Source organism: Streptomyces sp. NPDC093801 (genome assembly GCF_040701585.1).
Lineage (GTDB): Bacteria > Actinomycetota > Actinomycetes > Streptomycetales > Streptomycetaceae > Streptomyces.
Window position 1 is genome coordinate 1 of the sequence record NZ_JBFBDP010000035.1, and the last position, 57,671, is coordinate 57,671.

The 57,671-nt window shown below is 75.6% G+C and carries 40 protein-coding genes and 1 pseudogene (1 of these 41 running past the window's edge); 31 read left to right on the forward strand and 10 right to left on the reverse strand.

What is annotated here, in order from left to right:
- The 6 genes from AB0469_RS32500 to AB0469_RS32525 form a co-directional block, all read left to right on the forward strand.
- Nucleotides 1-2,090 (forward strand): beta-ketoacyl reductase (locus tag AB0469_RS32500; protein WP_366455068.1); only part of this gene is annotated, 2,090 nt, incomplete at its 5' end.
- Between the two features lie 65 nt (nt 2,091-2,155).
- Nucleotides 2,156-7,774 (forward strand): type I polyketide synthase, encoded by a 5,619-nt coding sequence (locus tag AB0469_RS32505; RefSeq protein WP_366455069.1) that lies wholly within the window; start codon nt 2,156-2,158, stop codon nt 7,772-7,774.
- Nucleotides 7,775-7,785: 11 nt separating this feature from the next.
- Nucleotides 7,786-8,985 carry a hypothetical protein gene (locus AB0469_RS32510; RefSeq protein ID WP_366455070.1) on the forward strand — a complete coding sequence of 400 codons (1,200 nt, stop codon included), beginning with the start codon at nt 7,786-7,788 and terminating at the stop codon, nt 8,983-8,985.
- A 57-nt stretch (nt 8,986-9,042) separates the two neighbouring features.
- A complete protein-coding gene (locus AB0469_RS32515) occupies nt 9,043-10,356 on the forward strand; it encodes an activator-dependent family glycosyltransferase (RefSeq protein WP_366455072.1) in 1,314 nt (437 codons plus the stop codon).
- Nucleotides 10,353-11,078: a class I SAM-dependent methyltransferase gene (locus AB0469_RS32520; RefSeq protein WP_366455073.1), complete on the forward strand. Its 726-nt coding sequence runs from the start codon at nt 10,353-10,355 to the stop codon at nt 11,076-11,078. Before AB0469_RS32515 ends, AB0469_RS32520 begins: the two co-directional genes overlap by 4 nt.
- A 372-nt stretch (nt 11,079-11,450) precedes the next feature.
- Nucleotides 11,451-13,385: a helix-turn-helix domain-containing protein gene (locus AB0469_RS32525; RefSeq protein WP_366455074.1), complete on the forward strand. Its 1,935-nt coding sequence runs from the start codon at nt 11,451-11,453 to the stop codon at nt 13,383-13,385.
- A gap of 361 nt (nt 13,386-13,746) precedes the next feature.
- Here AB0469_RS32525 and AB0469_RS32530 read toward each other — a convergent pair.
- Nucleotides 13,747-14,664, reverse strand: a pseudogene (locus tag AB0469_RS32530) (transposase); the annotation flags it as partial.
- 347 nt (nt 14,665-15,011) lie between these two features.
- Here AB0469_RS32530 and AB0469_RS32535 point away from each other — a divergent pair.
- From AB0469_RS32535 to AB0469_RS32545, 3 genes are all read left to right on the forward strand, one after another.
- Nucleotides 15,012-17,546 carry a glycoside hydrolase family 3 C-terminal domain-containing protein gene (locus tag AB0469_RS32535; protein ID WP_366455075.1) on the forward strand — a complete coding sequence of 845 codons (2,535 nt, stop codon included), beginning with the start codon at nt 15,012-15,014 and terminating at the stop codon, nt 17,544-17,546.
- Between the two features lie 35 nt (nt 17,547-17,581).
- A complete protein-coding gene (gene hflX / locus AB0469_RS32540; protein ID WP_366455076.1) occupies nt 17,582-18,994 on the forward strand; it encodes a GTPase HflX in 1,413 nt (470 codons plus the stop codon).
- A 122-nt stretch (nt 18,995-19,116) separates the two neighbouring features.
- Complete coding sequence (locus AB0469_RS32545) at nt 19,117-19,299, forward strand: DUF5302 domain-containing protein (RefSeq protein WP_366455077.1); 183 nt, start codon at nt 19,117-19,119, stop codon at nt 19,297-19,299.
- 315 nt (nt 19,300-19,614) lie between these two features.
- On the opposite strand, the gene AB0469_RS32550 is transcribed toward AB0469_RS32545, so the two are convergent.
- The 3 genes from AB0469_RS32550 to AB0469_RS32560 all read right to left on the reverse strand — a co-directional run bounded on the left by AB0469_RS32550 (nt 19,615) and on the right by AB0469_RS32560 (nt 25,873).
- Entirely contained in the window at nt 19,615-20,391 is a 777-nt protein-coding gene (locus tag AB0469_RS32550; protein WP_366455078.1) for an alpha/beta fold hydrolase, read from the reverse strand.
- A 128-nt stretch (nt 20,392-20,519) separates the two neighbouring features.
- Nucleotides 20,520-21,368 (reverse strand): metallophosphoesterase, encoded by an 849-nt coding sequence (locus AB0469_RS32555; protein WP_366455079.1) that lies wholly within the window; start codon nt 21,366-21,368, stop codon nt 20,520-20,522.
- Nucleotides 21,368-25,873, reverse strand: a complete 4,506-nt coding sequence (locus AB0469_RS32560; protein ID WP_366455080.1) for an acyltransferase domain-containing protein — start codon at nt 25,871-25,873, stop codon at nt 21,368-21,370. The genes AB0469_RS32555 and AB0469_RS32560 overlap by 1 nt, the downstream gene beginning before the upstream one ends.
- Nucleotides 25,874-26,106: 233 nt before the next feature.
- Between AB0469_RS32560 and lpdA the strand changes: the two genes are divergently transcribed.
- Together lpdA and AB0469_RS32570 are read left to right on the forward strand one after the other, a co-directional pair.
- Nucleotides 26,107-27,498, forward strand: a complete 1,392-nt coding sequence (gene lpdA / locus AB0469_RS32565) for a dihydrolipoyl dehydrogenase (protein WP_366455081.1) — start codon at nt 26,107-26,109, stop codon at nt 27,496-27,498.
- A 181-nt stretch (nt 27,499-27,679) separates the two neighbouring features.
- Entirely contained in the window at nt 27,680-28,249 is a 570-nt protein-coding gene (locus AB0469_RS32570; protein ID WP_366455082.1) for an anthrone oxygenase family protein, read from the forward strand.
- Nucleotides 28,250-28,271: 22 nt separating this feature from the next.
- Here AB0469_RS32570 and AB0469_RS32575 read toward each other — a convergent pair whose 3' ends face one another.
- Nucleotides 28,272-28,760 (reverse strand): anthrone oxygenase family protein, encoded by a 489-nt coding sequence (locus AB0469_RS32575; RefSeq protein ID WP_366455083.1) that lies wholly within the window; start codon nt 28,758-28,760, stop codon nt 28,272-28,274.
- Between the two features lie 187 nt (nt 28,761-28,947).
- Between AB0469_RS32575 and gdhA the strand changes: the two genes are divergently transcribed.
- On the forward strand, nt 28,948-30,297 hold the full coding sequence (gdhA, locus tag AB0469_RS32580; protein ID WP_366455084.1) for an NADP-specific glutamate dehydrogenase: 1,350 nt from the start codon (nt 28,948-28,950) through the stop codon (nt 30,295-30,297).
- Between the two features lie 92 nt (nt 30,298-30,389).
- Here the strand turns inward: gdhA and AB0469_RS32585 are convergent, their stop codons facing one another.
- Nucleotides 30,390-30,764, reverse strand: coding sequence for a hypothetical protein (locus tag AB0469_RS32585; protein WP_366455085.1), 375 nt, complete (start codon nt 30,762-30,764; stop codon nt 30,390-30,392).
- Nucleotides 30,765-31,040: 276 nt separating this feature from the next.
- Here AB0469_RS32585 and AB0469_RS32590 point away from each other — a divergent pair, with 276 nt between their 5' ends.
- Entirely contained in the window at nt 31,041-32,396 is a 1,356-nt protein-coding gene (locus AB0469_RS32590; RefSeq protein WP_366455086.1) for an AMP-binding protein, read from the forward strand.
- Complete coding sequence (locus tag AB0469_RS32595) at nt 32,393-33,172, forward strand: alpha/beta fold hydrolase (protein ID WP_366455087.1); 780 nt, start codon at nt 32,393-32,395, stop codon at nt 33,170-33,172. The genes AB0469_RS32590 and AB0469_RS32595 overlap by 4 nt, the downstream gene beginning before the upstream one ends.
- A 176-nt stretch (nt 33,173-33,348) precedes the next feature.
- On the opposite strand, the gene AB0469_RS32600 is transcribed toward AB0469_RS32595, so the two are convergent.
- Nucleotides 33,349-33,771, reverse strand: coding sequence for a MarR family transcriptional regulator (locus AB0469_RS32600; RefSeq protein ID WP_366455137.1), 423 nt, complete (start codon nt 33,769-33,771; stop codon nt 33,349-33,351).
- A gap of 177 nt (nt 33,772-33,948) precedes the next feature.
- On the opposite strand from AB0469_RS32600, the gene AB0469_RS32605 reads away from it, so the two are divergent.
- Nucleotides 33,949-34,788 (forward strand): alpha/beta hydrolase, encoded by an 840-nt coding sequence (locus AB0469_RS32605; protein ID WP_366455088.1) that lies wholly within the window; start codon nt 33,949-33,951, stop codon nt 34,786-34,788.
- Nucleotides 34,789-34,851: 63 nt separating this feature from the next.
- A complete protein-coding gene (locus tag AB0469_RS32610) occupies nt 34,852-35,769 on the forward strand; it encodes a DMT family transporter (RefSeq protein ID WP_366455089.1) in 918 nt (305 codons plus the stop codon).
- A gap of 67 nt (nt 35,770-35,836) precedes the next feature.
- On the opposite strand, the gene AB0469_RS32615 is transcribed toward AB0469_RS32610, so the two are convergent.
- Nucleotides 35,837-36,433, reverse strand: a complete 597-nt coding sequence (locus tag AB0469_RS32615; RefSeq protein WP_366455090.1) for a DinB family protein — start codon at nt 36,431-36,433, stop codon at nt 35,837-35,839.
- A 35-nt stretch (nt 36,434-36,468) separates the two neighbouring features.
- Nucleotides 36,469-36,921 (reverse strand): hypothetical protein, encoded by a 453-nt coding sequence (locus tag AB0469_RS32620; protein WP_366455091.1) that lies wholly within the window; start codon nt 36,919-36,921, stop codon nt 36,469-36,471.
- A 180-nt stretch (nt 36,922-37,101) separates the two neighbouring features.
- Between AB0469_RS32620 and AB0469_RS32625 the strand changes: the two genes are divergently transcribed.
- Complete coding sequence (locus AB0469_RS32625; protein WP_366455138.1) at nt 37,102-38,370, forward strand: sensor histidine kinase; 1,269 nt, start codon at nt 37,102-37,104, stop codon at nt 38,368-38,370.
- Nucleotides 38,361-39,008 (forward strand): response regulator transcription factor, encoded by a 648-nt coding sequence (locus AB0469_RS32630; protein WP_366455092.1) that lies wholly within the window; start codon nt 38,361-38,363, stop codon nt 39,006-39,008. The genes AB0469_RS32625 and AB0469_RS32630 overlap by 10 nt, the downstream gene beginning before the upstream one ends.
- Before the next feature lie 20 nt (nt 39,009-39,028).
- Here the strand turns inward: AB0469_RS32630 and AB0469_RS32635 are convergent, their stop codons facing one another.
- Entirely contained in the window at nt 39,029-39,883 is an 855-nt protein-coding gene (locus AB0469_RS32635) for a LuxR C-terminal-related transcriptional regulator (RefSeq protein ID WP_366455093.1), read from the reverse strand.
- 302 nt (nt 39,884-40,185) lie between these two features.
- Here AB0469_RS32635 and AB0469_RS32640 point away from each other — a divergent pair, with 302 nt between their 5' ends.
- The 13 genes from AB0469_RS32640 to AB0469_RS32700 form a co-directional block, all read left to right on the forward strand.
- A complete protein-coding gene (locus tag AB0469_RS32640) occupies nt 40,186-40,443 on the forward strand; it encodes a hypothetical protein (protein ID WP_366455094.1) in 258 nt (85 codons plus the stop codon).
- Between the two features lie 75 nt (nt 40,444-40,518).
- The gene (locus AB0469_RS32645) at nt 40,519-41,358 is read left to right on the forward strand and encodes an alpha/beta fold hydrolase (protein ID WP_366455095.1); all 840 of its coding nucleotides are present in this window, start codon (nt 40,519-40,521) and stop codon (nt 41,356-41,358) included.
- Between the two features lie 43 nt (nt 41,359-41,401).
- Nucleotides 41,402-42,349 (forward strand): isocitrate lyase/phosphoenolpyruvate mutase family protein, encoded by a 948-nt coding sequence (locus AB0469_RS32650; protein ID WP_366455096.1) that lies wholly within the window; start codon nt 41,402-41,404, stop codon nt 42,347-42,349.
- Nucleotides 42,346-43,392 (forward strand): 3-oxoacyl-ACP synthase, encoded by a 1,047-nt coding sequence (locus AB0469_RS32655; RefSeq protein ID WP_366455097.1) that lies wholly within the window; start codon nt 42,346-42,348, stop codon nt 43,390-43,392. Before AB0469_RS32650 ends, AB0469_RS32655 begins: the two co-directional genes overlap by 4 nt.
- Nucleotides 43,389-45,692 (forward strand): iron-containing redox enzyme family protein, encoded by a 2,304-nt coding sequence (locus AB0469_RS32660; RefSeq protein ID WP_366455098.1) that lies wholly within the window; start codon nt 43,389-43,391, stop codon nt 45,690-45,692. Before AB0469_RS32655 ends, AB0469_RS32660 begins: the two co-directional genes overlap by 4 nt.
- Before the next feature lie 11 nt (nt 45,693-45,703).
- Nucleotides 45,704-46,894, forward strand: a complete 1,191-nt coding sequence (locus AB0469_RS32665; RefSeq protein ID WP_366455099.1) for an acyl-CoA dehydrogenase family protein — start codon at nt 45,704-45,706, stop codon at nt 46,892-46,894.
- Between the two features lie 51 nt (nt 46,895-46,945).
- A complete protein-coding gene (locus AB0469_RS32670) occupies nt 46,946-48,103 on the forward strand; it encodes a cytochrome P450 (RefSeq protein WP_366455100.1) in 1,158 nt (385 codons plus the stop codon).
- Between the two features lie 90 nt (nt 48,104-48,193).
- On the forward strand, nt 48,194-49,276 hold the full coding sequence (locus AB0469_RS32675; protein WP_366455101.1) for a saccharopine dehydrogenase: 1,083 nt from the start codon (nt 48,194-48,196) through the stop codon (nt 49,274-49,276).
- Entirely contained in the window at nt 49,266-50,468 is a 1,203-nt protein-coding gene (locus tag AB0469_RS32680; RefSeq protein ID WP_366455102.1) for a saccharopine dehydrogenase C-terminal domain-containing protein, read from the forward strand. The genes AB0469_RS32675 and AB0469_RS32680 overlap by 11 nt, the downstream gene beginning before the upstream one ends.
- Nucleotides 50,469-50,553: 85 nt before the next feature.
- Complete coding sequence (locus tag AB0469_RS32685) at nt 50,554-51,882, forward strand: SidA/IucD/PvdA family monooxygenase (RefSeq protein ID WP_366455103.1); 1,329 nt, start codon at nt 50,554-50,556, stop codon at nt 51,880-51,882.
- A complete protein-coding gene (locus AB0469_RS32690; RefSeq protein ID WP_366455104.1) occupies nt 51,882-53,393 on the forward strand; it encodes an FAD-dependent oxidoreductase in 1,512 nt (503 codons plus the stop codon). Before AB0469_RS32685 ends, AB0469_RS32690 begins: the two co-directional genes overlap by 1 nt.
- On the forward strand, nt 53,390-55,663 hold the full coding sequence (locus AB0469_RS32695) for a class I tRNA ligase family protein (RefSeq protein WP_366455105.1): 2,274 nt from the start codon (nt 53,390-53,392) through the stop codon (nt 55,661-55,663). The genes AB0469_RS32690 and AB0469_RS32695 overlap by 4 nt, the downstream gene beginning before the upstream one ends.
- Nucleotides 55,660-57,671: the 5' portion of an amino acid adenylation domain-containing protein gene (locus AB0469_RS32700; protein WP_366455106.1), read on the forward strand. It continues 1,279 nt past the right edge of the window; 2,012 of the gene's 3,291 nt are visible here — the first part of the coding sequence; it begins with the start codon at nt 55,660-55,662; the stop codon falls past the right edge of the window. Before AB0469_RS32695 ends, AB0469_RS32700 begins: the two co-directional genes overlap by 4 nt.

A 57,671-nucleotide genomic window follows, 5' to 3' on the forward strand; every position in this document is an offset into this window, starting at 1 on the left:
GCGAGCACCACTGGCTGGAGCCCTCCGCCCCCTCAGCCGCCCCGGCCGCCGGGCCGGACGGGATCGACGGGTGGCGCTACCGCACCACCTGGAAGACCCTCCCCGGGACCGGTGCCGGCTCGACGCCGGCCGGGCCCGTACTGCTGGTGGTCCCCGCCGGGACGGACACCGCCCTCGCCGACGCGGCCGAGGCCGCCCTCGCCCGTCACGGCGTCGGCGCCGACCGGCTCACCGTCGACGCGGCCACCGCCACCCGTGCCGGACTGGCCGCCGACCTCGCCCCGTACAGCGGCCACGCCCGGGTGCTCTCCCTCCTCGGGACCGCCGGACTCCCGCACCCCGCCCACCCCGACCTGCCCCTCGCCGCCGTCGGCACCGCCCTGCTCGCGCAGGCCGCCGCCGACGCGGGACTCACCGGCCGCCTGTGGACCGTCACCCGGGGCGCGGTGGCCGTCTCCCCGGGCGAGGTGCCCCGGTCGGAAGGGGCCCAGGTCTGGGGCCTCGGGCGCGGCATCGCGCTGGAGCTGCCCACCCTGTGGGGCGGCCTCGTCGACCTCCCCGAGAACCCCGACGACCGCGCCTGGCAGCGGCTCGTCCCCCTCCTCGCCGACCCCGCCGCCCTCCCGGGCGAGGACCAGGTCGCCGTGCGGCCCTCCGGGACGTACGGGCGCCGGCTCGTCCCCGCCGCCGGTACGCCCGCCCGCCGTGCGTACACCCCGCGCGGAACCGTCCTGGTCACCGGCGGCACCGGGGCGCTCGGCGCGCACGTCGCCCGCTGGCTCGCCCGCAACGGCGCCGCGCACCTCGTCCTCACCGGCCGCCGCGGCCCCGGCGCGCCCGGCGCGGACGCGCTGGCCGGCGAACTGCGCGCCCTGGGCGCCGAGGTGACCCTGGCCGCCTGCGACGTCTCCGACCGGGAAGCGCTCGCCGCCCTCCTGGACGCCCACCCGCCCACCGCCGTCTTCCACACCGCCGGCGTCCCGCACTCCGAGGCCTTCCTCGACACCGGCACCGGCTCCTTCGCCGACGTGTACGCGGGCAAGGTCACCGGCGCCCGCCACCTGGACGAACTCACCCGCGCCCGGGGCCTGGAGCTCGACGCGTTCGTGCTCTACGCCTCCGGCGCCGGGGTCTGGGGCAGCGGCGGCCAGAGCGCCTACGGGGCCGCCAACGCCGCCCTGGACGCCCTCGCCGAACGGCGCCGCGCCGAGGGCCTGCCCGCCACCTCCGTCGCCTGGGGCCTGTGGGGCGGCGGCGGCATGGGCGAGGGCGCCGGCGAGGAGTTCCTCAGCAGCCGGGGCCTGCGCACCATGGATCCCGACCTGGCCGTGGCGGCCCTCGGCCGGGCCCTCGACCGCGAGGACGTGTGCGTGGCCCTCGCCGACGTGGACTGGCCGCTGTTCGCCAAGGGGTTCACCACCTTCCGGCCCAGCCCGCTCATCGGCGGCCTGCCCGGCGTGCGCGAGGCCACGGGCACGGCCGGCGGCGGCGCGGACCCGGCCGACGACGGCCTGCCCGGCCTGCTCGCGGCCGCCGGACCGGCCGAGCGGTCCGAGATCGTCCTCGACCGGGTGCGCCGCGCGGTGGCGGCGGTACTCGGCCACGCCGGACCGGAGGACGTCGACCCCGAAGGGGCCTTCCGGGACATCGGGTTCAGCTCCCTCACGGCCGGCGAGCTGGCGCAGCGGCTCAGCGCCGCCGCGGGCCGCAAGCTGCCCCCGACGCTGGTCTTCGACCACCCGACGCCCGCCGCGGTCGCCGGGCACCTGCTCGAACTCCTCGAGGCCGGCCTCCCGGGATCCGGGTCCGGCGGGGACCCCGACGAGGCGCGGATCCGGGCCGCCCTGGCGGCCGTACCGCTCGCCGTGCTGCGGGAGTCCGGGCTGCTGGACACCCTCCTCGCCCTCGCGGCGCCGCCCGAGCGGGGCTCAGGCGGAAGCACGTTCGATGGGGCGCGGGGCGGAGCCGGCACCGGCGGCCCGGACGCCCCCGGCCCGGCCGGCGTCGTCGTCGACGACGACCTCGACGCCATCGACGACCTCGACGAGGACGCGCTGGTCGCCCTGGCCCTGCGGGACCCCGCCGCCTGACCAACCCCCGGCCCCCGCCCCCCACCGTCCGCCCGCCGTACCCAGAGAGGGACCCACCGATGGCCATGTCCTCCGAAAAGCTCATGGAGGCGCTCCGCACCTCGCTGAAGGAGAGCGAGCGCCTCCGCAGGCTCAACCGGGACCTGGCCGCGGCCGCGCACGAACCCGTCGCGGTGGTCGGCATGGCCTGCCGCTACCCCGGCGCCGACTCGCCCGAGGAGCTCTGGGACCTCGTCGCCGCCGGACGGGACGCCATCGCGCCGTTCCCCCGGGACCGGGGCTGGGACCTGGACGGGCTCTACGACCCGGACCCCGAGTCGCAGGGCACCACGTACTGCGACCGGGGCGGGTTCCTCGCGGGCGCGGCCGACTTCGACGCCGCGTTCTTCGGGATCTCCCCGCGCGAGGCCGTCGTCATGGACCCCCAGCAGCGGCTGCTGCTGGAGACCTCCTGGGAGGCCCTGGAGCGCACCGGCATCGACCCGCGCTCCCTGCGCGGCAGCGGGACGGGCGTGTACGTGGGCGCCGCGCACGGCTCCTACGCGACGGACCCGGACACGGTGCCGGAGGGTTCCGAGGGCTACCTCCTGACGGGCAGCGCGGACGCCGTGATGTCCGGCCGGATCTCCTACGCCCTCGGCCTCGAAGGCCCCTCCATGACGGTGGAGACGGCCTGTTCCTCCTCGCTCGTCGCCCTGCACCTCGCGGTGGCGGCGCTGCGGCGCGGCGAGAGCGCCCTCGCCCTCGCGGGCGGCGTCGCCGTCATGCCGGACGCGGCCGCGTTCGTCGAGTTCTCCCGGCAGAAGGGGCTGGCGGCCGACGGCCGCTGCAAGGCCTTCTCCGCCGACGCGGACGGCACCGGCTGGGCCGAGGGCGTCGGCGTCCTCGTCCTGGAGCGGCTCTCCGACGCCGTCCGCGCGGGGCGGACGGTCCTGGCGGTGATCCGGGGCTCGGCGGTCAACCAGGACGGCGCCAGCAACGGTCTCACCGCACCCAACGGCCCCTCGCAGCAGCGGGTCATCCGCCGGGCCCTCGCCGACGCCGGCCTGGAGCCGCACGACGTCGACGCCGTCGAGGCGCACGGCACGGGCACCCGGCTCGGCGACCCGATCGAGGCCCAGGCCCTCCTGGCCGTCTACGGCGAGGACCGGGCGCCGGACCGCCCGCTGCGGCTCGGCTCCCTCAAGTCGAACATCGGGCACTCCCAGGCGGCCGCCGGGGTGGGCGGGGTCATCAAGACCATCCAGGCCCTGCGGCACGGCCTGCTGCCCAAGACCCTCCACGCCGACCGCCCCACCCCGCACGTCGACTGGTCCGCGGGCGGCGTCCGCCTGCTCACCGCCCCGGTCGAGTGGCCCGCCGGCCCCCGCACCCGCCGGGCGGCCGTCTCCGCGTTCGGCGTGGCCGGCACGAACGCCCACCTCATCCTGGAGGAGGCCCCCCGGCCCCCGTCCGCGAACGCCGCGCCCGCTGTGGTCGCCGCGCCCGTCGCGAAGGCCGCGCCTGCCCCGGTCGCCGCGCCTGCCCCGGTTGCCGCGCCCGTCGCGGTCGCCGCCGACGTCGCCCCGGTCGCGGACGGTGCCGTGGGGATGCCCGTCGTGCCGTGGTTCGTCTCCGGGCGGTCCGAGGCCGCGCTGGTCGCGCAGGCGCGGCGGCTGCGGGAACACCTCGCCGGCGCCGCGCCCGACGCCCTCGGCATCGGCTACGCGCTCGCCGCGACCCGTACCGCATTCGAGCACCGGGCCGTCGTCCTCGGGACCACCTACGCCGAGCTCGCCCGCGGCCTCGACGCCCTCGCCGACGGGACCCCCTCCACGGCGGTGGTGCGGGGCGTGCGGCGCCGGGACGCGAAGACCGCGTTCCTGTTCACCGGGCAGGGCAGCCAGCGCCCCGGCATGGCCCGCGAACTGCGCGCCGCGCACCCGGTGTTCGCCGCCGCGCTGGACGCCGTCGCCGAACGCCTCGACCCCCACCTCGACCGGCCCCTCGCGGCCGTCCTCGACGCCGCGCCCGGCAGCCCGGAGGAGGAGCTGCTGCACCGCACCCAGTACGCGCAGGCCGCCCTGTTCGCGGTGGAGGTGGCGCTGTTCCGGCTGCTGGAGCACTGGGGCGTGCGGCCCGACGTCCTCCTCGGGCACTCCGTCGGGGAGATCGCCGCCGCCCACGCGGCCGGCGTGCTCGACCTCGACGACGCCTGCGCCCTCGTCGCCGCCCGGGGCCGGCTGATGCAGGCCCTGCCCGCCGGGGGCGCGATGCTCTCCGTGCGCGCCGGCGAGGACGAGGTGCGGGCGCTGCTCGCCGCACACCCCGACGCCGACGTCGCCGCCGTCAACGGGCCCCGCGCCGTGGTCGTCTCCGGCACCGAGGAGGCCGTCGCGGCGATCGGCGCCCGGCTGGCGGAGCAGGGCCGCAAGACCAGGCGGCTCACCGTCAGCCACGCCTTCCACTCCCCGCTCATGGAACCGATGCTGGAGGAGTTCCGGGCCCTCGCCGACCGCCTCACCCACCGCGCCCCGCGCATCCCCGTCGTCTCCAACGTCACGGGCCTGCGCGCCACCGGCGACGACCTGCGCACCGGCGCCTACTGGGCCGCGCACGTCCGCTCCGCGGTCCGCTTCGCCGACGGGGTGCGCACCGCCGCCCACGACCTGGGGGCCGTCACCTTCGTCGAGCTCGGGCCCGACGCCGTCCTGTCCGCCATGGCGGAGGAGGTCCTGGCCTCGGACGCGCACGTGGCGGTGCCCGCCCTGCGCCGGGGCCGGCCCGCGGCCGAGACCCTGCTGGGCGCCGTGGCCGTCGCCGCCGCGCGCGGCGCCGCACTGGACCGCGCCCGCCTCTTCGACGGCGCGGGCGCCCACCCGGCCCCGCTGCCCGTCTACGCCTGGCAGCACCGCCGCTTCTGGATCGCCCCGACCCCGCGCGGCCGGTCGGCGGCCGCCGCGCCGGGCACGAACGCCCTCGCGGACCCGGCGGGCACGACGGCCGCGCAGGCTCCGGGAGACCCGGGCGGTCGAATGGTTCCGGCGGACGGGGGAACCCGGCGCTACCGCGTCGCCTGGCAGCCGGTGCGACCGGCGGACGGGGCGCGGCCGGCCGGGACCTGGCTGCTGGTCGAGTCCGCCCAGGACCTCACCTCCGGCGACGGCGACGCCGCCGAGCGCGCCCTGACCGCGCTCGGCGCGGACGTCCGCCGGGTGGCCGTCGACGCCGGCACCGCCGACCGCACGGCACTGGCCGCACTGCTGGACGCCGCCGGCGCCCACACCGTCGGCGGAGTCCTCTCCCTCCTCGGCGCCGACGAACGGGAGGGGCCGGGCCACGGCTCCGTCCCGGCCGGGGTCCGGGCCACCCTGGCCCTCGTCCAGGCCCTGGAGGAGCGGGCCGTACCCGCTCGCCTGTGGTGCGCGACCCGCGGAGCCGTCGCCGCCGCCCCCGGCGAGCGGCCCCGGCCGGCGGGCGCCCAGCTGTGGGGCCTCGGCAGGGTCGCGGCCCTCGAACTCCCCGCCCGGTGGGGCGGCCTCGTCGACCTGCCCGGGACGGCGGACGCCGCGTCCTGGACGCTCCTCGCCACCGCCCTCGGCGGCCCCGAGGACCAGGTGGCCGTACGCGACGGCCACACGTACGGCCGCCGCCTCGAACCGGTCCCCGCTCCGGCACCCGCCTCCGGCCCGACAACGGGCGCGCGATCCGGCTCCGGGTCCGCGCCCGGGCGCTACCGGCCCCGGGGGACCGTCCTGGTCACCGGGGGGACCGGGGCCCTCGGCGGGCACCTCGCGCGGCGGCTCGCCGCGGAGGGGGCCGCGCACCTGCTGCTCGTCGGGCGGCGCGGCCGGCAGGCCCCCGGCGCGGAGGCCCTGGAGGGCGAACTGCTCGCGCTGGGCGCCAAGGTGACCTTCGCCGCCCGCGACCTCGCGGACCGGGAGGCGGTCGCCGCCCTGCTCGCGGAGGTCCCCGCCGACGCCCCGCTCACCGCCGTGTTCCACGCGGCGGGCGTCCCGCAGGTCAGCCCGCTGACCGGGTCCGGCCCCGACGACTTCGCGGAGGTCTACGCCGGCAAGCTGGCCGGCGCCCGCCACCTGGACGAACTCACCCGCCCGCTCGGCCTCGACGCGTTCGTCCTCTACTCCTCGGGCGCGGGCGTCTGGGGCAGCGCCGGCCAGTGCGCGTACGCCGCCGCCAACGCCGGCCTCGACGCGCTGGCCCTGTGCCGCCACGCGGACGGCCTGCCCGCCACCTCCGTGGCGTGGGGCCTGTGGGGCGGCGACGGCATGGGCGAGGGGGAGGGCGGCGCGTACCTGCTGCGCCGGGGCGTCCGCCCGATGGCCCCGGAGGCCGCCCTGGACGAGCTCTTCGCCGCCGTCGCCGACGGAACCCCCGCGCTGACGGTCACCGACACGGACTGGCCGCGCTTCGCGGACTCCTTCACGTCGTACCGCCCCAGCCCCCTCCTCACCCCCCTCCTCACCCCGGGAGACGCCCACACCCCCGAACCCGGTGGACCGGACGGCCTCGGCCCGCGCCTGGCCGCGATGGGGCCGCAGGCCCGGCGGGAGGCCCTGCTCGGACTGGTACGGGCGGAGGCCGCCGCCGTGCTCGGCTACGGGCACGGCGACGAGGTCGAGCCCGACGCCCGCTTCCTGCTCATCGGCTTCGACTCGCTGGCCGTCACCCGGCTCCGCCGCCGCCTCGCCGCCGCCACCGGGCTCGAACCCGCCCCCGAGGCCCTGTTCGACCACGACACCCCCGCCGCGCTCGCCGACCACCTCCTGGAGCTCCTCCAGGACCCCGGACACCCCGCCGTCCCGGCCGGATCCGCCGCACCGGCCGGAGACCGCCGGGCCGACGGGGGCACGCTCACCGCGCTGTACCGCGACGCGGTGGGGGAGGGCCGGGTCGACCGGGCGGTCGACGCGCTGGCCGCCGTGGCCGCCCTCCGCCCCGTCTTCACCGCCGGCCGCCCCCACCCGCTCCCCCCGGTCCACCTCGCGCAAGCCGCGCCGGACGCCCAGGACGGGCCGCTCCTGCTCATCGGCGTCGCCGGAACCGCCGCCGTGTCCGGCCCCCTGGAGTTCTCCGCGTTCGCCGGGGCCCTCGCCGGACGCCGGGACGTCGTCGCGCTCGCCCAGCCCGGGTTCCGGGACGGGGAGCCGCTGCCGGACTCGCTGGAGGCGCTCTGCGCCGCGCACGCCGCGACCGTGGAGCGGCTCGCGCAGGGGCGCCCGTACGCCCTGATCGGGCACTCCGCCGGCGCCAACGCCGCCCACGCCCTCGCCCGCCACCTGGAGCGGCAGGGCCCCGGCCCGGCCGCCCTCGTCCTCGCCGACATCTACACCCCCAGCGCGCCCGGCGCCATGGGCGTCTGGCGGGATGTCATGCTGCGCTGGGCGATGGACCGCTCGCCCGTACCCCTCGACGACACCCGGCTCACCGCCATGGGTGCCTATCACCGAATCCTCCTCGACTGGACTCCGGAGCCCACCCGCGCCCCGGTCCTGCACCTGCGCGCCGGAGAACCCATGGCCGCGTGGACCGACCCCCGCGAGGACTGGCGATCCGTCTGGGACGCCGCCCACACCGTCACCGACGTCCCCGGCAACCACTTCACGATGATGACCGAGCACGCCCCGGCCACGGCCCGCGCCGTCGACGCCTGGCTGGACGCACTGCCCGGCTGCAACCGATGACGAGGAGAAACATGACCTCCGAGCTGCTGACCGAGGACCGCGGACGGGACATGGCCCGCCGGGCCCGCAGGAACCAACTCACCCGGGCAGCGCACTGGTTCGCCGGCATCGAAGCCGACCCGTACGGCCTGGTCCTGCGCGCCGGCACCGGAGAGCCGACCGCCGCCGAGGAGGCCGTCCGCGCCCTCGGCCCGCTCCACCACAGCACCCTGCTGGACACCTGGGTCACCGCCGACCGGGCCGTGGCCCAGGAGGTCGTCGACAACCCCGCCTTCGACGGCCCCGGCCCCGTCGCCGACGTCCCCGGCGGGGACCCGCTCCCCTTCCGCAGCGCCGTCCTCACCCTCGACCGCGCCTCCGCGGCGCCGCTCGCCGCGCTCACCGCCTTCGGCGGCGGTCTGCTGTGGGCGGACGACGCCGCGTCCGTGGAGAAGCGGACCGCCACCTGGGCCCGTACGGTCCTGGCCGCGCTCGGCGACCGCTTCGACCTCGCCGAGGACTTCGCCCGCCGGCTGACCGGCCCGGTCCTCGCCGAACAGCTCGGCCTGCCCGAGGCCGCCCACGAGCGGTTCTCCCGTCTCCTGCCCGACTGCCGCCACGCCCTCGACGGCCTGCTGTGCCCGCAGACCCACGCCACGGCGCTGGCCGCCGAGGCCGCCGAGACCGCCATGGTGGGGCTCCTGACGGAGGCCCTGTACGAGTCCACCGCCGACACCGTCCGCGCCGCCAAGATCATGGCCCTCAGCGCGGCCGAAGCCACGGCCGTCCTCATCGCCAACGCCGTCCGCCTCCTGCTCGACGAGCCCGGCGGCTGGCAGCGGCTGGCCGAGGACCCCGACCGGGCCGGGGAGGTCGTCGAGCACACCCTGCGCACGGCGCCGCCCGTCCGGCTGGAGTCCCGCGTCGTGCGCACTCCCGTCACCCTCGCCGGCACCGAACTCCCCGTCGGGGCCCGCGTCACGCTGCTCGTCGCCGCCGTCAACCGCGACCCGCGGGCCCCGCGGGACGCCCCGCCCTTCGGCCTCTCGCCCGACCTGCACTTCGGGCTGTCCGCGCACCTGGTCAAGGCCGTCGCGCGGGCCGCCCTGCGCACCCTCGCCGAGACCCACCCGGGCCTTCGCGCCGACGGCGACCCGGTGACCCGGCTGCGCTCGCCCGTCCTGCGGGCCCCGGCGCGCCAGCCGGTCGCCGCCGGAGGCGCCCGCCCCTGAGCTCCCCGACCTTCCCCACTCCTGAACCCCGCCCCGACCGTAGGGAGAGCGGATGCCATGCGCGTCCTGATCACGTGCTTCGCGCACAACACGCACTACTACAACCTGGTGCCGCTGGCCTGGGCGCTGCGCGCCGCCGGACACGAGGTACGGGTGGCCAGCCAGCCCGCGCTCACCGACGTGATCAACGGGTCGGGGCTGACGGCCGCGCCCGTCGGCGACCTCGACTCCATCGTGGAGCTGATGACGCAGATCGGCGGCGACCCCACCCCCTACCAGCAGGGCCTGGACTTCGCGCAGACCCGCGGCGGGCCGCTCGGCTGGGAGCACGCCCTCGGCCAGCAGACCATGATGACGGCCATGTCGTTCGCGCCGCTGAACGGCGACACGACCATCGACGACACCGTCGCACTGGCCCGGGCCTGGCAGCCGGACCTGGTGCTGTGGGAACCCTTCACCTACGCCGGCCCGATCGCCGCGCACGTCGTCGGCGCGGCCCACGCCCGCCTGCTGTGGGGCCCCGACGTCATCCTGAACGCCCGCCGCCAGTTCCTCGCCCTGCACGCCCTCCAGCCCGAGGAGCGCCGCGAGGACCCGATGGCCGACTGGCTCACCTGGACCCTGGGCCGCTTCGGCATCACCCCCGACGCCGCCGCGGTCGAGGAGGTCATCGCAGGCACGGCGAGCATCGACCCCGCGCCCGAGGCCCTGCGCATACCGGTGCCCGGCGAGGTGCTGCCGATGCGCTTCGTGCCCTACAACGGGCCCTCGGTGGTCCCCGACTGGCTGTACGAACCGCCCGCCCGGCCCCGGGTCTGCGTCACCCTCGGGGTGTCGGCGCGCGAGACGTACGGGCGCGACGCCGTCCCCTTCGAGGAGCTCCTGCACGCCCTCGGCGACGTGGACGCCGAGATCGTCGCCACCCTCGACGCGAGCCAGCTCCAGGACCGCGACGCCCTTCCCGACAACATCCGGGCCGTGGACTTCGTCCCCATGGACGCCCTCCTGCCCACCTGTGCGGCCATCGTCCACCACGGCGGCGCCGGCACCGGCTACACCGCCACCCTGCACGGCGTCCCGCAGATCATCGTCGGCTCCCTGTGGGACGCCCCGCTCAAGGCCGAACTGCACGCCGGGGCGGGCGCGGGCATCGACCTGCCCCCGGCGAAGCTCGACGCGGCCACCCTCCGCGAGGCCGTCGTCCGGGCCCTCACCGACCCCTCGCTCGCCGCCGGGGCCCGCCGGCTGCGCGAGGAGGCCCTCGCGCAGCCGGCCCCCGCCGCACTCGTACCGACCCTGGAACGGCTGGCGGCGCGGCACCGCGCCCGCCGCCCGGGTTCCGCCCACCCCGGCCAAGGAGACCCTTCGTGACCACCGCCTACGCGGGCGGCATCGCCCGCCTCTACGACCTCGTCCACCAGGGCAAGGGCAAGGACTACGCCCGCGAGGCCGCCGACCTCGCCGCCCTGATCGGCTCCCGGGTGCCGGGCGCGCGCAGCGTCCTGGACGTGGCCTGCGGCACCGGTCTCCACCTGGAGCACCTGGCCCCCCTCTTCGCGTCCGTCGAGGGCGTGGAGATCTCCCCGGACATGCGCGAGCTGGCCGTCCGCCGCAACCCGGACGTGCCCGTGCACCTCGGCGACATGCGCGACTTCGCGCTCGGCACCACCCACTCCGCCGTCACCTGCATGTTCAGCTCCATCGGCCACATGCGCGACCAGGCCGAACTCGACGCGGCGCTGGCCCGGTTCGCCGCGCACCTCGACCCGGCGGGCGGGGTGGTCGTCGTGGAGCCGTGGTGGTTCCCGGAGACCTTCACCCCCGGGTACGTCGGGGCGTCGATCGTCGAGGCGGAGGGGAAGACCATCTCGCGGGTCTCGCACTCGCGGCTGGAGGACGACGCCACCCGCATCGACGTGCACTACCTGATCGCCGCACCGGGTGAGGAGATCGCGCACCTCGCCGAGAGCCACCGCATCACCCTCTTCGAGCGGGCGGCGTACGAGCGGGCGTTCGTCCGGGCGGGCCTGGAGGTGGAGTTCCTGGAGGGCGGCCCCTCGGGCCGCGGCCTGTTCGCCGGCGTCCGCGCCTGAGCTGTCGGACGCCTGGAGCTCCGGCCGAGGCCGGGGCCAGGACCGCTCGTGCCGCGCCGGACTCCGCGGCCGCCGCGGGGCCGTCCTCCGGCCTCTCCCGGCCTCTCCCGGCCTCTCCCGGCCTCTCCCGGGGCCCCGGCCGGCCGTGCGCCGGGCCCCGCGGCGTTGCCCGGGCAAACCGTCCAGCGTAGGTCCGGGCCCGGGCCCGGACCAGGTGGCGCGGGCACCCCGGGGTCCCCGTCCGGAAGCCCCGGGTGGTGGCCGGATCACTGCGATACCACATGTATGCAGGCCATAAAGGTCGGTTGACGCTCCTTATAACCGGAAGTTACCTTCCCCGCCATCGACGGATCCGGCCGATCGGGGGCAACAGTGACCGGGGAGGACTCCCACACCGACGACGGCGCACTTCGCGTGCTCGAACTCCTCGCGGGCGAGGCACCCGCCCGCGCCTACGACCAACTCGTCGCCCGCGCCCGCACCTCGGGCCCCGCACCGCACGTCGAGCGGACGGAGCGGGCCCGAGGCCTCGCCCTGGAGGTCAACGCGCTCTTCGAGCGGCGCAGCCGGCGCGAGGCCGAACTCGCCGCGCTCGTCGACGCCGCCCGCGACCTCACCCGTCCCGGCAGCCTCGACGCGACCCTGCGCCTGATCACCCGCCGGGCCCGGCTCATGACCACCATGGACCTGGCGGCCGCCGTCCTCCTCGACGAGGACGGCGCCGCCACCCTCACCACCGCCGACGGCGCCGTCAGCGCCCTCACCGTCGGCTACCGCATCCCCGCCGGCGCCCTGCCGGCGGCGGCCGGCCCGGGGGAGCGGCCCGCCCCCTTCTGGACCGCCGACCACCTCGCCGACGACCGCACCACCCACGCCACCGCCCTGGACGAGGTGCTGCACGCGGAATCCCTCCAGGCGGTGCTCGGCGTACCGCTGTGCGCGGACGACCGGCACATCGGCTACCTGTACGCGGCCTCCCGCGGCATCCACCACTTCACCCCCGACGAGATCGCGCTGATGCGCTCCCTCGCCGACCTCGCCGCCACGGCCATCCAGAGCGCCCGCCTGCTGGAGGGCATCCACACCGCCAACGCCGAACTGGCGAAGGCGGGTTCACGGGCACGGGCCTCCCTCGGCGACGCCCTGCGCGCCGGCAGCGTCCAGGACGAGCTCGTCCAGCTGGTCCTCGACGGCATCGGCCTCGACGCCCTCCTCGCCCGGGCCGCCGCCGAACTCGGCGGCAGCCTCGCCGTGCGCGGCGCGGCCGGCGAACGGCTCGCCGAACTCGGCCGGATGCCCCGCCCCGACCCCGGGGAGCTGGCCCGCGTACGGCTCAACGCGGCCGCCACCGGCGTGGCCTGCCCGCTGTCCGACGGGACCTGGGTGCTCCCGCTGTCGGTGCGGTCGGAGGACGTCGGCTGCCTCCTGTTCCACCCGGGCGCCGACGGCGGGACGCCCGGCGAGCGGGTCCTGCTCTCCTACGCCCGTACCGTCGCCCTGCTGCTCGTCGTCCAGCGCTCCAGCGCCGTCGAGGGCCGGGTGCGCGACGACCTGCTGGCCGACCTCACCACCTGGGAGGCCCCGCCCGAGCGGATCGTGGAGCGGGCCCGTGCCTTAGCCGCCGTGCTCCAGCGCCCGCACGTCCTGGTCGTTGCCGACGCACACGGTCCCGCGTCCGGCCTCGTCGAGAACTGGGCCGCCGCCTACGCCCGCCGCCACCGGGGCATGAAGACCCTCCAGGGCGACCGGGTCGTCCTGCTGCTGCCCGGCGAGGACGCGGCCGGGGCCGCCGCGCTGGTGCGCGCCGACCTCGCCGCCGTCACCGGGGCCCCGGTGACCGCCGGCGCCTCCGGACCCGCGCGGGGCGCCGAGGCCGTCCACCGCTCCTACCGGCAGGCCGTGCGCTGCCTGGAGGCGCTGACCGCCCTCGGCGCCACCGGCCGCTCCGCCGACGACCGCGACCTCGGCTTCCTCGGCCTGCTGCTCTCCGACGACCACGACGTCCCCGGCTTCGTCGAACGCACCCTCGGCCCGCTCCTGGAGCACGACGCGGAACGCTTCGGCAACCTCGTGGAGACCCTCCAGGGCTGGTTCAGCGCCGCCGGCAGCCCCACCCGGGCCGCCGAGATCCTCTACGTGCACCCCAACACGGTCTCGCGCCGCCTGGAACGCATCACCCAGCTGCTCGGCCGTGACTGGCAGCATCCCGACCAGGCACTGGAACTCCAGCTCGCGCTGCGGCTGCACCGGGCGCGCGCCGCACTCGACCCCGTACCCGCCGTCCCCCCGTCAGCGGGATCGACGTGACCGAGGCGACGGGGCCCCGGTGGGCGCCCGCCTCCAGCAGCCGCGAGGCGTGCGCCAGCGACACGAGCGTTGCGTGGCGGTGCCAGCCCTTGTAGGACCGCCCCTCGAAGTCCAGCGCGCCCACCGGCAGGCTGGTGTCGCGGAAGTCGGCGTCGGCGCGCCCGATCAGCCCGCCCAGCCCCAGCAGCGTGCCCCGGCCGGCCCCGGTCAGGCTGGTCAGCCACAGCTCCGACACCTCCCGGGACGTCGGCGACCACACCCCGACCAGCGTCAGCGGCACCGCCGCCGGACCGCCGGGCAGCCGTACGGGCAGCAGCCCCACCAGCGAGGTCTGTGCCCGCCCCGGCCGCGCCGGGTCCGGCCACTGCACCGGCCGCCGCTGCGGCCGCGCCAGCTCCGCCAGCCCGCCCGCCGACCCCGCCACGGCCCGGCTGCGCCCGGCCGACAGGTTCGGCGCGAGCAGGCCCGTACCGGTCCCGACCCGTATCAGGAACGGCAGGCCGGCCCGCGAGAACGACTCCACCAGCGGCAGTACGGCCTGCTCCCGGGCATCGGCCACCACCGGCAGCGCCGCCCCGGTCCAGCCGGCCGCCTCCACCACCATGTCCACGGCCAGCGCCTCCGGCGCACCGGCGGCCCCCGCGTCCACCGAGTCGTCGGGGATCGCCGCCCGGCGGCGCAGCTCCGTGTCGTCGAGCCAGTCCCCGCTCAGCGACAGCCGCCAGTTCACCGGGGCCGCCGCCGCGCCGGAGGCCAGCCACAACCCGTACCCGTGCTGGCTGTTGACGACCTGCCCCAGCTGCGGGACGAACCTGCGCCCCACCCCCACCGAGTGCCGGCCGGTCTTCGGGATCACCAGCGGGCGCACCACCCAGGCGCGCGGCGCCAGCAGCCGCTCCAGGCCGGCCGTCAGCTCCGCCCGCAGCGGGGACCAGTCCCAGGTCGAGGAGCTGATGAAGTGGTGCAGGCTCTGTTCCGCGGCCCGTTCGCCGGTGCTCGCGGCCAGGTTGCGCATCGTCTTGCGGCCGGGCGTGTCCAGCAGGGCCCGTACGTACAGCTCGCCCTTGTGCCGCTGGTCCCGGCGGCGCAGCGAACCCAGCACCGACGTGCGCAGCGCGCGGACCTCCGAGGGCGGGACACGGGACAGGCTCTCGGCTTCCAGGGCCGGGCGAACGGTTCGCATGACGCTCCTCGGGGTCGGCACCCCGAGGCAGCCTGGCGGGGGCGGTCCGTGGTGTCGTGGTGTGGGATGCCCTCCACCCTCCCCGCCGGGCGGCATCCGGCACAGGTAGGCCGGAAACACACTTACCGACCGGTCACCCCGTTCGCCCCGGCCGGCCCCGCACCGCCCGACGGGCCCGCCGCGCGTGGTGGCCGGGCCACCACCCGGGGGCGGCGACGGACGCCCGCGCACCCGGTCCGGGCCGTCCCCGCCGTCCGCCGGCCGCCGCCGCGCCACCCAACGTGCCTGCTCCCGACCGGTGTTCGGGCTCCCGGGCGCGGCCCCGTGAAGAGTGTGGCCGGGCGACCTCCTCCCCGGCGCCGATCTGCGGAAGCGTGGACGTACGCATACCCCGGCGCCCCTCCGGGGCACGCCGCACCGCCGAAAGACTCAGGAGACCCCCCATGCCGTCCCGCAGGTCAGGGGAGCGAACACCCCGCCTCCGCCGCACCCTCCGCATACGCGGGCGGTGGCGCCCCGGCACCCGCGCCACCCGCCTCCTCGCCGCCTCCGCGGCCCTCCTGTGCACGGGCGGCCTGCTCACCGCCGCGCCCGCCGACGCCACCGAGGACCGCACCGAGGGCACTCCCCGCGTCCGCGCCCTCGTCGCGCGGATGACCCTCGACGAGAAGCTGTCCTTCGTCCACTGGACGGCCGGCCCCGTCGGCGGGCCCCTCGCCCGGGGCGTCGGCTACCTCCCCGGCGTGCCCCGCCTGGGCGTACCCCCGCTCCAGGCCTCCGACGGGCCGGCCGGCGTCCGCCTCAACGGCGTCCGCTCCACCGCCCTGCCCACCCCCACGGCCCTCGCCGCGACCTTCGACGACTCCCTCGCCACCGCCTACGGCAAGGTCCTCGGCCACGAGGGCCGGGCGCTCGGCCAGGACGTCGTCCTCGGCCCGATGGTCAACACCATCCGGGTGCCGTACGGCGGCCGCAACTTCGAGACCTTCAGCGAAGACCCCCTGGTCGCCTCGCGCACCGCCGCCGCCCAGATCAAGGGCACCCAGAGCCAGGGCCTGATGGCCACGGTCAAGCACTTCGCGGGCAACAACCAGGAGACCGACCGCTTCACCGTCGACGCCGCCATCGACGAGCAGACCCTCCAGGAAGTCGAACTCCCCGCCTTCCGCAGCGCCGTCGACGCCGGCGCGGCCGCCGTCATGTGCGCCTACAACGGGGTCAACGGCACCCACTCCTGCGGCAACGACCAGCTGCTCCAGAAGGTCCTGCGCGAACAGTGGGGCTTCCGGGGCTGGGTGATGTCCGACTGGCTCGCCACCCACGCCACCGCCGACCTCACCAAGGGCCTCGACCAGGAACTCGGCCTGGAGATGGGCAAGCCCACCGACCCCGTCCCGGACTCCAAGTACCTCGGCTCCTCCCTGCGCAAGGCCATCGCCGACGGCACCGTCCCGCAGGCCGCACTGGACCGCTCGGTGACCCGCATCGTCGGCCAGATGGAACGCTTCGGCCTCCTCGACGCCCCCGCGGCCCCGCGGCCCGCACGCGACGCCGCGGCGGGACGCGACACCGCCCGCGCCGTCGCCGAGAACGGCGCCGTCCTGCTGCGCAACACCGCGCCCGCCGGCGGACGCAAGGCCCTGCCGCTCACCGGCGCGGCCGGCACCGACCTCGCCGTCATCGGCGACAGCGCCCTGCGCCCCAAGGTCTCCGGCCTGGGCAGCGCCCACGTCGTGCCCGACGCCGCCAAGGCCCCGCTGGACGCCCTGCGCGAGCGGGCCGGCTCCGGCGCCGCCGTCCGCTACGAGCCCGGCGTCGACCGGCTCGGCAGCCCGCTGCCCGCGGAGAACCTCAGCCCCGCCTTCACCGGCGGCAGGCAGCTCGACCCCGGTGGCGACCGCGCCTTCTACGACGGCACCCTCACCGTCCCCGCCGACGGCGACTACCGCATCGGCGTCCGCGTCGACGGCGGCCTCGCCGTCCTGCAGGTCGAGGGACAGGAGCCGGTCTACGCCGCCGACTCCTTCAGTGAGACCACCAGCGTCGTCCTCCGCCTCACCCGGGGCACCCACAAGCTGTCCATGAGCGGCTGGGCCTGGCCCGACCGCCCGCTGTCCGTCGACCTCACCTGGGTCACCCCGCAGCAGGCCGCGCAGAACCTCGAACGCGCCGTCGCCGCCGCCCGCACCGCCAAGACCGCCGTCGTCTTCGCCCAGGACGAGGGCTCCGAGGGCTACGACCGCCCCTCGCTCTCCCTGCCCGACGGCCAGGACGCGCTGATCTCCGCCGTCGCCCGCGCCAACCCCAACACCGTCGTCGTCCTCAACACCGGCTCCTCCGTGCTGATGCCGTGGCTCGCCGACACCGCCGCCGTCCTCGACATGTGGTACCCGGGCCAGGAGGGCGCCCAGGCCACCGCCGCCCTGCTGTACGGGGACGCCAACCCCAGCGGCCGGCTCACCCAGACCTTCCCCGCCTCCGAGGACGCCCACCCCGTCGCCGGGAACCCCAAGCGGTTCCCCGGGGTCGACGGCAGGCAGGAGTACAGCGAGGGCATCCACTCCGGCTACCGCTGGTACGACGAGCAGGGCGTCACCCCCCTCTTCCCCTTCGGCCACGGCCTGTCGTACACCACGTTCGACTACCGCGACCTCGCCGTGGAGCGCACCGCCGCCGGGGCCGCCGTCCGCGTGACCGTCCGCAACAGCGGGCCCGTCGCCGGCAAGGAGGCCGTCCAGGTCTACCTCGGCCCCAGCCCCCTCGTCTCCGCGCCGCAGGCCGTCAAGAAGCTCGCCGGCTACACCAAGGTCTCCCTCGAACCCGGCGAGGAGAAGCGCGTCACCGTCCCGGTCGACGCCCGCCAGCTCCAGTACTGGGACACCGGACGCCACGCCTGGACCGGCGCCCCCGGCCCGCGCGCCGTCAGCGTCGGCTCCTCCTCGGCGGACCTCCGCCTCACGTCCCGCCTCAACCAGTGACCGACCTCCCACCCACCCCTTCCGATTGGATGCGCATGACCGCGAACGAACAGCCCACGACCACCCCCTCGACCCGCCCGGTCGGCACGGCCGAGGCCATCGACGCACGGGAGGAGACCGGCCTGCGGCACGTCGCCTCCCTCTCCACCGAACTCCGGGACGTCGTCGAGGTCGAGCAGCGCCAGGTCCGCCTGGAGCGCGTGGTGCTGGTCGGCGTCTGGACCTCCGGCACGGTCGCGGAGGCCGAGAGCTCCCTCGCGGAGCTCGCCGCCCTCGCCGAGACCGCGGGCGCCCTGGTCCTCGACGGGGTGATCCAGCGCCGCGACAAGCCGGACCCGGCCACGTACATCGGCTCCGGCAAGGCGAAGGAGCTGCGCGACATCGTCATCGAGACGGGCGCCGACACGGTCGTCTGCGACGGCGAGCTGAGCCCCTCGCAGCTCGTCCGGCTGGAGGAGTTCGTCCAGGTCAAGGTCGTCGACCGGACCGCCCTGATCCTCGACATCTTCGCCCAGCGGGCCACCTCCCGCGAGGGCAAGGCCCAGGTGGCGCTCGCACAGATGCAGTACATGCTGCCGCGCCTGCGCGGCTGGGGCGCCTCCCTGTCCCGGCAGATGGGCGGCGGCGGGGCCGGCGGTGGCGGCATGGCCACCCGCGGCCCCGGCGAGACGAAGATCGAGACCGACCGGCGGCGGCTGCGCGACAAGATGGCCAAGATGCGCCGGGACATCGACGAGATGAAGACCGCCCGCGACCTCAAGCGCCAGGAGCGCCGCCGCAACAAGGTCCCCTCGGTCGCCATCGCCGGCTACACCAACGCGGGCAAGTCCTCGCTCCTCAACCGGCTCACCGGCGCCGAAGTCCACGTCCAGAACGCGCTGTTCGCCACCCTCGACCCGACCGTCCGCCGCTCGGAGACCCCCGCGGGCCGCGCCTACACCCTGGCCGACACGGTGGGCTTCGTCCGCCACCTGCCGCACCAGCTCGTCGACGCGTTCCGCTCGACGCTGGAGGAGGTCGCGGAGGCGGACCTCATCCTCCACGTGGTCGACGGCTCGCACCCGGACCCGGAGGCCCAGATCGAGGCGGTCCGCGCCGTCATCGGCGAGGTCGGCGGCGCGGGCGTCCCGGAGGTCGTCGTCGTCAACAAGGCCGACACCGCCGACCCGCAGACCCTGGCCCGGCTCCTGGAGGCGGAACCCGGCGCCGTCGCCGTCTCGGCCCGCACGGGCGAGGGCGTCGCCGCCCTCCTCTCCCGCATCGAGGCCGAACTCCCGCACCCCGAGACGGAGATCGAGGTCCTGATCCCCTACAGCGAGGGCCACCTGGTCGCCCGCATCCACGCGAGCGGCGAGATCCTCGCCGAATCCCACGGCGAAACGGGCACGCTCCTGAAGGCCAACGTCGACGCCGCCCTGGCCGCGGAACTCTCCGCCTACGCCGCCTGATTCCCCCCTTCCTTCGGGCGCCATTCCCGCAGGAATTGCGCCATTCCTTCGGAAGAGGGTCGCCATACGTCCACTCGGATGTCACAATAAAAGTGCTCTAGAAAAAGCCCAGGAGGTAACCCATGACTGATACGCCGGAAAACCACGCCGCCGAGGCCGACGGCAAGGCCAAGTTCCGCGAGGCTCTGGAGCGCAAGGCCCGTAACTCCCGCTCCCAGCAGGCCCACCACGAGGGCCGTCTGAAGATCAAGGGCTTCAACGGACCCAACGGCCAGAACCGGACCTTCCGCCGCAAGGCCGGCTGACCCTTTCCACCCCTGAACGCGCGGGCTGCCGCGACCCGGTCACCGGCCGGTTCGCGGCAGCCCTTTTCCCGTTTCCGCACACTCCGCTCGAATTCCACTGGAGCGCGGCTCGGGAAACAATACAGCGCGACCTCGTGCGGGCGCATCCGAATTTCCGGCCGGCATCACCCGGAAAACCGGGAATCCGGGTTCCCGACAACCCGGCAACCCGGTAAAACAAAACTGGCCCATCGGTTTCCCGCCCGAGCGGCGGAACGACGGGATCGGCCCGCCCGGCGGGGCCGGGCGGGCCGCTGGAGGGGAGGGGGCCGGGCGTCAGACGCGCGCCGGCCGGGTGAAGGCCGCCAGGTCCTCCACCAGGGCCGCGTTCACCGCACCCCGCTGCGCGTTGAGGTAGAAGTGGCCGCCCGGGAAGGTGCGCAGGCGGAAGGCGCCGTCCGTGGTCCCCGCCCACGCCCCGGCCTCCTCGGCCGTCACCTGCGGGTCGGCGTCACCGGTCAGGACGCTGACGGGGCAGCGCAGCCGTACCCCTTCCCGGGGCGCGTACGTCTCCACCGCCGTGTAGTCCCCGCGCAGCACGGGCAGCACCATCCCGGCGATGTCCGGGTCGGCGAGGAGGGCGGCGCTGCCGCGGTCCAGCCGTACGACCTCCTCCAGGATCCCGGCGTCGTCCCGCAGGTGGACCGTCTCGTGGCGGACCGTGGACGGGCCGCGGCGCCCCGACAGCACCAGCCCGAGGACGCGTTCGCCGTCCGGACCGTCCGCCAGCCGCCGCGCCGTCTCGTAGGCGAGCGTGGAGCCCATGCTGTGGCCGAAGAAGACCACCGGGCCGTCCACGGCGGCGGACAGCACCCGCGCGATCTCGTCCGCCAGGGCGTGCAGGTCCGTGCGCACCGGCTCGGCGCGGCGGTCCTGGCGGCCCGGGTACTGCAGCGACAGCACCCGCACCCCCGGCGACAGTGCCTCGGAGAGCGGGTGGAAGTAGCTGGCGGCCCCGCCCGCGTAGGGGAAGCAGACCAGGGTGGGCGCGCCGTCGGAGGCCGGGTGGTACTGCCTGAGCCACAACTCGCGCAGGGCCTGGGGGTCCGCCATGGGGAGGGTCCGTCCTCTCGTCCGTCGGGGGCGGCCGGCGCCGCACCCGTCGGCTCCCACGGCACCAGCACCCGCTCGCCGCCCGCTCGAAGGCCGCTGGGGAGACCCCCTCCCGGCCCCGCCTGGGCTCAGCCCCCGCCCTCGCGCGGCCGCAGCACGTCCCGCAGCACCCCCCGCGGCAGGCCGCGCTGGCGGCGTTCGCGCGGGTAGCCGATGGAGACCTCGTCGAAGCGCACCCCGCCGTGGTAGGTCGTCCGGGGGATGTGCAGGTGCCCGTACACCACGGCCGCCGCCCGGTAGCGCAGGTGCCAGTCCGCGGTGAGGGTGGTCCCGCACCACTGCGCGAACTGCGGGTAGCGCAGGACGTCGGTGGGCTCCCGGACCAGCGGGTAGTGGTTGACCAGCACGGTCGCCAGCGCGGGGTCCACCTCGTCCAGGCGGGCCTCCGTCGCCGCCACCCGGGCCCGGCACCAGCTGTCGGCGTCCGGGTACGGGTCGGTGTGCAGCAGGAACTCGTCCGTGCACACCACCCCCGACTCGTGGGCGGCCGCCAGGGACTGTTCCTTCGTCAGCCCCGCGGCCCGGAACGAGTAGTCGTAGTGGACGAAGAGCGGGGCGACGGCCACCGGGCCGCCCTCCCCCTCCCACACCGGGTACGGGTCCTCCGGCGTCAGGACGTCCAGGCCCCGGCACATCTCCACCAGGTACCGGTAACGGGCCTCCCCGCGCAGGGAGACCGCGTCGTCCCGCGGCGTCCACAGGTCGTGGTTGCCCGGGGTCCACACCACCCGCGCGAAACGGTCCCGCAGCAGGCCCAGCGCCCACTCGATCTCGGACGCCGTCTCGCTGACGTCCCCGGCCACCAGCAGCCAGTCACGCGGGGACGTCGGCACGATCTGCTCCTCGACCAGCCGCCGGTTCTCCGCGTGCACCACGTGCAGGTCGGACACGGCGAGCAGCCGCCCGGCCGCCGCCATCAGCGGGCCACCTTCCGCAGCCAGCCGTCCACGGTCGCCGCCACCGCGCCCGCGTCCGCGTCCAGCAGTGAGAAGTGGTCGCCCGGCACCTGCGCCACGTGGTCGGCGTACTCCCAGCCGCCCGCGGCCGAGGCCGCCGACGCGGCGGCGCGCACCAGCAGCGTCGGTGCCGCCGCCGGCTCCGGCGTCCAGTCGGCGAACACCCGCAGATGGCCGCCCATCGCCAGGAACCGCCCGTCGTCGGGCACCCCCAGCGGGCCGTCGGGGTCGAGGATCCGCTCCATCAGCACCGCCAGCCCATGGCGGCCCTCACCGCGCGCGTACGTGTCCAGCAGCACCACTGCCGCCGCCTCCCTGCCGATCTCCGGAAGCTCCCGGGCCACGGCGTGCGCGACCCAGCCTCCGGACGAGTGTCCCAACAGCACCGGCCGTGCCGTTCCCGCCGCGGCGGCGACCGCCTCCGCCTGTGCCCGTACCAGGGCCTGCCGGCTGCGCGGCAGCACCGCCTCCCCCGCGAACCCGGGGTGCGGCAGCACCGTCAGGCCCCGCTCGCCGGCCAGGGCCGCGGCCAGCCCCAGGTACTCGTGCGGGCCCGAGGACGCGCCCAGCGAGGGGAACGCGAACAGCCCCGCCGCGCCCTCCCGGTGGGGCGCCGGGCCGGCCGGGGCCGGCCACTGCGCCACCCCGGCGCGGGAGTCGTAGCCGGGCACCAGCTCGGCCGCCGCCATCAGCAGCGCCGCGCCCTCGGCGGTACGGCCCTGCGCGTGCGCGCCCCGCAGCAGCCCGGCCAACGTGCCCCCGGCCCGCCGGGCGGCGTCGGAGGCCTGCGGCGCCCCGTCGAGCAGCCCGGCCAGGTACCCCGCCAGCCGCGTCACCGACGGGTGGTCGAAGACGACGAGCGGGGCGATCACCAGCCCGGTCGCCCCGCGCAGCGCACCGGCCAGCCGCCGGGCGCCCTCCGGACGCAGGCCCAGCTCGGTGAACGGCCGCTCCACGGACAGGGTTTCGGCGCCGGTGTGCCCGAGGGCGGCGGCCGCGTGCCCGCGCACCAGGTCCGTCAGCACCGCCGTCCGCTCCCCGGCGGGCAGCGCCGCCAGCCGTTCGCGCGGTGAAAGGGCCCCGCCGGGCCACCGGTTGACCGCCCGGCGGGGCCGTACGGGGACCAGGGCGCGCAGCAGCGCCGGCACGGGCCCGCCCGCGGCCCGCAGCGGGCCCGCGTCGGCGCGCGCGGAGACCAGGGTCAGGCTCCGCGCGAGCGCGTGCCCCAGCGGCGCCGGCCCGGCGGCCCCGGACAACGGGACCAGGCCCGCCGGGACGCCCTCCGGGTCGGCACCCCAGCCCAGGACGGCCGCCGGCAGCCCGGCGGCGCGGCGGCGGGCCGCCAGCGCGGTCAGGAACGCGCCCAGGACGGCGGTCTCCTCGGCGCAGCCCGCGCCGACCACGCCCCCGACGGTGGTGACGAACGCCAGCGGCGTGGTGTGCCCGTCCAGGGCGAGCGCGGCGTCCACCGCGGCCTCCAGCGACGGCCCGTCCGGCCCGGCCAGGTGGACGATCGCCGCCGCCTCCTCACCGGGCCCCGCCAGCCGTACGCCGTGCCCCTCGACCAGCTGCCGGGCGGCCTCCTCGGCGCAGGGCCCGTCGGAGGCGCCGCTCAGCCGCACCGACTCCGGGCCGCCGGCCGCGAGCGCCCCCGCCGCAACGGGTTCGGCCCGCACCAGCCGCCGCGCGTGGGCGACGCCGTCACGCAGCGCCAGCTCCGGCTCCGCACCGCCCAGCGCCCGCACCAGGGCCTTGCGGCTGGCGTCGCTGTCGTCCATGTCCACCAGCATGAGGCGGCGCGCGCCCTCCTCGGCGAGCCACGCCTGCACCGAGCGCACGAAGCCGCGTACGGCCGCGCCGGCCAGGTCGGGGACGTCCTCGCCGGGCAGCACCTCCTCCGCGCCGCTCGTCACGACGGCCAGCGCCGTGCCCGCGCAGCGCTCCTCGGCGAGCCAGGAGCCGACCAGTTCGCGGACCTCGTCCACCGCGGCCCGCACGCGGGCCCCGGACACCTCACCTCCGTCCCCGGCCCGCGTCAGCGGCGCCAGGACCAGCTCCGGCAGCCCGGCCGCGGCCAGCAGGCCCGCCAGCCCCGGGTGGACGGGGGCCCCGTCGCAGTCCGGCAGCACCGACGGGCCCCGCCCGCCGTCCGCCGGTAAGCCGACCAGCGCCCGGGTCACCGAGGCGGCCGCCTCCGGGGCGTCGGCGGCCCGCTCCCACACCGGGCGCAGCGGGACGACGGGCCGTCCGCCCCGGCGAGCGCCCTCCGGTACGGCCGACAGGGTGACCGTGGCGGCCGCCACCGGGCCGCCCCCGGCGTCCGCGAGCTCCAGCTCCACCACCCCGAACGCCCCCCGCGCCGCCCGCACCCGCAGGGAGGCGGCGCCCGTCGCGTACAGGGCCGCACCCCTCCAGGCGGCGGGCTCCAACGGCTCCTCCCCGGCGGCCAGTACGGGGTGCAGCGCGGCTTCCAGGAGGGCCGGGTGCAGGGCGTACGCCCCGGCCCGCGCCACCTGTCCGTCCGGCAGGGCCGCCTCGGCGAAGAACTCCTCGCCGCGGCGCCAGGCCCGCTCCAGGGCGGGATGCTCCCCGTCCACGTCCAGCGGTTCGGCGTCCTGCGGCGGCCACGCGGCGGCGCCCGGGCCGTCGCCCCCGGCCGGCGCCCGGCCGGGGGCCAGGGCCGCCGTCAGGTGCCGCACCCACGGCTCGTCCGCGGACGCCGCGTCCGGCCGCGAGGCCACGGTCAGCCGGCGCCGGCCCGCCTCGTCGGGGGCCTGCACCAGCAGCTGCAGCCGGACCCCGCCCCGCTCGGGCAGCACCAGCGCGGCCTCGGCGGCCGCCTCCGCGACCTCCGGCAGACCGACGGCCGCGCCCGCCGCGAGGGCCGCCTCCACGAGCGCGGCGACGGGCACCTCTCCGCCCGCCGGCCAGGGGTGGCTGCGCGCGGAGACCGTCCCGGTGAACAGGACGGAGCCGGCCTCCGGGAGGTCCAGCCGGTACGCGGCCAGCGGATGCCCGGTCGCGGTCATGCCCGCCGCCGTCGCCGTCGTCTCCGGTTCCGGTTCCGTTTCCGTCCGGGGCGCCGGTGCGGCCCCGGCCGCCGTTCCCGCCGCAGTTCCCGCCGTCCCGGACGGATCCGCCCCCGCCCCCTCGTCGCCGGGGGCGTCCGCCGGGCCGGCGGGGATCCCCAGCGGGAGTTCGGCGAGGGCGCCGTGGACGTACAGGCTCGCGGTCGCGGTGAGCAGCGACCGCACCTCGTCCCCCTGCCGCCGCAGGGCCGGCACCAGGACGGCGGCCGCGCCGGCACCCGCGAGGCAGGCGCGGGTCATGGGGGTCAGGAGGCCGTCGGGGCCCAACTCCAGGAAGGCGGAGGCCCCTTCGGCCTCCAGGGTGCGGACGGCGTCCCGGAAGCGGACGGTCTCGCGGACGTGGCGGACCCAGTACTCGGGGCGGGCGATCCCGTCCGTCACCAGGCCGCCGGTGAGGGCGGAGACGAAGGCGATGCGCGGCGGCCGGAAGTCCAGGCCGCGGACGGCCTCGCCGAAGGCGTCCAGGACCGGATCCATCAGCGGGGAGTGGAAGGCGTGGCCGGCGCGCAGCACCTTGGACTTCACGTCCAGCTCGGCCAGCCGCGCGACCACACCGGAGACGGCCCCGCGGGCGCCCGAGACGACGACGGTGTCCGGCCCGTCGACGGCGGCGATGGCCACGCCGGGCACGAGCAGCCGGGCGACCCGCTCCTCGCCCGCCCCGACGCGGACCATGACCCCGTCCCCGGGCAGGGCCTCCATGAGCCTCCCGCGCGCGGTGACCAGCGCGGCGGCGTCCTCCAGGGACAGGACCCCGGCGACGTGCGCGGCGGCGATCTCGCCCACCGAGTGCCCGCCGACGAACCCCGGCACCACGCCCCAGGACTCCACCAGCCGGTACAGCGCCACCTCGACGGCGAACAGCGCGGGCTGTGCGGTGCCCGGCCGGTCCAGGGCGTCGGCGCCGTCCCCGAGGACGAGGTCCTTCAAGCCCCCGCCCAGCTCCGCGCACACCTCGTCGAAGGCGTCGGCGAACACCGGGAACGCCCCGTACAGCCCGCGGCCCGTGCCCGGCCGCCGGCTGCCCTGGCCGGCGAAGAGGACGGCCAGGCCCCCCGCGCGCCGCGCGGAGCCGCGTACCAGCCCCTCGGCCCGCTGGTCCCGGGCGAGCGCGTCCAGCCCGCGGGCCAGCTCCCCGCGGTCGGCGGCGACCACCACCGCGCGGTGCTCGGAGTCCGTACGGCTGCCGGCGAGGCCCCGGCACAGTCCGGCGCCGGCCACGGCGCCACCGTCGTCCAGCCGGGCGCGCAGCCGCCGCGCCTGCGCGCGCAGGGCGTCCGGCGTGGTGCCCGAGACGGCGTACGGGAACGGGCGCGCGGCCGGTCCGGAGGGCACGGCACCACCGCCGGGGAGCGAACCGCCCGTGTCTTCGGCCATCGTGTCGTGTTCACCCATCCGTAGTGCGACGAGGTCGTGCGGGGGAGATGGTGCACACCGCGGGTGGAGGCGGACTCGAGGGCGGCTGAAGCGCCCCGCGCGGGTCGGCGCTCCCTCGAGGGGCAACGGACGGCGAATCCCCCAAACCGGTTCCTGTGGAAGGGAGATGAGAGCATGACGGGTGGGCCGGCCACGCGCTGGTCACGTGCCGGGAGAGAAAGGTGTCATCAGCAATGGAGAATTCCGCCGACGGCGTGCACGACCTGGTCATCCTCGGTGGCGGTAGCGGGGGCTACTCCTGCGCCCTGCGCGCGACCCAGCTCGGCCTGGACGTCGTCCTCATCGAGAAGGGCAAGCTGGGCGGCACCTGCCTGCACAACGGCTGCATCCCGACCAAGGCCCTCCTGCACGCCGGCGAGGTCGCCGACGAGCTGCGCCGCGCCGAGTCCTACGGGGTCGCGGCCACCTTCGGCGGTGTCGACATAGCCGGGGTGCACGCGTACAAGGACGGCGTCATCGCGGGCCTCTACAAGGGCCTCCAGGGGACCCTGAAGGCGCGCAAGAACCTCACCCTGGTGGAGGCCGAGGGCCGCCTCGTCTCCCCGACCGAGGTCGAGGCGGGCGGTGTCCGCTACCAGGGGCGCCACATCGTCCTCGCCACCGGCTCCCAGCCGCGCTCCCTGCCCGGCCTCACCATCGACGGCGACCGCGTCATCTCCTCCGACCACGCCCTGTTCCTCGACCGGATCCCCGAGTCGGCGGTCGTCCTCGGCGGCGGCGTCATCGGCGTCGAGTTCGCCTCCGCCTGGAAGTCCTTCGGCGTGGACGTCACCGTCGTCGAGGGCCTGCCCCACCTCGTTCCCGCCGAGGACGTCGACATCTCGAAGTCCCTGGAGCGCGCCTTCCGCAAGCGGAAGATCAAGTTCGAGCTGGGCTCGCGCTTCTCCGGCGTCGAGTACACCGAGTCGGGCGTACGGGTCTCCCTGGAGAACGGCAAGCAGATCGAGGCCGAGCTGCTGCTCGTCGCCGTCGGCCGCGGCCCGGTCTCCGCCGGCCTCGGCTACGAGGAGACGGGCGTCGCCGTCGAGCGCGGCCACGTCGTCGTGGACGAGCTGCTGCGCACCAGCCTGCCGACCGTCTCCGCCGTCGGCGACCTGGTCCCGACCCTCCAACTGGCCCACGTCGGCTTCGCCGAGGGCATCCTGGTCGCCGAGCGCGTCGCGGGCCTGCCCGTGACCCCCATCGACTACGACGGCGTCGCCCGCGTCACCTACTGCGAGCCGGAGATCGCCTCCGTCGGCCTCACCGAGGCGAAGGCCAAGGAGCTCTACGGCGAGGACAAGGTCGTCGTCAGCAGGTTCAACGCCGGCAGCACCGGCAAGAGCAAGATCCTCAAGACGGCCGGCGACGTCAAGCTCGTCCAGCTCGCCGACGGTCCCGTCATCGGCCTGCACATGATCGGCTCGCGCATGAGCGAGCAGATCGGCGAAGCCCAGCTCATCTTCAACTGGCAGGCCCTGCCGTCGGAGGTGGCGAGCCTCGTCCACGCCCACCCGACCCAGACCGAGGCCCTGGGCGAGGCCCACCTGGCCCTCGCGGGCAAGCCGCTGCACGTCCACGGCTGAGCCGCGCCGCGCCGCCGCGGCCGGTAACCGCCAGGAGACGGGCCGGGGACAACTCCCCGGCCCGTCCGGCGTTTTCGGGGCGAACCGCTGGTACGGAGCCCGTACGGATGCCAGGATCACTGCGCGCGCGGGCACGGGCCCGCCGGTATCCAGCCACCCGGCCACAGGTGAGGACGGACCCATGAACCCGGAACACGGCGCGACCCCGGAACACGGCACCTCCCCCGGCACCACGCAACCGTCCGCCGCCGACCGCGCGGCCGGCCCCCTGCTCGCCCTCTCCACCGTCCTCGTCGGCCTGATGGCGGGCCTGTTCTTCGCCTTCGACGTCTCGGTGATGCCCGGCCTGGCCGCGGGCGACGACCGCACCTACGTCACCGCCATGCAGCACATCAACGCCGTCATCGACGGCAACGGCCTCTTCGGCAGCGTCTTCGTCCTCGCCCTGCTCGTCACCGCCGCCGCGGCCGTCGTCGAGTACCGCAAGGGCAGACGGGGCCCCGCCGTGTGGGCGGGCGCGGCCGCCGCCGCCTACCTCGCCGTCCTGGTGATCACCTTCACCGTGAACATCCCGCTGAACAACGAACTCGCCGCCGCGGGCGACGCGGCGCGGATGACCGGCTTCGCGGTGGTCGACAAGTTCAAGGGCACCTGGGTCACCACGAACATCCTGCGCACCCTGCTCTGCACCGCCGCCCTCGCCGCCCTCACCCGCGCCCTCCTCCTCCACGGCCGGGCCACCCCGCGCTGACCCCCTTCCTCCGCCGTCGGGGCTACCCGTGCAGGACCAGCTCCCACACCAGCAGACCGAACGCCACCACGCACAGCGCCGTGCGCCACGTGTTCGCCCGGACCCACGGGCCCTCGAACGCGCGGCGCACGGCCGCCGGGTCGGCCGTCCGCTCCACCGGGCCGGCCTGCTCCAGGGCGTTGTTGAGCGGGATGTTCACCCGCCCGGTGACGACCATCGCGAGGACGTACGCGACGAAGGCCCCCGCCAGCGGCACCGGTGCGCCGGGCCCGCCGGCCGCCAGGTGCAGGGCCAGGGCGAGCCCGGTGAACACCAGCGCACCCAGATAGCCCAGCAGGAACCAGCCGTTGAGGATCGCCGTGTTGATCCGCTGCATCGTCTCGACCACCGTACGATCGCCACAGGCCCGCAGCCCCGGCATGACCGCCACCGTGAATCCGTAGAAGAGGCCGCTGACCAGCCCCATCGTGATCGTCGCCGCGATCAGTGCCGCGAACCGTGCCGTTTCCATGCGGGTCTCCCCCTCGTCGCCCGTTGCCGCGCCGGGTCCGATCGTACGGTCGCGAACGCGCCACGCGCCGTGACGACGGCATTTCCCGGCCCAGCAGGCGAGACGGGACCTCCTCAGGCTCCGTGCGGACGGGTACCCTCCCGCCAGGGCCCGCACGCCCGCCCGTGACGCTGGAGAGGAATCAGACGTGACCGACCCGAAGCACAGGCTGGATGTACTGAGGGCCGACATCGAGCGCCGGAACCCCGCCCAGCCCGAGTTCCACCAGGCCGTACGGGAGGTCCTGGACACCCTGGCCCCCGTGTTCGAGGCGCGCCCCGAGTACGCGGAGGCCGGCCTCGTCGAGCGGCTCGTGGAGCCCGAACGGCAGATCATCTTCAGGGTGCCGTGGACGGACGACCGCGGCCGGGTCCACGTGAACCGCGGCTACCGGGTGGAGTTCAACAGCGCGCTCGGCCCGTACAAGGGCGGCCTGCGCTTCCACCCGTCGGTGGACATCGGCGTGGTGAAGTTCCTCGGCTTCGAACAGGTCTTCAAGAACGCCCTGACCGGCCTGGGCATCGGCGGCGGCAAGGGCGGCAGCGACTTCGACCCGCACGGCAGGTCCGACGCCGAGGTCATGCGCTTCTGCCAGTCCTTCATGACCGAGCTGCACCGCCACATCGGCGAGCACACCGACGTCCCGGCCGGGGACATCGGCGTCGGCGGTCGCGAGATCGGCTACCTGTTCGGCCAGTACCGGCGCATCACCAACCGCTGGGAGGCCGGGGTCCTGACCGGCAAGGGCCAGGGCTGGGGCGGCTCCGAGATCCGCCCGGAGGCCACCGGCTACGGCAGCGTCCTGTTCGCGAGCGAGATGCTGGCGGTCGAGGGCGTCTCCCTCGACGGCCTCACCGCCGTGGTCTCCGGCTCCGGCAACGTCGCCCTGTACACGGTCGAGAAGCTCCAGCAGCTCGGCGCCAACCCGCTGACCTGCTCGGACTCCCAGGGCTACGTCATCGACGACAAGGGCATCGACCTCGCCCTCCTGCGCCAGATCAAGGAGGTCGAGCGCGGCCGCGTCAGCGAGTACGCCGCCCGCCGCGGCCCCTCGGCCCGCTTCGTGCCCGGCGGCCGGGTCTGGGAGGTCCCGGCGGACGTGGCGTTCCCGTCGGCGACCCAGAACGAACTGGGGGCCGACGACGCCCGCATGCTCATCGCCAACGGCGTCAAGGCCGTCTCGGAGGGCGCCAACATGCCCACCACCCCGGAGGCGGTCCACCTCTTCCAGGCCGCGGGCGTCGCCTTCGGCCCGGGCAAGGCCGCCAATGCGGGCGGCGTGGCGGTCAGCGCCCTGGAGATGTCCCAGAACGCGGGCCGCGTGGCATGGGCCCGCGACCGGGTGGAGGACGAACTGGCGGGCATCATGCGCGAGATCCACCGCGTCGCCCACGAGACGGCGGCCCGCTACGGCGCCCCGGGCGACTACGTGACGGGCGCGAACATCGCGGGCTTCGAACGCGTCGCGGACGCGATGCTGGCCCAGGGCGTCATCTGACCCCCCCTCCGTGCCCCGCACCTGCCGGGCCCGCACCCCGCGCCGGGGTGCGGGCCCGGTCCCGTCCCGGCCGCCCCGGCGTCCGGGTCCGGTCACTGACAGGCGACCAGCGCCACGTACAAGCCGACCGCGAGCAGGATTGGCACGGCCGCCGAGACCCCCGGGCCAGGGCGGTTGCCGGGCTCGGCCAAGGCGGCGAAGAGCAGGAACAGCGCCGCCGGCAGGAACACGAACATGAGGAGCACGGCCCCGATCGCCGACCAGGCCAGCAGGCCCGATCCGACGGCGAGGCAGGCGCGGGTGAAGATCCTCGGACGGTCCACGGTCAGCAACGGGACGACGGCCACGGCAGCGGTGGCCCAGGGGATCTCGAAGAGGATGCCCCGCATCATGACGGTCCACAAGGACGCCCCGGCCACCGCGGCCACCACCCCGGCCACGGCCCAACCCCGCTGCCGACCGCTCACTTCCCGACTTCCGGACACCACGGACCCCCTCGACTTGAACGCGTTCAATTGAACACGTTCAATATATGTCGGAGTGCGGGGCGCCGGAAGGCTCCAGCGGCAGCCGGGGGAGCGCGGGGCGGGAACGGAGGGGGGCGGAACGGGGGACGGCCCCGCACACCGACCCACCCGCACCCTCCGGCGGGACCGGCACTCCTGGCGGGTCCAGGCCCGCCCGGTCGCGGGTCCGGCGCGGACGCGTACCCTGGCCTCCCACCACCCCGAGGGAGTGACCGCGTGCTGACCGCCCTGGACGGTACGTACGGCGACCGCGCCGACGCCGTCGCCGTAGCCGGCCGTACCGCCTCGTACGAGCAACTGCTGGGCGCCGCCCGCGCCGTGGCCGCCGACGTCGCCGGCGCCCCCGCCTTCGCCGTCACGGCGACCGCCTCGCTCGAAACCGTCGCCGCCGCCGTCGGCGGGCTGCTCGCCGGGGTGCCCTTCGTCCCGCTGCCCCCCGATGCCGGCCCCGCCGAACGCGAGCACATCCTGCGCGACTCCGGCGCCGCCCTGACCACCGTCGACTTCGCCCGCCGGTCCGACGCGACCGCGCCCCGCGCGGCAGGCCCGCAGGACCCCGCCCTCATCCTCTACACCTCGGGCACCACCGGCCCCCCGAAGGGCGTGGTCCTCACCGCCGACGCCCTCGCCGCAGACCTCGACGCGCTCGCCGCGGCCTGGCAGTGGACCGCCGAGGACACCCTCGTGCACGGGCTCCCGCTGTTCCACGTGCACGGTCTCGTCCTCGGCGTGCTCGGCGCCCTGCGCACCGGGAGCCGCCTCGTGCACACCGGCCGCCCGACCCCGCAGGCGTACGCCGCCGCGGGCGGCAGCCTGTACTTCGGGGTGCCGACCGTGTGGTCCCGCATCGCCGCCGAACCCGCCGCCGCCGCGGCCCTGTCCGGCGCCCGCCTCCTCGTCTCCGGCAGCGCCGCCCTCCCCGCCCCCGTCTTCCGGGACCTGGAGCGCCTCACCGGCCACCGCCCCGTGGAGCGGTACGGGATGACCGAGACCCTGATCACCGTCAGCGGCCGCGCCGGCGGCGAGGTCCGCCCCGGCACCGTCGGCACCCCGCTCCCCGGCATCCGCACGCGCATCGCCGCCGAGCCGGGCGCCGAGATCGGCGAACTCCAGCTGACCGGGCCGACGCTGTTCTCCGGCTACCTGGGCCGCCCGGAGGCCACGGCGGCCGCCTACACCGAGGACGGCTGGTTCCGCACGGGCGACATCGCCGCCGTCGACCCCGAGGACGGCGTCCACCGCATCGTGGGCCGGGCCTCCATCGACATGATCAAGTCCGGTGGCTACCGGATCGGCGCGGGCGAGATCGAGAACGCCCTGCTCGACCACCCCCGGGTGAGCGAGGCGGCCGTCGTCGGCGTCCCCGACGCGGACCTCGGGCAGCGGATCGTGGCCTTCGTCGTCGCCGAGGGGGTCACGGGCGGCGAGCTGACCGACTTCGTGGCCGCACACCTGTCGGTCCACAAACGCCCGCGCGAGGTCCGCTTCGTCGCGTCCATCCCGCGCAACGCGATGGGCAAGCCGCAGAAGAAACTCCTGCTGACGGACGCCCCGCACGGGACCGACCGGTGAGCACCGCGCGCGCCGCCGCCTCCGGCAACCCCTGGATCCGCCGCTTCCACCCGCCGGCCCGCCCCTCCGGCGCGGCCCCGGTCCTCGTCGTCCTCCCGCACGCCGGCGGCAACGCCTCGTTCTACTTCCCGCTCTCCCGCGACCTCGCCGCGCACGCCGAGGTCCTCACCGCCCAGTACCCCGGCCGCCAGGAACGGTTGGGCGAGCCGGGCCCCGACACCGTCGCCGGGCTCGTCGGCGGGGTGGAAGGGGCCCTGGAACCCTGGCGGGGACGGCCCCTGGTGCTGTTCGGGCACAGCATGGGCGCGGTCCTCGCGTACGAACTGGCGCGCCGCCTGGAGGCGTCCGGCGAGGGCCCGCGCGGCCTGATCCTCTCCGGCCGCCGCTCCCCGTTGGTGCCCCGGCACGACGACCTCCACACCAGGGACGACGACGCCCTGCTCGCCCACGTCCAGGCACTGTCCGGTACCGACGCGGGGCTGCTGGCCGACCCGGAGCTGCGGGAGATGGTCCTCCCGGCGCTGCGCAGCGACTACCGGGCCGTCGGGACCTACCGCCACGAGCCGGGACCGCCGCTGCGCACCCCGGTCAGCGTGCTCTGCGGGGAGTCCGACCCGCGGACGAGTGCGGCCGAGGCCATGGGCTGGCGCGAGCTGACGGAGGCGGCCTTCACCTTCCGGGGCTTCCCCGGCGGGCACTTCTACCTGGTCGGGCAGCACGGGGCCGTGGTCCGCGCGATCGCCGACGACCTGGAGGCCTTCGCCGCCGCGGTGTGACGGCGCGCCGGGGGCGTCGCGGGGGCGTCGCGGGGGCGGCCCGGGGCGGCAGCGGCCCGGGGCAGCAGCGTCGCGGGGGCGGCGCGGGGGCGGTGGCGTCGCGCGGGCGGCGCGGGGCGGTGGCGTCCCGGGGGGCGGCCCGGTGGTGGCCCGGGCGGCGGCCTTCCGGGGGCGGCTCAGCCCGGCTGTTCGCCCCGCACCGCGAGGTGCCGGGCCAGCACCTCCAGCGCCTCCGTCACCTCCGGCAGCCGCTCGGCCCCGCCCTCTCCGAGGGCCCGGGCGAGGGCCTCCTCCACCTTCGAGGTCCCTGCGGCCCGTACGGCGGCCACCCGGGCCGAGGCGCCGGGCGCCGGCCGCACCAGGGTCCGGCGGCGGTCGGCCGGGTCGGGGGCCGTCACCACCGAACCGGCCTCGCGCAGGCGGGCGACGGCGCCCGAGACCTGGCTCTGCGGCAGGCCCGTACGCTGCGCCGTCTCGCCGACGGTGGTGTCCGGGTGCGCGGCGATGTCCCCCGCCACGATGACGACGGAGCGGGTGCCGCCCGCGTACTGCCCCGAGCCGCCGGGGGGTTCGGGCAGGGCTTCCTCGCCGAGCTTCATCAGGGCCCGGCCCAGCAGGAACAGTTCGATTCCATCCACCCGCCCCAAGTTACATCAGAAAAGATCCATCGAAATGTATCCATCGTTCTTGATGTATCGATGTCGATGGATTAATGTCGAGGGAGAGCGCAGGGCGAGGGCCCGCGCCGAACGACCGCGCGAAGGAGCGTTCCCGCCATGTCCAGCCACCGCGTCTCCACCTCCACCCTCCCGGTCCCCGGCGCCACCCTCCACTACCGACTCCAGGGCTCCGGGCCCCTGTTACTCATCTCCCAGAGCGGCGAGGGCGACGCCGACCGCACGGTCGACCTCGTCCCGCACCTCGCCGGCGCGTTCACCGTCCTGACCTACGACCGTCGGGGCCTGTCCCGCAGCCGCCCGGACGAGCCCGGCCGGACCACCTCCCTCGTCGAGCACGCCGAGGACGTCAGCCGCCTGCTCGCCGCCGTCACCGACGAGCCCGCCCTGATGCTCGGCTGCAGCCTCGGCGCCGTCATCGGCCTGCACGTGGCCGTCCGCCACCCCGGCCGGCTCTCCGCCCTCGTCGCCCACGAACCGGTCGCGCCGCGCCTGCTGCCCCCCGCCGACCGCGCCCGGCACGAGGCGGAGCTGGTCGAGCTCCAGCACCTCCACCGCACGGCCGGACTCCCCGCGACCCTCAGGGAGGCCGCCCTGGTGCTCGGCATAGACACCAGCGGCAAGGACTACGAACCGGGCCTCACCCCGCAGCCGCTGGACGAGCGGCGCCGCGCCAACTTCGACTACTTCGTCGAGCACGACTTCTCGGCGATCGTCCAGGACACCCTCGACCCCGCCGCCCTGGCCGCCGTCCCGACCCGCATCATCCCGGCCGTCGGCGCCACGACCCCCGCCACCGTCTTCGACGTCGCCTGCGCCGTCGCACTGGCGGACCTGGTGGGCGAGGAGATACGCACGTTCCCCGGTGGCCACAACGGCAACACCAGCCACCCCAAGGCCTACGCCGAACGCCTGTGCGCCCTGCTGACAGCGCTCTGACATGGCCTTATTGCGCGGGAAATGCTGTAGGCAAGGCCGATACCCATCAATACATTGACGCGCATGGACCAATCGCCTGGCGACTCCAGCATCGATCACCGCGCCCTCTTGGCGGCCTCCGTCACCGTCGCGCTGTGGGCCTCCGCATTCGTCTCCATCCGCGCTTCCGCCGAGCACTACGGCCCCGGCGCGCTCGCACTGGGACGCCTCCTGACGGCCTCGGTCGCGCTGGGCGTCGTCCTGCTGGTCAAGCGGGTGCCGTTGCCGCCCCGACAGGCCTGGCCCGGGATCCTGGCGTCCGGGGTGCTCTGGTTCGGGCTCTACATGGTGACGCTGAACTGGGGCGAGCAGGGCGTCGACGCGGGCACCGCCGCCATGGTTGTCAACATCGGCCCGATCGTCATCGCCCTGCTCAGCGGCTGGCTGCTGAAGGAGGGGTTCCCGCCGATGCTGCTCGCCGGGATGGGCGTCTCCTTCGCCGGGGCCGTGGTCGTGGGCATGTCCACCTCCAAGGGCGGCACGTCCTCCCTCACCGGGGTGCTGCTCTGCCTGGTCGCCGCGCTCGCCTACGGGGCCGGAGTGGTCTCGCAGAAGCCCGCCCTGCGGCACGCGGACCCGATCCAAGTCACCACGTACGGCTGCTTCGTGGGCACGGCCTGCACCCTCCCCTTCGCCGGCCAGCTCCTCGCACAGCTTCCCGCGGCACCCCTGTCGGCCACCCTCAACATGGTCTACCTGGGCCTCTTTCCGACCGCCCTCGCCTTCACCACCTGGACCTACGCCCTGTCTCGCACGACGGCGGGCAAGATGGGCGCGACGACGTACGCGGTCCCGGCGGTCGTCGTCCTCATCGCCTGGTTCGCCCTGGACGAGATCCCGGGCTGGCTGACCCTCCTGGGCGGCGCCATCTGCCTGGCCGGCGTCTCGGTCTCCCGCAGGCGGCCGAGCGGGGCGGCCCGGGTGGCAGCGGCGGCGAAGTAGCGGGGTCCGGGCAGGGCGGTGCCGGAGGGGGCGTGGGGCTTCCCGCCGGCCGGAAGGGCCTTCCGGGTCATTCCCCGAAGCGGCGGGCCACGCGCTCCAGTCGGCCGCGGTGGTTCTCCCACCAGGCCCGGTCTTCCGCCGGCAGGCTGTTCCTCCCCTTCGACTCGCCGGTGGATCCGTCGAGGGACTCGCGCAGGATGTCGGCGTGGCCGGCGTGGCGCTGGGTATCGGAGATCACGCGGACCAGGGCGTGATGCAGCGTCATCTCCCGCCGCTCCTCGGGCCACCACGGCACGCGTCCGACCGTGTCGAGCGCCAGCGAGGCGATCGTGGCGTCGGAATGCTCCCACGCCTGCCGGTACAGCCCGACGATGTCCTCGCGCGACTCGTCGGAGGTGGCCCACATGTCCGCGTTGGGTTCCGCGTCCTGCGTGTACCACCAGCCCGGCGGCTCTTCCCGGAAGAACGGGCGGCCGAAGGTGTCCCCGAAGTAGCCCAGCTCCACACCGGCGACGTGCTTGACCAGTCCCAGCAGGTTCGTTCCCGTGGGGGTCAGCGGGCGGCGGACGTCGTACTCCGACAGCCCTTCCAGCTTCCACACCAGGGCGTCCCGTCCCTCCTGCAGGTAACGGAGCAGCTCTGCCTTGGGATTCGGTTCGCTCATGCCGGCAGTCTTCCACCCCGCACCGGGGCGCGCGCTCAGCGGGTCTTCGGGAAGGCCGTGCGCAGGGCCGTGTCGCGCATCGTGAGGGCGATGCGGAGGGCCGGGAGGACGCAGAGCGTCTGCATCACCGCGTACCACCAGGGGCAGACGCCCGGGATCAGGTCGACGCCGATGACCGCGACCGGGAAGACGACCGTGATGGTGCGCAGGCGGTCGTAGGCGCGGCGGGAGCCGCCGGCGGTGGAGAGGGCCAGGCGGTGCAGGAGCACCGCGATGAAGGGGAGCAGGATCGCCCGGGTCCACATGAACGGGTTCACCATGTGGCCCGTGCTCGCCACCGCGACGACCGCGAGGAAGGCGGCGGTGGTGAGGGCTGCGTAGACCTTGACGGCGGTCCGCGTCGTGGTGAAGGCGGCCTGGGCGGCGGGGGTGTCGAGGAGGGCCGCGGAAGCGGGGGCGGCCGGCGCCGTGTTCGCGTTGGTTTCCATGGCCATGACGCTACGGAGCGGCCGCACGGCGGGGTATCGGCCTGGCCCCACAGGGGGGTGGGTCCAGCCCCACTCCCCTCCCCGGCCCGGGTGGTGCGGGCTCCGGACGGTGCACAGTGGTGGCGTCGAACGGTGCACGGACGAAGGAGCCGAGGGGGAGCCATGGAGGTACCAGGGGTCATGGGACGGGAGCGGCCCTGGATCGTGCGGGCCGGGGTCGGGTTCTGGCGGGCCGGAGCCGCCGCCGGCGTCTGCCTGCTGCTCCCCGCGGTGTGGGCCGCCGCCGTGGGACTGGCGGTGTGGTGCGGGGCGGAGCACCCGTGGTCGTGGATCGGGCCCGCCGTCATCGTGTGCGCGGGCACCCTGGCGCTGGCGCAGGCCGTCTGCCGGGCCGTGCGGGCGCTCGTCGCGCGGTGGACCGGTACCGCGATACCCGGCGGGTACCGGGAGGCCGGGCCGGTGATGCAGCTGTCCACCGGGTACTGGTGGAACGGCTTCAGCTACGAACGCAGCCGCCGCGACGCCGTCATGGACCAGCGGATGCGGCTGTGGTGGAGCGACCCCGCCACCTGGCGCGACCTGCGGTTCGCCGTCATCGCGCCCTTCACCGCCGGGCTGGTGGCCGCCGTCCCGCCGGCGGCGCTCGCGGTGGCGGTGCTCGGGCTGGCCGGCGCCGGGCCGGCCGGGTCCGGGGCCGCCGCCCGCCTGACCGGGGCCGGTGCGCTGGCGGTGGCCGTCGGCGCGGCCCCGTACGCCTGGCGGTCCCTGCACCGGGTCGCCGTCCGCTTCCTCGGTCCCTCCTCCGCGATGCTGCTCGCCGAGCGGGTGGACGAGCTGACCGTCCAGCGCGCCGACGCCACCGTCGCGCAGGCCGCCGAGATCCGCCGCATCGAGCGGGACCTCCACGACGGCGCGCAGGCCCGCCTCGTCGCGCTCGGGCTCTCCCTGGCCACCGCCGAGGCGCTGATGGACCGGGACCCCGAGCAGTCCAGGGCGCTGATGAGGGAGGCGCGGGCCGGGGCGGCCGCCTCGCTGACCGAACTCCGCGAGCTCATCCGGGGCATCAGCCCGCCCGTCCTCAGCGAGCGCGGTCTCGTCGACGCCGTCCGCGCGCTCGCGCTGGACGTCCCCCTCGACGTGGCCGTCAGGGCCGGCGGCCCGCTGCACCTGGACCCGCCCATCGAGTCCGCCCTCTACTTCGGCGTCGCCGAGCTCCTCACCAACGCGGCCAAGCACGCCGGGGCGAACCGGGCGCACGTCTCCCTCGTACGGGACGAGACGGGCATCGTCGTGGAGGTCGAGGACGACGGCCGCGGCGGGGCCGACGCCCGGCCCGGCGGCGGGCTCGCCGGCCTGCGCCGCCGTCTCGCCGTCTTCGACGGCACGTTGGCGATCACCAGTCCCCACGGCGGCCCGACCCGTGTGAGGATGGCAGTGCCATGCGCATAGCCGTAGCCGAAGACCTGTACCTCCTGCGCGACGGGATGGTCCGCCTGATCGAGGCGTTCGGGCACGAGGTGGTGGCCACGGCCGCCACCGGGCCCGAGACCCTCGACGTCCTGCGGACGCACCGCCCGGACGTGTCCGTCGTCGACGTCCGCATGCCCCCGACGCAGTCGGACGAGGGCCTGCGCGCGGCCCTCACCGCCCGCGCCGAGATCCCCGGGCTGCCCGTCCTGATCCTCTCCCAGCACGTCGAACAGCTCTACGCCCGCGAACTGCTGGCCGACGGCACCGGCGGCGTCGGCTACCTGCTCAAGGAGAGCGTGTTCGACGCGGACCAGTTCATCGGCTCCCTGGAACGGGTCGCGGAGGGCGGCACCGCCATGGACCCGGCGGTCATCGCGAAGCTGCTGTCGGGCAGCGCCCCCGACCGCGGGCTGGAGCGCCTCACCGAACGCGAGCGCTCCGTGCTGGCCCTGATGGCGGAGGGCCTGTCCAACCACGCCATCGCCCGCCGGCTGTTCCTCAGCGAGGGCGCGATCAGCAAGTACACGACCTCCCTCTTCGGGAAACTCGGCATCACGGACGACGACGACACCAACCGCCGCGTCCGCGCGGTCCTCACCTACCTCAACCGGCAGTAGCGTCCGCCCCCGCGCCCCCGTCACACCACGTACGTCGCCTCGTTGCGCCCCAGGAGGTAACCGAGCTGTAATCGGTTGTGCGCGCCGAGTTCCTGCTTGATGGCCGCGATATGGGCCTGGAGGGAGCGCTCGCTGATCCCTATGCGGCGGGCGATGGCCTTGTCCGAGTACCCTTCCACCAGCAGGCGGCTGATCGACTCCCGGATCGCCGGGACGACCTCGTCGGCCGCCTTCGCGGCGTGGAGGGGGACGAAGGGAAAGGGCTTCGCCCGGTCCCAGGCCTTGTCGAACGTGTCGCGGAGAAATCGTACGATAGTCGGTTCGGTAATCGAGATCGCCGTGGTACGGTCCTCGTTCGCCGAAATGAAGGCGACGTCGTCCACGATGATCAAACGGTCGAAGAATTCTTCGAGCGTCCGTACTTGAGCGCCATATTCCGTTACGGCGCGGACGTATTCCTTCGTCGCCTCGTCGAATCTCGTGGTGTGCTGATACAGGGTCCGCATCGCGACCCCCGCCGAGATTTGCCGGCGTACGGATTCCAGCGCGTCCTTCAGTACCGCGCTGGGCCGCGCCCCGTCGGGCTGGGCGGTGAGGATGTCCCGCCGGACCGCCCCGAGGGCCTCGTTGATCGCCGTCGAGATGCTGCCCAGGCCGTGCAGATACCGCACGCCGGGACCCACGACCTCCTCGGCCGGCGCCTCGACGGCCGCCGCCGCGGCCGGGCGGGCCGCCTGCTGGGCGGCCTCCTGCGCCAGCAGACCCAGGTGTGTTGCGAGTTCCCGCAAGAAGGCCTGCGGTTCCCCCGCCGCGGCCGAGCACAGCTCCGCAGGTGCACCGCTCTGTGCGGTTTTGACGTATTTGACTACGTCCACTACCCACCCCTGTCTGTCCGGTATGGAGCTGTTTGCATCGGTTGAGACCCCGTGGGTTCCCGCAATGCGTAAACCGGAGCCATCGTAGGTCTAGTTCCTCTCGAGCGGGCAGGGGAGATTTGGTCTCACCGCAGGAACGAACACCGAGAAGGCGCACCGGAGATCAGGACCACCCGGATACCGCCTCGGTTTGGCGTTCCTGGAATGTCCGAACACGAAACGACTCGAGGGGACTGGGCAAAATGGGGAAGAACCGCATGGTGACTCGTCCGGCCAACCGTGTTTCGGGAATCCGCGGACGCGTGGTTCTCGCGACGGCCGGCGTGGCCCTCGGACTCGGAACGGCGGTCGCCGGTTTCGCCACCCACGCCGCCCAGGACGCCACCCCCGCGGGTTCCGTCAGCCACCTGCGCTCCGGCGACGTCGGCTGGAACCTCGTGAACCCGCACGTCGCCGCCGGTGAGAACGGTGAGGCGGGCGACGTCGGCTGGAACAACCCGCAGCCCGCGACCACCCCGGCGCCCACCCCCACCTCCACCAACGACGTTGGCTGGAACTGATCGCCCACCGACGCCCCGTCCTGCACTGCATCACCTCCCGCCACTGACCGACCGGCAAAGGAATGGCTGATCCTCGTGGTTGCCTCCCCCTGGTTCCTGACCTCCGAGACCGCCGCAGGCCCCGCCCCCGCCGCCGTCCGCGTCTACTGCTTCCCGCACGCCGGCGGGAACCCCCGGACCTTCCTCGGGTGGCAGCCCGCCCTGGAGGGCGACGCGCTGATCGCCGCCGTCTGCCCGCCCGGCCGCGGCCACCGCTTCCGCGAGCCGGCCCCCGCCTCCCTCGCGGCCCTCGCCGACGGCGCCGCGGCCGCCATCGCCCTCGCCGACGACACCACCGGCCGCCGCCCCTTCCTCCTCTTCGGCCACAGCTTCGGCGCGGCCCTGGCCTTCGAGGTGGCCCGCCGCCTGGACGGCGTGCGCGGATTCGCCGGCCTCGTCGCCTCCGGATGCGCGGCCCCCTCCCTGCTGCCCACCCCCCGCGTCGTCGAGACGGCCCGCCTGGAAGGCCGCGCCTTCACCGAGGCCGTCGGGTTCTTCGGCGGCCTGCCGCCCGAGGTGATGCGCGACGAGGCCGTACAGGAACTCCTCCTGCCGCACCTGAAGGCCGACTTCCGCATGGTCGCCGCCCACCGCTACCGCCCGGGCCCCCCGCTCAGCGTCCCGGTCACCCTGCTCAACGGCACGGACGACCCGCACGTCGGCCCCGCCGCGCTCGACCCCTGGTCCCGCGAATGCGCCGCCCCGCCCCGGCGCCACTGGGCGGTCGGAGGCCACTTCTACTTCGAGGACCGAGCGGACGCCGCCACCTCCCTGCTGCGCTCCCTGGCCCGTACGGCAGCGGCGGCGGCGAAGGTGACGAAGCCGGTGGCGTCGGGATCAACGGTCCCCGGTGATGAGTACGTTGAGCTGATCTGACGGCCCGCCCGACGTACGACGGCACCCCCAGCGAGGACCCCTCATGAGCCACAGCCCCAGCACCGACCCCGCCGCCCGACTCCGGCGCGGCGAGGCCTTCCGGGACCTGCACGACGGCCCCGGCCCCTTCGTCGTCCCCAACCCCTGGGACGCCGGCAGCGCCCGCATCCTGGCCTCCTTCGGCTTCGCCGCCCTCGCCACCACCGGGGCGGGGCTCGCCCACAGCCTCGGCCGCCCCGACGGCGCGGGCCGGCTGACCCGCGAGGAGCTCCTCGCCAACGCCGCGGCCATCGTGGACGCCACCGGACTGCCCGTCACCGCCGACCTGGAGAGCGGCTTCGGCGAGCGCCCCGAGGACGTCGCCGAGACCATCCGCCTCGCCGCCGCGGCCGGCCTGTCCGGAGGCTCCGTCGAGGACGCCACCGGCCGCGACGAGGACCCGCTGCGGCCGCTCGACGAGGCCGTCGAGCGGGTCGCCGCCGCCGTCGAGGCGGCCAAGGGGCTCGACTTCCCCTTCACCGTCACCGCCCGCGCCGAGAACTTCTTCCTGGGCCGGCCCGACCTCGACGACACCATCCGCCGCCTGCGGGCGTACGAGGCCGCGGGCGCCGACGTGCTCTACGCGCCGGCCCTGCCCGACGCCGAGTCGGTCCGGGCCGTCTGCGCAGCCGTCTCCCGGCCCGTCAACGTCCTGATGACCGGCGCCCTGGAGCTCTCCGTCGCCGAACTCGGCGCCCTCGGCGTACGCCGCGTCAGCACCGGCTCCGCCCTGTCCCGCGCCGCGCTCGGCGCCCTCACCCGCGCCGCCCGCGAGATCACCGGATCCGGCACCTTCGGCTTCGGCGCGGACGCCCTCCCGTACGCCGAGGCCAACGCGCTCCTGGCGGCCCCGGCCGCCACCACCCCGCCCGGGTCCGCCGCCACCGTGTCCGCCGCCCCCGCCCCGAACGCCCCGTCCGCCGCCGACCGAGAGAGCGATCCGGCACCGTGAGCCTTCCGTACGCGACACCCACCGCGCCCGCCGGCCCGGGGGCCCGCCCGGCCCCCGCCGCCGTCCACCTGTCCGCACCCCGCTACGTCCTCGGCGAACTCCGCTGCGACCACACCACGGTCGAGGGCCTGCGCGAACGCGCCCGCCGGTTCGGCATGCCGCCCCGCGCCGACCTGTGGGGCTGGGGCTCGGTGTACCGCACGGCCAAGTCCCTGGAGACCCTGGCCGCCGAGACCGCCCGCGCCACCCTCGACGGCGCGGGCGCCGCCCCGGCCGACGTGGACTGCCTCGTCCTGTGCTCCACCCGCTTCCCCGGCGGCCCGCGCACCCACGGCGCCTTCGTCGAGAACGTGATGGCCGCCACCGGCCTCGGCACCGCGGCCTTCACCGGCCTCACCCTCGGCCGCTGCGCCAACCTCCTCGCCGGGATCCGCACCGCACAGGCGTACGTGGCCTCCGGCATGCACCGCACGGTCATGGTCGTCACCGCCGACCGGATCACCGACGAGTCCGCCCGCATGGAGAACTTCGCCCTCTTCAGCGACGGCGCCGCCTCCTGCCTGGTCAGCGCCGACCCGCTCGGCCCCGACGCCTACGAGGTCGTCGCGGGCGCCGGGGCCCAGGACCCGGCCGGCCTCGACTGGTCCAACGAGATCAGCTCCGACCTGGCCCGCGAGGTCAACCGGCAGATCCTCGACGAGGCCGGCATGAAGATCGGCGACATCCGGGGCGTGCTCCACGCCAACCTCTACAAGCCGCTCGTCGTCCTCAAGGAACGCCAGGCCGGCTTCACCCGCGAGCAGCTCTTCCTCGACAACATCCCGCGCCTGGGCCACTGTTTCGCCGCCGACCCGCTGATCAACCTCGTCGACCGCGCCCGGGACGGGGCCCTCAAGCCCCACGGGCACTACCTGCTGGCGTCCAGCGTCCCGGGCGTACGGATAGCCGTCCTGCTCCGCGCGCTGCCGACGGCCGCGCGCACCCCCGAAGACCCGGCCGACGCCGGCGCACCCGCAGCCGCACCCGAAGGATCCCTGGCATGAGCGCGCACCCGACCCCCGACGAGGAGTCCTCCCTCGACATGGCGCGCAGCTTCTACGCGCCCGCCTTCACCCTCCCCGACCTCACCACCTCCCTGCCCTCGGGCCCCTTCGAGGCCTCCCCGGAAGGCGCCGCCGAAGCCGCCCGGATCACCGCCGGGCCGGCCGCCGGGCTCTTCCGGCGCCTGATCGCCGACCAGGAGAGCGAGGCCGTCCTCCTCGCGGCCCGCCGCGTCCTCGCCGCCTTCCTGACCCCGGCCGACGAGGCCGAGGACCCGGCCGCCGACGCCCCGGGGACCGACGCCCTCGGCCCCGACGCCGACGCGGACGCCGTCGCCGCCCACGTCCTGGCCGCCCGCGCCGAGTTCGCCGCCGTCCTCGCCCCGCTGCGCACCCACCCCGACCCCGAGGTCCGCACCGCCGTCCTGCGCCAGCGGGCCCCGCTCGCCCTGACCGGAGGCTGCTGGCTCGACACCCTCTCGCAGGCCGCCACCCAGCCCGCCGAGATCGTCGGGCGCCTCTTCGGCCAGCACTGGCTGCTCCAGGGCGAGGGCACCTCCGAGGCCGGCCTGCTCGGCCGCCGCCGCAGGGCCCTCATCGGCCACGGCGTCCACCTCCCCGGCGTGGAGGCCGCCGCCTTCCTCGACGAGGCCGGCGCCCGCCCGCTCACCGCCCTGCACGGCGCCTTCCACCTGGCCCTGTCCCGGCTGCCCGCCTCCTTCCTCCCCGAGGTCGTCGGCGTCCACTACGCCGCCCACGCCCTCGGCCTCGACGAACTCCTCCTCGGCACCGAGCCGATGCTCGCCGAGGGCGACGTACGGCCGGTGCTCGCCGCCTACCTCGCCTTCACCGAGGACTCCCCGACCGGCCCCGCCGACCGCCGCCGCGCGCTGGCCGCCGTACGCCTCCTGCTGCGCCTGGAGCGCGAGCACACCGCCTCCCTCGCCGAGCTCGCCGCCTGGCACGACGGGCTGTCGCTGGACGCGAAGGTCGCCCGGATCGTCGAACGGCACGCGCCGCACGCCGGCCGCCAGCACTCCGCCGTACGCCTGGGCACCCGGGCGCTCACCGACTGGCTCGACACCGGCGACCTCGACGCGGCCGCCTTCGTCCGCGAACTGCGCGCCTCGCGCCAGCTGAGGCCCGCCCGCGACGGCGGCCCCTGCCGCTTCCTGAAGGCCGTCAAGTTCGGCGGCCCCATGTTCGGCATCTTCGACGAGCGCGAGGCCGCCGTCCTCACCGACTGGGCCCGCGCCATCGCCGACGGCGAGCCCGCCGGAGCCGGCCTCGCCCCCGCCACCGCCGGGGACGCGCCCGCCCGCGCCTGGAGCGCGCGGCTCGCCGCCGACCCCGCCGACATCCTGGTGCGCGCGCCCGAAGGGCCCGAGGACCACCGCCGGTTCTTCCACCGGCTCGTCAACTTCGAACGCCACCCCAACGTGCTGCCGCTCGCCCGCGCCCGCGCCGAGGCCGGCCTCGCCGAGGCCGAGATCCTCTTCGAGCACGGGGCCGAGGGCCTGCTCACCGACGCCTCCTGGTTCCCGTACACCCCCGAGGCCCTGCTGGAACGGGTCGAACGGATCTACTGGGACAAGCTCGTGGACCCGTACGAGCCGCTCACCGAGATCCCCTCCCGCGACGAGGTGGTCTTCGAGCAGTCCACGTACGCCCTGGGCAGCCTCATCGACGGCACCTGGGCCCACCGCGTCGGCAACCTCGGCCGCCGCGGCCGGCGCAGCGACGACATGCTCTTCTCCATCTACGCGGACGAGATGGGCCGCGGGGACATGGCCAAGAACCACATCACGATCATCCACAAGGTCCTGGCCAGCATGGACATGGACCTGCCGCACATCCGGCAGGAGGCCTTCCTGCACCAGGGTGACCTGCCGGACCACCTCTACGGCTTCTCCGTCCACCAGCTCTGCCTGTCGCTGTTCCCCGACACCCTCTACGACGAGATCCTTGGCTACAACCTGGGCATCGAGATGTTCGGCCTCGGCGCGATGCGGATGCACGAGATCCAGAAACTGCGCCGGCACGGCCTCGACGTCGCCTACGAAGAGGCCCACCTGTCCATCGACAACTTCTCGGCGGGCCACGCCCGCCAGTCCGCCGACCTCGTCGTCGCCCACCTCGACGAGGTCCGCCACCTCTCCGGCGAGGACGCCGTCCAGCGCGCCTGGCGGCGGATCTGGCGCGGCTACGCCTCCTTCGCCTTCTTCATCGAACACGCCCTGGTCAAGCGGGTCCGGGCCGCCGGGGCCGAGGTGGCCGACGCCCCCGCCGAGCTGGTCATCTGAGGAGCCGGACCATGGAACCGACCACGAGCTTCGACCCCGAGGTGCTCGCCCTCCCCTTCTACGAGGACTCCCACCGCCGCCTCGCCGCGGTGGCCGGCGCCTGGTGCGACAGCAACCGCGTGCTGTGGGAGGAGGCCCGCGCCCTCGACCCGGACGCCGCCGGACGCCGCCTCGTGCGCGCCCTCGGCGCGGCGGGCTGGCTCACCGAACTCGACCCGCGGGGCGTCCCGGTGGACGACTTCCGGGCGGTGTGCCTGCGCCGCGAGGCCCTCGCCTACGCCGAGGACCTGGCCGACTTCGCCTTCTCCGTCCAGGCGCTGGCCGCGACCCCGCTGCTGCGCTTCGGCAGCGAGGCGCAGCGCCGCCGCTACCTGCCCGGGATGGCCGCGGGCACCCTGATCGGGGCGTTCGCGGTCTCCGAGAAGGAAGCCGGGTCCGACCTGGCGTCGGTCGGGCTGGAGGCGGTGCGCGAGCGGGACGGCTCGTACACGCTGAAGGGCCGCAAGGCGTGGATCGCGAACGGCACCATCGCGGACCTGTTCGTGGTCATCGCCCGCACGGGGGAGGGACCGGGACCGCTGGGCCTGTCGGCCTTCCTGGTGCCGGCCGCCACGCCCGGGCTGCGGGTCGAGCGGATCGACTCCATCGCCCCGCGCTCCTTCGCCCACCTCGCCTTCGAGGACTGCCGGCTGCCGGCCGACGCGGTGCTCGGGCGGCCGGGGAAGGGGTTCGTGGTCGCCGTGGACCTGCTGGAGCGGTTCCGCACGACCGTCGGCGCGGCCGCCCTCGGCTTCGCCCGGCGCGCCTTCGACACCGCCCTCGCGCACGTCCTGGCGCGGGAGGCGTACGGGTCCGTGCTCTTCGACCTCCAGCTGGTCAAGGCCCGGCTCGCCGACATGGAGGTGCAGCTGAACGCGGCCTCGCTGCTGGTGGCGCGGGCCGCCTGGGAGACCGACCGGGGCAGCCGCCGCTTCGCCCGGCACTCCAACATCGCCAAGGTCCACGCCACCGAGGCCGCGCAGGAGGTGGTGGACTGCGCGGTGCAGCTGCTGGGCGCGGCGGGGATCGTCCGGGACTCCGTCACCGAGCGGCTGTACCGGCAGATCCGCTCCCTGCGCATCTACGAGGGCACCTCGGAGGTGCTGCGCATGGCCATCGCGGGCTCCCTCGACATGCGCAGGGCGGCACGCGCCGCGGCCTGACCGCCCCGTACGACCCGCCCCACCCGCAAGACCGTTCAACGAGGAGATGCAGTGAACGCCCCGAGCACCGTCGACCCCACCCCCGTCGAGGCCGTCCGCCTCGCGGACCCCTACCCCTTCTACGCGCGCCTGGTGGCCGAGCGCCCCTTCGCCTTCGACGAGGCGCTCGGGGCGTGGGTGGCCGCCGACGCGGCCGCGGTGCGCGCGGTGCTCGGCGCCGGCGCGCTGCGGGTGCGGCCGGTGGCGGAGCCCGTTCCGGCGGGCATCGCGGGGACGGCGGCCGGGGAGGTCTTCGGCGAGCTCGTACGGATGACGGACGGGGCGGCGGCGGTCCGCCTCAAGGGGGTCGTGGCGCAGGCCCTGGCCCGCGCCGACCTCGGGCGGGCCGCCGCGCTGGCCGCCCGCTTCACCGGCGAGGCGCTGGCCGGGGGCGGCGAAGTCCCGTACGGGGAGCTGATGTTCGGGGTCCCGGCCCGGGTCGTCGCCGCGCTGAGCGGCCTGGCCGACGGCGCCGACCGCGCGGCGGCCCGCGCGATCGCCGACTTCGTCCGCTGCATCCCGGCCACCGCCACCCCGGCCGACCAGCGGGCGGCGGCGGGGGCTGCCGTCCGCCTGCGCGAGCTGCTGGGCCCGTCCCTCGCCTCGGCCTCGGCGGCCCCCCTCGGTGAGGGCGACACCGCGAACGGGCTGCTGCGCGAGCTCGTGGCGGCCGCAGAGCGCAGCGGATGGGCGCACCCGGGGCCGCTGCTCTCCAACGCCATCGGCTTCCTCTCGCAGACCTACGACGCCACCGCCGGCCTCATCGGGAACACGCTCGTCGCCCTCGCCCGGGGCGCCGGCACCCCCGACACGGGGGCGCTCGTGCGCGAGGTGGTCCGCCATGACGCGCCGGTCCAGAACACCCGGCGCTTCGCCGCCGGGGCGTTCACCCACGCGGGCTCCACCGTGGAGCCCGGGCAGCAGGTCCTCGTCCTCCTCGCCGCCGCCAACCGAGACCCGGCCGTCAACCCGGACCCCCACACGCTGTCACCCGGAAGGGTGAATCCGACCGTGTTCACCTTCGGTGCGGGAGCCCACCGCTGCCCGGGCGGGGAGCTGGCGGCGGTCCTCGCCACCGCCGTGGTGGACGGGGTCCGCAGGGCAGGCTGGAGCACCACAGCGACCCCCGCCTACCGCCCTCTGGCGAACGCCCGGATCCCGCTCCTCTAGCGCGCGAGAACGTCCAGGACGCAGCCCCCGCAACCGCGATCAGGCCGGGGGTCACCCACCCCCATGCCTCCAGACAGGACAAAACGCACCATGTCGGACCACATGTCGGACCCCACCCACCTCTGGATGCGGCACGAGGCCCGCTCCACCGAACGCCGCGCCCCCCTCACCCCGCAGGACGCCGCCCGCCTCGTCGAGGCCGGCGTCCGCATCACCGTCGAGGAGTCGGCCCAGCGCGCCTTCCCCCTCGCCGACTACACCGCCGCCGGCTGCGCCACCGCCCCCACCGGCACCTGGCACGAGAAGGCCCCCGACGACGCCTACGTCCTCGGCCTCAAGGAACTCCCCGCCGGACCCGGCGCCCCCGCGCTGCGCCACCGGCACATCTACTTCGGCCACGCCTACAAGGGCCAGTCCGGCGCCCGCGAGCTGCTCGCCCGCTTCACCGCCGGCGGCGGCGCCCTGCTCGACATGGAGTACCTCACCGACGACTCCGGCCGCCGCGTCGCCGCCTTCGGCTACTGGGCCGGCTACATCGGCGCCGCCCTCGCCGTCCTGCACCACCGCCGCGCCCTCACCACCCCCCTGGTCCCCACCGACCGCCCCGCCCTCGACGACCTCCTCGCCTCCACGGCGCCGGCCGCGGACACCACCGCCGCCCTCGTCATCGGCGCCCTCGGCCGCTGCGGCCGCGGAGCCTGCGACGCCCTCGTCCAGGCCGGCCTGGAACCCACGCGCTGGGACCTGCCCGAGACCCGCGACCTCGACCGCGCGGCCCTCCTCGGCCACGACCTCCTCGTCAACACCGTCCTGACCAGCACCCCCGTACCGCCCTTCCTGACCAAGGCCGACCTGGACGAACCCGTCCGCCGCCTGCGCCTGGTCTCCGACGTCACCTGCGACGTCACCTCCGACTGCAACGTCCTGCCCGTCTACGACGAGACCACCACCTGGGCCGAGCCCGTCCGCACCCTGCGCGACGGCGAACGCCCCCTCGACCTGATCGCCATCGACAACCTCCCCTCCCTCCTCCCCGTCGAGGCCAGCACCGCCTTCTCCGCCGAACTCGCCCCGCACCTGCTGCGCCTGGCCGAGTGGGACGGCGTCTGGGCCCGAGCCCTGCACACCTACCGGACGGCCGTCGAAGCCCAGGAGGCACGCCTTGTCATCTGACCCGTTACCCGCGCCCGCGGCGGCCCCCGCGTCCGGCACCGTCCACTGGATAGGCACCGGACTGTCCACCGGCCGCTCCGGCCTCTCCCTCGTCTGCGAGCGCGCCCGCCGCGTGGTCCTGTGGGACCGCACGGCCGAGCGCGCCGCCGCCCGCCTGGCCGCCCTCGGCCTGGCGGGCCGCGCCGAGGTCCGCGCCCTCACCCCCGCCGCCCTGGCGGCGGAGACGGGCGCGGGCGACGTCCTCGTCTCCATGCTCCCGGCCACCGAGCACGCCCCCCTGCTCGGTCTGGCCGCCGACCGCGGCGCCCACTTCGCCTGCACCAGCTACACCTCCCCGGAGCTGGCCGAACAGGCGCAGCGGGCGGCCGCGCGGGCCCGTACCGTCGTCCTCACCGAGGCCGGGCTCGACCCCGGCATCGACCACCTCATGGCCCACGACCTCGTCGCCCGGGCCCGCGACGCGTTCGGCCCGTCGCCGGCGACCGCCGTGTTCACCTCCTACTGCGGAGGCCTCCCGGCGGTACCCGGCCCGTTCCGCTACCGCTTCAGCTGGGCCCCGTACGGGGTCCTCAGCGCCCTCGGCAACCCGGCCCGCTACATCGACGGGTGCGCCGAGCTCACCGCCTCCCGCCCCTGGGAGGCGACCGGCCCCCTGACCCTGGCGGGCGAGGAGTTCGAGGTCTACCCCAACCGCGACAGCCTCCCCTTCGTCGCCCAGTACGGCATCCCGTACTACTGGCACCTCGACACCTTCGTCCGCGGCACCCTGCGCAACGCCGGCTGGCGCACCGCCTGGGCGGAGGTCTTCGAGACCGTCGCCACCGGGGACCAGGACGCCGTCCGTGCCCTGGCCCACGAGCTCGCCGCCCGCCACCCGTCCGGCCCCGCCGACCTCGACCGCGTCGTGCTGTCCGTCTCCCTGGAGCTGCGCACCAGGTCGGGCGAGCGCTGGCGCGGCTCCCGCCTGCTCGACCTCACCGGCGGCCCGGGCGAGTCGGCCATGGCCCGCTGCGTCTCCCTCCCCGTCGCCTACGGCGTGACGCGCATCCTGGCCGGCGCCCTCCCCGCCGGGCTGAACCGGGCCGCCGGGACGCCCCGCGAGGCCTCCCGCTGGCTGTCGTTCCTCGGCGCCCACGGCCTCGCCGGCCGCTACGAGGAGACCGCCTCCACCCCCACAGGAGTACCGGCATGACCGCCTGACGACCCCACCCCACCCCTCCCTCACCCCACTTCCCCCTCACCTCACCCACCGCACATCGAACGAGAGGTTCCGAACCATGGGGCACGAGAGCTTCCGGCCGGGCATCACGCACTTCCGCTGCGTGGGAGTCGGCGTGGGCCCGGCCAACCTCAGCCTGGCGTCCCTGCTGCACAGCAGGCCGGACGTACCCAATCTCTTCCTCGACCGCAAGGAGTCCTTCGGCTGGCACGACGGCCAGCAGATCCCCGGCACCAGCCTCCAGGTCTCCCAGTTCAAGGACCTGGTCAGCCTGGCCGACCCCGCCAACCCCTTCTCCTTCCTCTCCTACCTGCACGCCAAGGGCCGGGTGTACCACTTCCTCAACGCCCAGTTCGACGACGTGCCGAGGCTGGAGTTCCGCAACTACCTGGCCTGGGCCAGCCGCCGCAACGAGAACGTCGTCTTCGGCGAGGGCGTCGAGGAGGTCGACTTCGACGACGGGCGCGGAGTGTTCACGGTCCGCACCGAACGCCGCACCGTCACCGCCGAGAACGTCGTCGTCGGCGTCGGCAGCCGCCCCTGGGTGCCGCCGCTGGGCGCCCACCAGCTCGGCCCCACCCAGTTCCACGTCAGCGATTACATGGCCAACGCGCAGGACGTCGGCGGCAAGCGGGTCGTGGTCATCGGCGGCGGCCAGTCCGGCGCCGAGGCCTTCCTCGACCTGATCTCCCGCGGCGGCTGGGACCTGCCCCGCCGGGTCTCGTGGATCTCGCGCCGGCAGAACTACTTCCCGATCGACGACTCGCCCTTCACCAACGACTACTACATGCCCAGCCACGCCGACTACTTCTACGGGCTGCCGCGCGAGCGCCGCCAGTCGCTGAACTCCCGCAACGTCCTCAGCAGCGACGGCATCTCCGAGTCCACCCTGCGCGAGATCTACCAGGGCATCTACGTCCACCGGTTCGTGGAGGGCAACGAGGACCTGGTCGCCCTGCACCCGGGCCGCGAGGTCTTCGACGTCCGCCCCGGCCCCTTCGGCGGCTGGGAGGTCTGCGCCCGGCACACCCAGGAGGAGCGGTCCGTGGAGAAGTTCGAGACCGACGTCGTCGTCTGGGCCACCGGCTACCGGCCCGCCGCGACCGAGTTCCTCGCCCCGCTCGCCGGACGCCTGGAGCACGAGGGCGAGGAGCTGCGCGTCGACGAGGACTACGCCGTCCGCTGGGACGGGCCCGCCGACCGCCGGATCTTCGTCCAGAACGGCGTCCGCGGCCAGCGCGGCCTCGCCGACCCCAACCTCAGCCTCAACGCCTGGCGCAGCCGGCGCATCGCCGACCGGCTGTGCGGCGTACGCGGGGACGAGCAGCTCGCCTCCTTCATCGAGTGGTCCTCCAAGACCCCCCAGGACGAACGGTGGACCGCCTGATGACCACGGACCGCGCCGGCTCCTGCCGCCCCCTGTCCACCGACCCGGAGGCGACCCCCGCCCCCGTGGCCCCACCGACGGCCACCGCCGCCACGACCGCCCCGGGCGCGCCCCGTTCCACGCCGGCCACCCCGGGCGCCACGGCTGCCATGTCGGCCGCGGCGGGCTCCGCGGCTGCCATGTCGGCCGCGTCGGGCGTCGCGGCTGCCATGTCGGCCGCGTCGGGCTCCGCGGCTGCCATGTCGGCCGCGTCGGGCTCCGCGGCTGCCATGCCGCCCACCCCGGGCGTCGCGGCTGCCATGCCGGCCGCCTCGGGCGCCACGGCTGTCGCGCCGGCCGCCTCCGGCGGGGCGGTCGCCGCGCCGGCCGCCTCCGGCGGGTCCGCCGATCCCACCACCGCGCCCGCGTACCGCACCACCGCGGCCCACGCCGGCGGCCCCACCGGGGCCCGGACCGACGTGGCCGTCGTCGGCGCCGGCATCCTCGGCGTCCTCGTCGCCCGCGAGGTCCTCGCCCGCGACCCCTCCGCCACCGTCACCGTCCTCGACCGGGACATGATCGGCTCCGGAGCCACCCGCCGCTCCGCCGGACTGCACTTCCCGCGCGGGGCCAACGACGCCGTCCGCGCCCTGGCCGCCGAGAGCGAGCGCTTCTACGCCGACCTCCACACCGCCCGCCCCGACCTGCCCATCCACCCCCTCGACATGACCGTCCTCGCGCCCGAGTCCGCCGAAGAGGCCCTGCGCGAGGCCTACCTCCCCGAGGCCAAGCTCCGCTGGACCGCCGAACTGCCCCCCTGCGTCCCCGCCCTGCCGAAGGACTTCGGGGCCTGGGAGGGCGACGGCTGCCAGTACGCCGACGTCCACGCGCTCACCCAGCTCCTCGCCGCCGAACTGCGCCCCGCCGTCTCCTTCCGCGAGGGCGTGGCCGTCGAGACCGCCGCCGCCGGCCCCGGCGGCACCCGGCTCACCCTGACCGGCGGCGCCACCCTCGACGCCGGCCACGTCGTCATCGCCCCCGGCCCCTGGACCGGGGAACCCGCCTGGCGCGAGCTCGTCGCCCCGCTCGGGACCCGGGTCAAGAAGGTCGTCGCCCTGCACGTGGACACGGCGCCCGCCCCCGGGGACCGGGCGGTCGTCCTGCACGAGGAGGACGCCTTCCTGCTGCCCGTCCACCACCGGGGCCACTGGCTGCTCAGCTACACCTGCCGGGAGTGGGACGCCGACCCCGCCACCGTCGACCCGGCCGTCACCGCGGGCCACCTGCGCGAAGGCCGCGCCCTCCTCACCCGCTACGCCCCCGCCCTGGCCGCCCACTGCCGGTCGGGCCGGGTGTTCTGCGACGCGTACGGGCCCGACGGCACGCCCCTGGCCACCGCCCTCGACCCCTACGGCCGGCTCCTCTTCGCGGGCGCCGCCGGCGGCTCCGGCTACCGCCTGGCCCCGGCGCTCGCCGCCCGCGCCGTCGACCTGATCCCCTCCCTCCCGTCCCCGCGAAAGGCCACGACATGATCATCGCGAGTTATGACGACGACGTGCTGGAGCAGGCGTTCGGCATCGACATGAGCGGCGTGGAGGGCCTCGGGACCGGCGCCGGCTGGGGCCGCGTCGCCCCCGGAAGGGCCACCGACGACCACCACCACGACGAGACCGAACTGTTCGTCATCGTCTCCGGCCGCGGCCGCTTCCTCATCGACGGCGCACACCACGAGGCCGCCCCCGGCACCGTCGTCCTCTTCGAGCCCTTCGAGTCCCACGTCCTGGAGAACACCGCCGAGGACGGCACCGACCTGGTCTTCTTCACCCAGTACTGGCGCGACGCCCAGCGGGCCGCGCAGGCCGCCTCCGCACCCGTCCGCACCGGCTTCGGCGACCGCCCCGTCTTCGTCTTCTCCACCCCGCCCACCCCCAACGGCGACCTGCACCTGGGCCACCTCGCCGGCCCCTACCTCGGCGCCGACGCCTTCACCCGCTTCCAGCGCATGAACGGCACCGAGGCCTACCACCTCACCGGCAGCGACGACTACCAGAGCTACGTCGTCGGCGCCGCCCGCCGCGACGGCCGCACCCCCGCCGAGACCGCCGCCCACTACAGCGCCGAGATCGCCGAGACCCTGCGGCTGATGGACATCCCCCTCGACCAGTACACCGTCACCGACCAGGACCCCGGCTACCGCCAGGGCCTCCAGGACTTCTTCAGCCGGATCGTCGCCTCCGGCGAGATCGCCGTCAGCGAGCACGACGCCCTCTACGACGCCCTCAGCGGCGCGTACCTCTACGAGGCCGACGTGACCGGCGGCTGCCCCGGCTGCGGCGCCGCCACCTCCGGCAACCTCTGCGAGGAGTGCGGCGAACCCAACACCGTCGCCGACCTCGCCGAACCCCGCTCCGCCTCCACCGGCAGCGCACCCCGCCCGGCCCCCGCCGCCCGCTGGACCCTGCCCCTGCACGCCTACGCCGGCGACGTCCGCGCCCACCACCGGCGCGGCCGCGTACCCGCCCGGCTGCGCGAACTCGCCGACCGGCTCTTCCGCCGCCCCGCCCTCGACCTCCCCCTCACCCACCCCTCCGGCTGGGGCGTCGAACCCCGCGAGGGCGACACCGACGGACAGGTCATCTGGGTCTGGCCCGAGATGAGCTACGGCTTCCTGCACGGCATCCAGTCACTCGGCGCCCGCCTCGGCCGCCCCTGGCGGGCCGCCGAGCCGTCCGCCGACTGGAAGATCGTCCACTTCTTCGGCTACGACAACAGCTTCTACCACTCCGTGCTCTACCCGGTCCTCTACCAGCTCGCCCACCCCGGCTGGACCCCCGACATCGACTACCACGTCAACGAGTTCTACCTGCTGGAGGGCGAGAAGTTCTCCACCAGCCGCCGGCACGCGATCTGGGGCAAGGAGGTCCTCACCCCCGACACCGTCGACGCCGTCCGCTACTTCCTCGCCACCACCCGCCCCGAGGGCAGCCGCACCGACTTCCGGCGCGCCGCCTACGAGGCCGTCCTCACCGACACCCTCATCGGCACCTGGCAGCAGTGGCTGACCGACCTCGGCGCCCGCGTCGCCAAGCACCACGGCGGCCGCGCCCCCGACGCCGGCAACTGGACCCCCGAGCACACCGCCTTCCTCGCCCGCCTCGGCACCCGCCTCGACGCCGTCACCGGAGCCCTCGGCAACGACTCCTTCTCCCTCGCCCAGGCCGCGGCCGAACTCGACGGCATCGTCCGCGACACCGTCCGCTTCACCCGCGCCGAAGGCCTCCTCACCGACACCCCCGGCTGGGAGGACGAGAACCGCACCGCCGTCGCCCTCGAACTGGCCGCCGCCCGCCTCCTCGCGCACGCCGCCGCCCCCGTCATGCCCCGGTTCGCCGCCCGGCTGGCCGCAGCCCTCGGCACCGACACCCCGCGCACGTGGCCCCGTACCGTCGAACTCCTCACCCCCGGATCCGCCGTCGACCTCGCCGACGCCGTCTTCTTCCAGCCCTCCCCGGACACCGCCGCCCGGGCCGAGCCCGCCCTCACCCCCTGGCTCACCCAGGTCGCCCGCACCGCCCTGCGCCTCGGCGCCGACGAGCAGATCGCCCACCGCACCCTCACCCAGCTCGCGGCCGGATCCCTCCAGGCCGTCACCGTCCAGTACCAGATCCTCGACGCCCTCGACGTCGACCTGTCCATGGACGAACTCCTGCACGGCGGCACCCTCGCGGAACTCGCCGCCGTCATCGCCGAGCGCGCCGAGCCCTCCGCCGTCGCCGCCCTGACCTCGGGGGAGGCCCGATGAACCAGCACCGCCACGTCCTGCGCGAGATAGCCGAGCGCGGGCTGACCGTCAGCCTCGCCGACGGAGACCTGCGCCTCCAGGGCAACCGCGAACGGATGGACCCCGAGTTCATCGCCCGCGTCAGAGACGCCAAACCCGCCCTCGTCGCCCACCTGGAGCGCGAGGCCGACCACGGCCCCGGCTTCCCCCTCACCCCCCTCCAGCGCAGCTACTACCTCGGCCGCAGCGGCGTCTTCGAGGTCGGCGACGTCTCCAGCCACGTCTTCCACGAGATCGAGGGCGACTGGGACATCGACCGGCTCCAGGCCTCCCTCGACACCGTCGTCGCCGCCCACAGCGGCCTGCGCTCCCGCTTCCTGTCCGACGAACGCCAGGCCACCCAGTACGGCGACCTCGCCCCCCGCATCGGCGTCCTCGACCTGCGCTCCCACACCCCCCGCCAGCAGGACGCCATCCGGGCCCAGCTCCGCGAGATGCGCTCCCACCAGGTCCTGCCCGCCGACCAGGCACCCCTGCTCACCGTCGACGCCACCATCCTCGACGACGACAGGATGCTCCTCCACGTCGGCCACGACGGGCTCGTCATGGACGGCATCAGCATGTTCCTCTTCTTCCGCGCCTGGTGGCACGCCTACCAGAGCCCCGGCGCCGACGTCCACGAGGAACTCCCCTACGAGGACTACCTCACCGCCCTCGAAGCGGCCCGCGACAAGGCCCCCGCCCGCCGCTCCCGCGCCTACTGGCTGGACCGCGCCGACGACCTCGCCCCCCACCCCGACCTGCCGCTGCGCACCAGCCCCGCCGCCCTGACCGAGACCCGCTTCACCCAGCGCCGCGTCACCCTCGACCGCACCGCCTGGACCGCCCTCAAGGACCGCGCCGCGGCCGCCGGCCTGACCCCCTCCGCCCTGCTGCTCGCCGCCTACGCCGAGACCCTCGCCACCTGGGGCGCCGGCGAGCGGTTCACCCTCACCACCACCGTCGCCCACCGTCCGCCCGTCCACCCCCGCGTCTTCGAGGCCATCGGCCAGTTCTCCGACACCCTCCTCGTCGAGGCCGAGGTCGACCGCGCCCTGACCTTCGCCGACCGCGCCCAGCTCCTCCAGGCACGGCTGCACACCGACATCGACCACCGGCACTTCTCCGGCGTCGAGCTGCTGCGCGAACTCGCCCGCCGCCGCGGCGGGGTCACCGGCGCGCGCATGCCGTACACCTTCAACAGCGCCATCGGACACGTCAGCAGCGAGGTCGACGGCTCCGCCCTGGAACTCTTCGGCAAGGAGGTCTACTCCGTCAGCCAGACCCCCCAGGTGTGGCTCAACGCCTTCGCCATGGAGCAGCACGGGGCCCTCGTCGTCCAGCTCGACGGCATCGACGAACTGTTCTGCGAAGGACTCCTCGACGACCTCGCGCACGGCTACCGCACCCTCCTCGCAACCCTCGTCGACGAGGCCTCCTGGCAGCTCCACGCCTTCGACCTGCTGCCGCCCGCCCAGCGCGAGCGCCGCACCGCCGCCAACGACACCGCCGTCGCACTCCCCGACGAGATGCTCGGCGACGCCATCGTGGCCCGGGCCGCCCTCACCCCCGCCGCCCCCGCTATCCTCACCTCCGACCGCACCGTCAGCTACGGCGAGCTCCTGCACCGGGCCGCCACCGCCGCCACCTGGCTGCGCGCCCAGAACGTCGGCCGAGGCGAACTCGTCGGCCTCGTCTGCCACCGCGGGCCCGAGCAGATCGTCGGCATCCTCGCCACCGTCCTCGCCGGAGCCGCCTACCTGCCCGTGGACGCCGCCCTGCCCGCCGCCCGCCAGGAGTACATGCTCGCCGACGGCCGGGTCCGCTGCGTGCTCACCAACACCGGCCGGCCCTCCGACGACTCCGTCGCCGCCTTCGACCTCACCCGGCCCTGCTCCGGCCGCGCCGAACTCCCCGACCGGCTCCCCGGATCCCACCCGGACGACCTCGCGTACGTGCTGTACACCTCCGGCACCACCGGCGCCCCCAA

Excerpts from the sequence above, each read along its gene's own strand:
- AB0469_RS32505 (WP_366455069.1), top strand. The coding sequence starts at position 2,156 with ATGTCCTCCGAAAAGCTCATGGAGGCGCTCCGCACCTCGCTGAAGGAG.
- AB0469_RS32510 (WP_366455070.1), top strand. The coding sequence starts at position 7,786 with ATGACCTCCGAGCTGCTGACCGAGGACCGCGGACGGGACATGGCCCGC.
- AB0469_RS32515 (WP_366455072.1), top strand. The coding sequence starts at position 9,043 with ATGCGCGTCCTGATCACGTGCTTCGCGCACAACACGCACTACTACAAC.
- AB0469_RS32535 (WP_366455075.1), top strand. The coding sequence starts at position 15,012 with ATGCCGTCCCGCAGGTCAGGGGAGCGAACACCCCGCCTCCGCCGCACC.
- hflX (WP_366455076.1), top strand. The coding sequence starts at position 17,582 with ATGACCGCGAACGAACAGCCCACGACCACCCCCTCGACCCGCCCGGTC.
- AB0469_RS32545 (WP_366455077.1), top strand. The coding sequence starts at position 19,117 with ATGACTGATACGCCGGAAAACCACGCCGCCGAGGCCGACGGCAAGGCC.
- AB0469_RS32550 (WP_366455078.1), bottom strand. The coding sequence starts at position 20,391 with ATGGCGGACCCCCAGGCCCTGCGCGAGTTGTGGCTCAGGCAGTACCAC.
- AB0469_RS32555 (WP_366455079.1), bottom strand. The coding sequence starts at position 21,368 with ATGGCGGCGGCCGGGCGGCTGCTCGCCGTGTCCGACCTGCACGTGGTG.
- AB0469_RS32560 (WP_366455080.1), bottom strand. The coding sequence starts at position 25,873 with ATGGCCGAAGACACGGGCGGTTCGCTCCCCGGCGGTGGTGCCGTGCCC.
- lpdA (WP_366455081.1), top strand. The coding sequence starts at position 26,107 with ATGGAGAATTCCGCCGACGGCGTGCACGACCTGGTCATCCTCGGTGGC.
- AB0469_RS32570 (WP_366455082.1), top strand. The coding sequence starts at position 27,680 with ATGAACCCGGAACACGGCGCGACCCCGGAACACGGCACCTCCCCCGGC.
- AB0469_RS32575 (WP_366455083.1), bottom strand. The coding sequence starts at position 28,760 with ATGGAAACGGCACGGTTCGCGGCACTGATCGCGGCGACGATCACGATG.
- AB0469_RS32600 (WP_366455137.1), bottom strand. The coding sequence starts at position 33,771 with ATGAAGCTCGGCGAGGAAGCCCTGCCCGAACCCCCCGGCGGCTCGGGG.
- AB0469_RS32605 (WP_366455088.1), top strand. The coding sequence starts at position 33,949 with ATGTCCAGCCACCGCGTCTCCACCTCCACCCTCCCGGTCCCCGGCGCC.
- AB0469_RS32610 (WP_366455089.1), top strand. The coding sequence starts at position 34,852 with ATGGACCAATCGCCTGGCGACTCCAGCATCGATCACCGCGCCCTCTTG.
- AB0469_RS32615 (WP_366455090.1), bottom strand. The coding sequence starts at position 36,433 with ATGAGCGAACCGAATCCCAAGGCAGAGCTGCTCCGTTACCTGCAGGAG.
- AB0469_RS32620 (WP_366455091.1), bottom strand. The coding sequence starts at position 36,921 with ATGGAAACCAACGCGAACACGGCGCCGGCCGCCCCCGCTTCCGCGGCC.
- AB0469_RS32625 (WP_366455138.1), top strand. The coding sequence starts at position 37,102 with ATGGGACGGGAGCGGCCCTGGATCGTGCGGGCCGGGGTCGGGTTCTGG.
- AB0469_RS32630 (WP_366455092.1), top strand. The coding sequence starts at position 38,361 with ATGCGCATAGCCGTAGCCGAAGACCTGTACCTCCTGCGCGACGGGATG.
- AB0469_RS32650 (WP_366455096.1), top strand. The coding sequence starts at position 41,402 with ATGAGCCACAGCCCCAGCACCGACCCCGCCGCCCGACTCCGGCGCGGC.
- AB0469_RS32660 (WP_366455098.1), top strand. The coding sequence starts at position 43,389 with ATGAGCGCGCACCCGACCCCCGACGAGGAGTCCTCCCTCGACATGGCG.
- AB0469_RS32665 (WP_366455099.1), top strand. The coding sequence starts at position 45,704 with ATGGAACCGACCACGAGCTTCGACCCCGAGGTGCTCGCCCTCCCCTTC.
- AB0469_RS32675 (WP_366455101.1), top strand. The coding sequence starts at position 48,194 with ATGTCGGACCACATGTCGGACCCCACCCACCTCTGGATGCGGCACGAG.
- AB0469_RS32685 (WP_366455103.1), top strand. The coding sequence starts at position 50,554 with ATGGGGCACGAGAGCTTCCGGCCGGGCATCACGCACTTCCGCTGCGTG.
- AB0469_RS32690 (WP_366455104.1), top strand. The coding sequence starts at position 51,882 with ATGACCACGGACCGCGCCGGCTCCTGCCGCCCCCTGTCCACCGACCCG.
- AB0469_RS32695 (WP_366455105.1), top strand. The coding sequence starts at position 53,390 with ATGATCATCGCGAGTTATGACGACGACGTGCTGGAGCAGGCGTTCGGC.